Raw genomic sequence first — 50,868 nt, forward strand, 5'->3', positions numbered from 1 at the left:
ACAAGAGGCCTCAGGATAAAACAATCTGATGGAAAATACGTCAGATTCCTTTATTCCAAGACCTCTTTTATTATGCCTTAAAGATGAAAAATAAGTTTGTTATAGTGTGCTTGATAATATATTTTCTGTTTTCAAATCTGTTTCTCCTTTCAGCTTTTACTCAACCACAGCGGACATTGTTAATGAATAAAAAAAAGGGCACTCTCTGAAAGTTTTTTCTTTCAAAAAGTGCCCTCAACAATCCATATTGTTGGAGTAGTATTACTGACAACTAATCACCATTCTTCATGATGATTCATGTTGGAATACGAATTTGTTGTCAAATTGTTGTCAAAGAAAATTTTTGTTGTCAAATTGCGAAGTGTTTTTACTCACTTAGTACAGTTTTGCTCCTGCTGGAATCTTATCATCAAGAATCAAAACATTGAGTCCTTCTCTTCCTTCTACAAGGTGTGTCGCGGAGATGATCATACCGCAAGAATCAATTCCCATCATCTTACGTGGTGGAAGGTTTGTGATTGCAAGTAATGTCTTTCCTACTAAGAATTCTGGCTCATAGTAGTCGTGAATTCCGCTTAAAATCACACGATCTACGCCACTTCCGTCGTCTAATACGAACTTCAGAAGCTTCTTAGATTTTGGAACTGCTTCACATTCTTTTACCTTTACAGCACGGAAATCTGACTTGCTGAATGTGTCAAAATCAACCATATCTTTGAATAATGGTTCCACTTCTACATTAGAGAAATCATATGTTTCTTTCACTTCAGCGATTGCTTTTTCCACTGTTTTTTCAACCGGCGCAGACTGTGCAGCATTATTAGCTTCATTCTTTGCAGCGCCCATGCTCTTCATTGTCGGGAAGGCCAGAACATCACGAATTGCTGCAGAATCTGTCAGTAACATAACCATTCTGTCGATACCGAAGCCGATACCGCCTGTAGGTGGCATACCGATTTCCAGTGCATGCAGAAAGTCTTCATCTGTGGTATTGGCTTCTTCATCACCCTGAGCCAACAGTTCTTCCTGTGCTTTAAATCTCTCTCTCTGGTCAATAGGGTCATTGAGTTCAGAGTAAGCGTTTGCCATTTCCCAGCCGTTCATAAAGAACTCAAATCTCTCTGTATATTCCGGATTTTCCGGTTTCTTCTTAGTCAGCGGAGAAATCTCGATTGGGTGGTCCATAACAAAGGTTGGCTGAATCAAATGCTCTTCTGCAAACTCTTCAAAGAACAGAGACAGAATATCGCCCTTTTTATGGCGTTCTTCGTACTCTACATGATGTTCCTTTGCCACAGCTCTGGCTTCTTTCAGTGTATGAATCTCGTTAAAGTCCACACCTGCATATTTCTTAACCGCGTCTACCATAGTGATACGTTCAAATGGCTTTCCTAAATCCATTTCCACGCCATTGTAGCTGATTTTTGTTGTGCCCAGAACTTCCTGCGCCACATGACGGTACAGATTTTCCGTCAAGTCCATCATGCCGTGGTAATCCGTGTAAGCCTGATATAATTCCATTAAAGTAAATTCCGGATTGTGTCTGGTGTCCAGACCTTCGTTACGGAATACACGTCCGATTTCGTATACTCGCTCCATACCGCCTACAATCAGTCTCTTCAGATACAGTTCCAGAGAAATACGCAGCTTAAAGTCCTCATCCAACGCATTGAAATGTGTTTCAAAAGGACGCGCTGCCGCACCGCCGGCATTGGCTACCAGCATAGGAGTTTCCACTTCCAGGAATCCCTGTCCGTTTAAATAGTGACGAATACTTGCAATGATTTTAGAACGCTTGATAAAAGTTTCCTTTACATCTTCGTTCATAATCAAATCCACATATCTCTGACGGTAACGCAGGTCTGTGTTTGTCAGGCCGTGGAATTTTTCCGGAAGAGGATTTAAACTCTTGGAAAGCAGTGTCACTTCTGTGGCATGGATGGAAATTTCACCGGTTTTTGTCTTAAACACCTCACCCTTAATGCCTACAATGTCACCAATATCCATTTTTTTGAAGTCTTTATAGGAATCTTCCCCTATATTATCTCTTGCTACATAAGACTGAATTGCACCCTGTAAATCCTGAATACTGCAAAAAGAAGCTTTTCCCATAACACGCTTGGACATCATACGTCCTGCCAGGGAAACGCTCTTGCCTTCTAATTCTTCAAAGGCATTTTTCACTTCCATACTGTGATGAGTCACATCATACTTGGTAATCTGGAACGGGTCTCTTCCTTCCTCCTGAAGCTGGGACAGCTTCTCACGGCGTACCTTTAATAACTGGTTCAAGTCCTGTTCCTGTGCTTTCTTCTGCTGTTCTGCCACTTTGTACACACTCCTTACGTTTATTTGTCTGGTATCCTTAAATATTTCTTTCGATTTCAAGAACCTTGTATTCCATAGTGCCTGCCGGCATTTCTACGGAAACGGTTTCACCTTTCCTTGCACCGATAAGCGCCTTTCCAACCGGTGATTCATTGGAAATTTTACCCTCCAGGCTGTTGGCCTCTGTAGAGCCTACGATTTTAAACTCAATTTCTTCCTCAAATTCCACATCATAAACCTTTACTTTACAGCCAACACTGATTTTGTCCAGGTCTACTTCATCTTCTACTACAACTTCGGCATTTTTCAGAATTTTTTCGATTTCTTCAATTCTGGCCTCAATATCTCTCTGCTCATCTTTTGCTGCATCGTATTCTGCATTTTCAGATAAGTCACCCTGTTCTCTTGCCTCTTTGATTTTTTCTGCTACTTCTTTTCTCCGAACGACTTTTAAGTCATGTAATTCTTCTTCCAGTTTTGTCAGTCCCGCATACGTCAGTATTGTTTTCTTTTCTTCCATTTTAATTCTACACCCTTTCTCATATATTCATAATGGAATCCAGGGATTAAAAAAAGCCCTGTCCACATAAATACCGCTACTTAACAGTCATAATATTATAAATAATAGATATGCAGATGTCAAGCCAAATAGCCCTTTCTTCCTAAAATCAGGGGCAAAATTGGCAAAATCCCCATTTTTGAAAGTATTCTTCTACATCCGGCTCACCAGTTCCTCCAGCTGTGCATAGCTTTCCACTTCATTTACCTGCCTGCGCACAGAGGCAGAATGCGGCATTCCCGAAGTGTACCAGGCCACATGCTTGCGCATTTCCCGCATACCGGTATAAACGCCTTTATATTCCAGCTGCATTTTTGCATGACGCAGCATCATATCCTTTACCTCTTCCATGGATGGCGGCGGCAGAAGCTCTCCCGTCTCCTGATAATGGAGAATTCGGGAAAACAGCCAGGGGTTTCCCTGTACAGCCCTTCCTATCATAATACCGTCACATCCTGTCTCCCTCACCAGAGCCTCCGCTTTTTGGGGAGAATCCACATCTCCGTTTCCAATGACCGGAATGGACACTGCTTCCTTCACCTGGCGGATAATATCCCAGTCCGCCTGCCCTGCATAGTATTGCTCCCTGGTTCTGCCGTGTACTGCAACAGCGGCTGCTCCCGCCTCTTCTGCAATTTTCGCAATTTCCACTGCATTGACAGCATCCTCTGTAAAACCTTTTCTTATCTTTACAGTTACAGGCTTCTCAATGGCGTGGGATACCTTGTATACAATTTCATGAACCAACTCCGGTTTTTTCATCAGAGCCGACCCCTCTCCGTTGTTTACTACCTTGGGCACCGGGCAGCCCATGTTAATGTCCAGAATATCAAAATTTCGGTGCTCAATCCGCTTGGCTATCTCTGCCATCAAATCCGGCTCTGAACCAAATATCTGCAAAGACACCGGCCTTTCTCTCTCCTCAATCTCCATAAGGCTTTCTGTATTTTTATTCTGAAAGTGTATGGCTTTTGCACTGACCATTTCCGTACAGATAAGCCCCGCACCCTGTTCCTTGCACAGCAAACGAAATGGCAGGTCCGTTACTCCTGCCATGGGCGCCAGTATCAGATTATTCTCAAGAGTTACCTTTCCTATCCTAAGTTTCATCTTAACCTCTGCTTTTCTTCGTTTTTTCGTAAATAATCCGCAGCCCTTCCAGAGTAAGCTGAGAATCATACACATCAATACAGTCTGTCTCGTCTGCAATAATTTTTCCCAAACCGCCTGTGGCTACTACCTTCATATTTTCAAGCCCGGATTCTTCCTTTACCTTTTTTACAATATATTCCACCTGTCCAATATAGCCATACACCAGACCTGCCTGCATACTGCTGATTGTTTCCTTTGCCAGAATGGATTTCGGCTTTTCAATGGCAATCTTAGGAAGCTTGGCCGCATCCTGCCATAAAGCTTTTGCACTGATTTCAATACCCGGAGACGTAATGCCCGCCTCAAAGCTGCCGTCCTCACCAATCAAATCATAGGTTGTGGCCGTTCCGAAATCCAGCACCAACACCGGACCGCCGTATCTTTCATACGCCGCCACTGCATCCACAATCCGGTCTGCCCCTACTTCCTTGGGATTCACGGCCGTAATGCGGATTCCCGTCTTACATCCCGGCCCTACATTTAAAGGTTTCCGGTCAAAGTATTTAATCACACTGCTGGTCAGGGAATGCATGACATCCGGCACTACAGAACTGATAATTACGTCCTCAATCTTGTCCTTTGCAATCCCTCTGTATTCCAGCATATTGCACATGAGAATTCCGTATTCATCAGAAGTCCGGCTCTGCCTGGTAGTCATACGGAAGGTTCCCAGCAATTCTTTTTTATCAAACACACCCAGCGTAATATGCGTATTTCCCACATCAATTACTAACAGCATATCCTATTCCTCAACCTCCTCTCCCAGGAAAAATACCCTGTAGTATAATTCCAGAGACTCCAGCAGTTCTTTCTTCTTATTCTGTAAATCCTTAATTTTCAGCACACTGCCGATTTCATCAAACATGGCGTCTGCTTCCAGGGACTCCACCTGAAACTGCAGATTTCCCTCCTCGTCAAACTCCAAAGTCAGAATCCCCCCGATTTCCTCTGTATACAGTACACACATAATATGCAGTTCGTCCTGTATGGACTGGGGAAGTGAGGCAAAATCCTCATTAAAATAATACTTCTGTTCATAGGCGCTTGCGCCGCACAGCACTACCTTATCCTTGTACATCTCATTCTCCCTTTACACATAGCTGTACAGCCCTCTCACGGAAACTTCTCCTGAGAGTACCTGCCGCACTGCTCCATTTTCGTCCTCCACCAGAAGTTCTCCCGCAGGCGTAATACCTCTGGCAATTCCTATGCTCTCTTTCTCTTTTTCCAGTATCCGCACCTGCCGGTCTTTATTCAGCAGAAGCCTTTCATATTCTTCCCTTAAAGACTGCAAATCCTGCTTTTCCAGAAAAAGTTCATAGTTTTTTTCAAATCTTTCCACGACTCCGGCCGTAATTTCTTCCCGGACAACCTCACATCCCAACTCAAGAGCCAGCGATGTGGCCTTATCCTGCAATTCTTCCGGAAATTCCCTCTGGTTCATATTTATACCCACACCAATGCTGACATATTCCGCTTTCTCTCCCCGAATTTTCATCTCTGTGAGAATCCCGCAGATTTTCTTTCCCGCTGCTACAACATCATTGGGCCATTTAATCCCCGCCGAAATCCCGGTTATATCCCGGACCGCCTGGGCTACAGAAAGTCCCATAACCAGAGTCAGGGACGAGGCTTTCACAGGTTCTACCGGCGGCTTCAAAAGCAAAAGCGTCATATAGACATTTTCACCTGCCGGAGAATTCCACACCCGCCCAAGGCGTCCTTTTCCTGCTGTCTGTTTATCGGCAAGGAAAAGGGCGCTCTTCAAATTTTCTCCAAGACAGAAATCCGCCTCTTCCTTTGCCCAGGTAAGCGTAGAATCCACACTGTTCCTCCAGAAAATTTTCTCTGCCATCCACTCTGTGTGAAGCACCCGTTCCATGCTTTCCTGTGTCATGACATTCACGCTCCTAAAGTGGCTGCCATAACAGCCTTAATGGTATGCATTCTGTTTTCCGCCTCATCAAAGACCACAGACTGAGGAGATTCAAACACTTCATCCGTAACTTCCATGTCGGTAATTCCAAACCGCTCTCCCATTTCTTTTCCGATAACGGTTTCCAAATCATGAAAAGCAGGCAGACAGTGAAGGAAAATCGCCTGTTCCCCTGCATTTTCCATAACCTGTTTTGTCACCTTATAAGGAGTCAGCTCCCGAATACGCTCTTCCCACACTTCATCCGGTTCTCCCATGGAAACCCATACGTCTGTGCAGATAACGTCTGCGTCCTTAGTCCCTGCCTCCACATCTTCGGTAAGCGTAATCGTCCCGCCGGATTTCTCTGCAAATCCTCTGCATTCCTGTACCAGTTTTTCATTAGGGAAATATTTTTTCGGCGCACAGGCTACAAAGTGCATGCCCATTTTGGAACAAAGTACCATCAGCGAATTTCCCATATTATAGCGGGCATCTCCCATATACACCAGCTTCACACCTTCCACTCGGCCCAAGTGCTCTTTAATGGTCAAAAGGTCTGCCAGCATCTGTGTAGGGTGGTATTCATTCGTCAGCCCATTCCATACCGGAACACCTGCATATTTTGCCAGTTCCTCCACGATTTCCTGTCCAAAGCCTCTGTACTCAATTCCATCGTAAATCCTGCCCAGAACTCTGGCAGTATCTTTAATGCTCTCCTTTTTTCCAATCTGGGAACTTTTAGGGTCCAAATATGTAGTGCCCATTCCCAAATCATGGGCTGCCGTCTCAAAAGAACAGCGTGTTCTTGTACTGTTTTTCTCAAAAATCAAAGCAATGTTCTTGCCTTTCAGCGTATCTGTAAGAACACCTTCTTTTTTCTTTTTCTTCAAATCCGCGGACAAATCCAGTAAATACTCAATTTCTTCCTTTGTAAAATCCTTCAGTGTCAAAAAGTTGCGTCCTTTTAAATCCATTTTAGGTCCCTCCCTGTATTTCTCTCTTTATAACATAAACCTTTTACAACAGTGTATCTCCGGATACAATCTGCATAAAAGGCGCTGCTCCCTGTCCTTTCAGCTTCTGCAGTTTCTCTTTTACCCTGTCCTGCAGTTCTTTTAAGGTGTAAATCTTATATTTGCGGATTCTGCACAGCCTGGCCGCCGCTTCCAGCATGGAAAGATATAATTCCCTGTAACTCCAGTCCTTGGGAAGCTTCAACTCCTCTGCAATTACCGGCAGAATAATCTCTGTCAGATTCCGTAGTCTCCTCTTTTCTCCCGTATCCAGCTTAAATTCCTCTGCCAGATACAGATAAATGTCACCGCTCAACTCTGTCAGTTGCTTTAAATAATAACACTCTTCTTCCTGTTCATCAATATAATATATTTTTCCTGCCAGTCCGTAAAGCATACGCATGGTGTCATAATACCCGCGCTCCATATTTCGTTTACTCATCTTTGGATTAAAATCCAGAATATTTCCCAGATTTACCCCCGGCGCTACCGTGTACACCGTGGTATCTTCCGGAATTTTCACCTTTTTCTCTCTCCCGATTCCAAAAATCCGTATGACAATGATATCCTTATATTCCCGCTGAATCAGAGAGCCCAGAGGCACATTGTTAATAGCGCCCCCGTCTATATAAGTCTTTCCGTGCAGCTTTTCGTTCTTAAAAATAGGAAACACATAGGCACTGGCCAGAAGATAATCTTTAATCAGCTCCGGCTCCGCCTCTTTGATATCAATGTCCAACTCCCGGAACTCATCCACGCTGAAGGTAAGCACATATAAATCTATGGGAGAATTCTGTATTTTTTCTTCATCTATACTCTGCGCTATAAGTTCTTTTAAAGGCGTAACGTCCAGTCCGCCTCCTGCAAGGCGCTCTGTCATGCCCCGCAGTTCCTCTCTGCTGATTTTCTTATGCTGAAAAACCTTCTCCACAACCTCATCGTCTACAGACATGATTTTGGAATAAGAAATGTTTTTCCACAGATTTTCCGCTGTCTCTATGTCTCCCATGCAGATAAGCGCACCATTAAGAGCCCCTACGCTGGTTCCCGCAATTCCCTTAATCTTTACTCCTGCCTCTTTTAAGGCTTTCCAGGCGCCGATCTGATAAGCACCCTTGGCGCCTCCGCCCTCCAGCACCAATCCATATTCTTTTGTAAGGTCTATTCTGGCTTCCATATCCTCACCTCACCGTTTTCATAAATACAGAAAAAGGCTGTTGCATCTCTGCAGCAGCCCCCTCGCTGATTTTATATTATTCCTTTTTTGCGTCCTTGGCAACTTCCACTAAAGAAGTAGCAAGCCCTGCAATTCCCTGAATATCCGAAGGAATGATAATCTTTGTTGCCTTGCCGTCTGCGGCCTGCGCAAAGGCTTCCAGGCTTTTCAGCGTCAATACGCTCTGGTCTGCTCCCGCCTCTTTAATAAAGCGGATACCATCTGCCTTGGCCTGCTGCACCTTCAAAATCGCTTCTGCCTGACCTTCTGCCTCTTTAATCATCTTCTCTTTTTCTGCTTCAGCACGAAGAATCGCAGCCTGTTTTTCTGCTTCTGCGTCCAGAATTGCAGATTCTTTCTTACCTTCGGCCACAAGAATGGTGGATTTCTTCTCACCTTCTGCTTTCAGAATGGCTTCACGGCGTTCACGCTCCGCCTTCATCTGTTTCTCCATGGCTTCCTGGATTGCAGCCGGAGGAATAATATTCTTTAATTCCACACGGTTTACCTTAATACCCCATGGGTCTGTAGCCACATCCAGAGACGCGCGCATTTTGGTATTGATAATTTCTCTGGATGTAAGAGTTGCATCCAGTTCCATATCACCGATGATATTACGCAGAGTAGTTGCTGTCAAATTCTCGATTGCCATAATAGGATTTTCCACACCGTAAGTAAACAGTCTTGGGTCTGTAATCTGGAAAAACACTACCGTGTCAATTCGCATGGTAACATTATCCTTTGTAATCACCGGCTGTGGCGCAAAATCCACAACCTGTTCCTTTAAATTCACCCGTTTTGCAATACGGTCTACAAAAGGCATTTTAATGTGAAGTCCCGTACCCCAGGTGTCCTTATACATTCCAAGACGTTCCACAATCAGCGCATGCGCCTGAGGAACAATACGGATACAGGATGCTGCAATCATCAATACAATGACAATAAAAATCACAAATACTACGATACCAAACATACTATTTATCCTCCTCTACAATAAGTTTTACACCTTCCACACCATAAACCCGGACAACCTTTCCTTCTTCAATCAGGCTGCCGTCCTTGGACCTTGCCGTCCATTCCATACCGTTTACGGTCACCCTTCCCATGGCTTTTAAATTGTCAATGCCCTGGGTTACAATGCCGCTTTTCCCCGGTATGCTGTCCACGTTTGTCTTTTCCACCCCTTTATTCATGTACTTGAGTGCCAGTGGCCTTGTAAACAACAGCAATACCACTGATACTATCAGAAAAAGAGTAATCTGCAGCCACAGCGGTCCTCCTGCCAGGGAAACCAGAAAAGCAATCAGTGCACCTCCGGCAAACCAGATAGTCGTCAGACCCAGTGTGGCGATTTCAATTACAAGAAGCACCGCCAGAACTGCAAGCCACAAAACCGATATTGGTATTCCTGCCATTCTCTCACCTTCTCCTTTATCAGTTCTCTACACCAGTAAAGTTTCTACTGATTTGTTACCTTATTATATCCTAATATTCTGAAAATAACAACGTTTTTTTTCGTTATCCAGGCAAAATTATTCCGGCTAAAAAATGATAAATAATTTCCAATATCCTGTCAGACTTCACTTTATCTAAAAGAAGAAGAATTTCTTCTTCGTAATTACATTCCAAGTTTCTGTCCTCCCCAAAACTCATTTTTGTATATTTTATACAATGCGCAATAAGTAAGATAGTATATGAATTTCCATTTTTTGTCAATAGTCTTCGTTGACATACAACATTTTTCGTACTATACTTATAAAAAATACGAGAAAGCAGGACATATTATGGGATTTGGCAAAAGAATCAAAGACAGGCGTGCAGAACTCCGCATGTCCAGCACCCAGCTGGCTGAAAAAATCGGCGTATCCAAGCAGACCATCAGCGGCTACGAACTGGAACGGACCTATCCGAATCCGGAAAAACTAAGCCGCATCATCACTGCACTGGACTGTGACGCAAATTATCTGTATCAGGATTTTATCAATATCGAAACACTCAGAAAAAACAGAAACGGTCTTACGGAAGAAGAATTTGAACTTATCCGCAAATACCGCCTCTTAAATGACCACGGCAAATTTGTGGTATCCCAACTGGCTGCCATTGAATATGACCGTATGTTAGACGGTCTGGAGCGTCGAAAAAAATCAGAGGAGCCGCTGTATTAACCAGCAGCTCCTCTTTCTGAATTTTAGTAAAATGTCTGATTTCCAATGGTAAGACCATTTCCGCTTCCCGCATGGAAGAAGAGGCGGTCTCCGATGGTATTGGCGCCTGCAAACACATCTCTTGCTGCATCATAGCAGTCCTGTCTGGCTCCCCGGCTTAAAACGGACGCCAGCTTTCCGGTGGATGCCGGTGTAAACTGTCCGCTCTGATAAATAACCTCGGACAGTGTATTGGGGAACTGGCTGCTGCGGATACGATTCATAATGACTGCTCCCACACCGATTTTTCCCTCGTAAGACTCTCCCCCAGCCTCACATTCAATAATGGCTGCCATTAAATCCAGATCTGCATCGGATACGGATACCGCCTGCTGACTGACAGGCGCTGCCGTCTCTGCTGCTGCCAGAGGCTCTGCCCCTACCAGTTCGCTGTCTCCGTATACAGATTCAAAAAGCTGCTGTGCCTCTTCCCCTGACACCAGCAAGTCCTCACGGATATATCCTGAAATCTCCCCTGATTCCACCTGAATCCATCCATTTTCTTCTCCCACAACAGAAACAACCGCTCCTGCCGGAAGCATTCCTACCCTTTCGGAATTTATATCAGCACTTTTACGGATATTGGCATATGTATTCACATCTGCCGCCGCTTTATCATTCCAGTCTATGGTTGCCGCCATGGCCGGAATAGTTGTCATAATTGTCATAACTCCCACTGTACCTGCACATGCCAAAAGTTTCTTTGTTCTTTCTTTCATTGAACTATAACCTCCTGATAAGTCTGTCGTTTCATATTTGTTACAGATTTATTAAGTTTTGTTACGAACTTATTCTACCAAGGTTACATTTATTTGTCAACCCGGTATTTTTTGTAACATTTTACAGGATTTGGTGGGACGAGGCATAAAAAATAGCGAATATGTCAAAATATTCGCTATTTTTTATATTTTATATTCAATTTATGTTTCTACGCTGTCTGCTGGCCTCATACATCAAAATTCCGGAAGCCATGGCAGCATTTAAAGATTCCACACTTCCCTCCATGGGAATACGGATAAGCGTATCTGCCTGAGCTGTCAGTTCATCGGTAAGTCCATTTCCTTCATTCCCTATAAAAAATGCCGTTCCTTTTTCATAGTTTTCTCTGTCATAGGTATGTTTGCCTTTTAAATGCGCCGCATAAGTTCTGATTTCTCGTTCCTTTAACAGAGGAAGTACCTCTTCTGCAATGGAATCCACATATAAAACCGGCATCCGATATATGGAACCCATAGTAGAACGAATCACCTTGGGATTATACACATCTACCGACGTCCTGCTGAGAATTACCCCGGTCACCCCTGCCCCCTCTCCGGTACGAATGATGGTCCCCAGATTTCCCGGGTCCTGCAAATCCTCCAGTATCATGAGAAGAGGAGTTCCTTTTGTCTTAAGAAGTCCTTCCAGCCTCCGGTTCTGCATACGGATCAGACATAAGACTCCCTGGGGTGTGACAGTGTCAGACAAGCTCTTAAATACTCTGTCTTCCACAATTTCTACCTTCTGTCCTCCGGGGCCGTCCAGACCCTTTTCGGCCAGCACTTCCCCACATTCTTCTTTTGCCGAAAAGGATTCTGATACATACACTTTCTCAATCCGCTCTGCCGGCGCTTCCCGAAACATCTTCACACCTTCTACGGCAAAAAGTCCTTCTTCCCGTCTGGTTTTTGCCTTCTTTAATATCTGCTGCACCTTTTTTATCTGTGCATTGGAACTGCTTGTAATCATATACTCTTCCTCTCCTGAAAGAAAAAGGGCGCACATCTGCACGCCCTTTTCCTTTTTATATTTACTGATTATTTTTGCTGTAGTTGTGGGACAGAGAATAACTCACCTCATACTGGTACTCGGAAATAGATTTCTTCATTGCCAGAGCTTCATTAATGTCCATATCAATGTACTCTCCGTCTCTATAGCAGATAACTCTCTTTGTCTTGCCTTCCAGAAGGATGTCCACAGCCTTTGCTCCCATGATAGATGCATATACACGGTCTTTGCAGGTAGGAGTTCCACCGCGCTGCATATGTCCCAGAATGGTTGCTCTTGTCTCAATACCGGTTGCAGCCTCAATACGCTTTGCCATGGCCTGAGAATGTCCAATACCTTCTGCATTGATAATAATATGATGTTTTTTACCTTTTTTACGGTTATCAATAATATTGTTGATGATTCTCTGCTCATCATAATCGTATTTTTCAGGAAGCAGGATATCCTCTGCACCATTGGCAATACCGCACCACAAGGCCAGGTATCCGGCATTTCTTCCCATAACTTCGATAATACTTACACGCTCATGAGAAGTGGAAGTATCACGAACCTTGTCAATAGCTTCCATTGCTGTATTTACAGCTGTATCAAATCCGATTGTATATTCTGTACAGGCAATATCCAGGTCAATGGTTCCCGGCACACCTACGGCATTAATTCCCAGATTTGCCAGTTTCTGAGCACCTGCAAAGGAACCGTCACCGCCGATAACAACAAGTCCGTCAATCCCGTGCTTTCTGCAAACCTCTGCTGCTCTTTTCTGACCTTCTTCTGTACGCATTTCTGCACAGCGGGCTGTATAGAGAACGGTACCGCCCCTCTGAATGGTATCGGAAACATCCACAGCCGTCATATCAATAATTTCTTCGTTAATGAGACCGCTGTATCCTTTTAAAATTCCTTTCATATTGATGCCGCGGCTCAAACCTCTTCTGACAACCGCACGGATTGCCGCATTCATTCCCGGCGCATCTCCACCACTTGTTAAAACACCTATTGTCTTTATTTCTTTATTCGCAGTCATCTTTCTCCTCCATCTCGCTGGCAGTTTTCTTATTTTCGTTTATTCGTTCAATCGAATCTTATTTTAATTCATTTTTCCCAGTTTTTCAATACTCTTTTCTACAACTTTTACATTGTCTTTCCCGTATTTTTCATACAGTCTGTCCAACAGTTCTTCGTTGATTTTTACCGTCTTAGAGGCCCCCAGACGTTTCACGGCTTTCGGTGATTTGATATACACCACCACCTGATCCTGACCGTCTGAATCACGAAGCAGTCCGTAAATCTCCTGCTCTTTTGCAAGAAATTCCTCCTTGCTGGCAAACTGCAGCCACAATTCTCTCGGTACTTCCTCAAAGGAAAAAATTTTTTCACAGATAAGTTTGCTTGCCTTATCGTCTTCTGCAGACACCCGGCCTTGAATAAACACCTTGTCATCTACATTCATAAACTGCACATTCTTCTCATAATCCCGTGGAAATACCACTACTTCCACGGTTCCCACCAGGTCTTCCAAGGTAAGGAATGCCATAACTTTGTTTGTCTTTGTATATTTAATGGTCTTGGCTATAATCATTCCGCCCACAATGGCTTTTGCCCCGTCTGTCACCCTGGGGGTCCCTGTCTCTTCATCCGGCTGAAAATCTGCAGTTACCGCAGAGATATTCTTTCTCCATTTTTCCTCATATTCTTCCAGAGGATGTCCGCTTACATAGATGCCCAGGACTTCTTTTTCAAAAGCCAGCTTTGCCTCCTTGGGATATTCCTCCACATCCGGCATGCGTATCTCATAGGCAACTTTCTCCTCTTCAGAAACCAGGTCGAACAGACTCATCTGCCCCGCCATAACATTTTTCTTTTCCTGTACCACAGCATCCAGAATCTGCACATAAACCATCATCTTCTGCCGTCTGTTTCCCGGAAGTTCATCAAAAGCTCCCGCCTTAATAAAGTTTTCAATTACCTTTTTGTTGACTTCCTTTCCCGCCATCCGTTCGATGAAATCCCGCAGGTTTTTAAAAACCCCTCTCTCCCTGCGCTCTTCTACAATAGACTCAATCACCTGACGGCCTACTCCTTTAATGGCAGACAGCCCATAGCGGATTCCACCGTTATCTACGGAAAATTCGCTGACTCCTTTATTGATGTCCGGAGGCAGAATGTCAATCTCCATTTTCCGGCTGGATAATATATATTCTGCCACTTTAGAAGGGTTATCAATCACGGAAGTCATAATTGCCGCCATAAATTCCACCGGAAAGTAATATTTCAGGTATGCCGTCTGGTAAGAAACCACTGCGTAGGCTGCTGCGTGGGATTTGTTAAAGGCATATTTGGCAAAATCAATCATTTCATCATAAATTTTGTTTCCGATTTCCTCGGAAATTCCCTTTTTGATACAACCCGGAACTCCTTCTTCCTCGTTTCCGTACACAAAGCTCTGCCGTTCTTTTTCCATAACTGCAGCTTTCTTCTTGCTCATAGCACGGCGCAAAAGGTCGCTTCGTCCCAAAGTATAGCCCCCCAGAGACTGCACAATCTGCATAACCTGTTCCTGGTACACAATACAGCCATAGGTAGCCTTTAAAATCGGTTCCAGTTCCGGACAGTCATAGGTGATACTTTCCGCATTGTTCTTTCCTTTGATATACTGAGGAATAAAATCCATGGGACCCGGACGGTACAGAGCAATCCCCGCAATAATATCTTCCAGATTCTGCGGCTTTAGTTCCTTCATGAAGTTTGTCATGCCGCTGCTTTCCACCTGGAACACACCATCCGTCTTTCCGGCGCCCAACATGGCGAATACTTTTTTATCGTCATAGTCTATATGGTCAATATCCAGTCTGATTCCCTTGTTTTTCTCTGCCAGTTTCACCGCATTCTGGATAACAGTCAGAGTCCGAAGGCCCAGGAAATCCATTTTCAGAAGTCCCAGTTCTTCCAACGTTGTCATGGTAAACTGTGTAACCAGGGAACCGTCGGAGGCTCTGGAAAGAGGCACATACTCATCCACAGACTTCTGGCTGATAACCACGCCTGCAGCATGCATAGAGGTGTGTCTGGGCAGTCCTTCCAGACGCCTGCTCATATCGATAAGCTTCCGCACCGTATCATCCGTATCATACAGTTCTTTTAATTCCGGATTCATTTTCAGCGCAAGGTCAATGGTGATATTCAGTTCCTTTGGTATCATTTTCGCAATGGAATCACACTGGTTGTAAGGCAAATCCATAACGCGTCCCACATCCCGGATAACACCTCTGGCCGCCATGGTACCGAAGGTTACAATCTGCACCACCCGGTCTTTTCCGTACTTTTGCACCACATAATCAATAACTTCCTGCCGTCTTTCAAAACAAAAATCCACATCTATATCCGGCATGGATACTCGCTCCGGATTCAGGAATCGTTCAAAGAGCAAATCATACTTAATCGGATCCAGTTTGGTGATACCCAGAGTATAGGAAACCAGACTTCCCGCAGCAGAACCACGCCCCGGTCCTACCATAATGTCATGGTCCCTGGCAAACTTAATAAAATCCCACACGATCAGAAAATAGTCCACATACCCCATTTTCTGAATAACGCCCAGTTCATAATTCAAACGTTCTTTTAAAGGTTCCAAATCCCCATCATATCTCTCTTCCAGTCCCTCAAAGCACAGCTTATTCAGGTATTCCCAGGAAGTATAAGATTCAGGCACATCAAATTTCGGCAGTTTCGTCACCCCAAATTCAATTTCCACCTGACACCGGTCTGCAATTTTCTGGGTATTTTCCAGCGCTTCCGGAATATAGGGAAACAGCTTTGCCATCTCTTCCGGAGATTTCACATAATACTGACCCCCCTCATATCGCATACGATCCTCGTCCTGCAGTCGTTTTCCCGTCTGCACACAGAGCAGAATGTCATGGGCCTCCACGTCTGTATCGTAGGTGTAGTGCACATCATTCGTTACAACTAAATCAATCCCCGTCTCCTGATGCATACGCAAAAGCTGCTGATTCACCGTCTGCTGCTGGGGAATCCCATGGTCCTGCATTTCCAGAAAGAAGTTCCCCTTTCCAAAAATATCCTGATACCGAAGCGCCGCCTTTTTCGCTTCCTCATATAATCCTCTGGCGAGATTTTTTGCAACTTCTCCTGCAAGACATGCACTTAATGCAATAATTCCTTCATGGTATTCCTCCAGAAGTTCTATATCTACCCTGGGCTTATAATAAAATCCATCTATAAATGCCTTTGACACTATTTTCATCAAATTTTGATAACCCTGGTTGTTCTCCGCCAGAAGCACCAGATGATAATAGCGGTCTTCCGAATGACCTGCCTCTCTGTCAAAGCGGGAACCCGGAGCAACATACACCTCGCAGCCCAGAATGGGCTTAATCCCTGCGGCTTTTGCTGCCTTATAAAAATCAATGCAGCCAAACATGACTCCATGGTCTGTTATGGCCGCACTGTTCATTCCCAGTTCCTTCACTCTGGCTACATATTCATTTATCTTATTGGAACCGTCCAGAAGACTGTATTCCGTATGTACATGCAAATGAGCAAATTCCACTGTATCTCTCCTTTGATTAATCCTGCTTTTCCTTGCGAAGAAGAACATTAAACCAACGATTACTCTTGTCTGCCCTTACATCGCTTGTCTTCCAAATATCCAAAACTTTTATATTAGAAAAAGAATCCAAAAGGTCATTGAGTGCCTCTCTGTCATAATCATAGAAATACCTTCCGTTGTATCTGCCGTTTCTATCACCCTTGCGGACAGAAAAATACAGAATTCCATCTTCTTTCAGTGCTTTGAGAATCTTTTCCATGGCAGACTTTACTTCCTGCGGCGAAAAATGTCCCAAAATGGCACATGCCCAGATTCCATCAAACACATCATCAAATTCCATATCCTCCACTCTCAGATGAAGAACTTCCTTTCCTGTATGGATGCTGGCCAGTTCACACATTTTTTCTGATCCATCCATAGCAGTTACAACACAGCCTTCTTCCTCCAGACTTACTGTATCTCTTCCTGACCCGCAGCCTAAATCAAGGACATCGGCACTTTCCGGCAAAAACTCAACAAAACGGGCAATCTGCTCCTCCATGCCAAAATCCACGGTTTCTTCATAATAAGGTACTGCGTACCGGTCATAATAATCTATCGAGTCCACTTATTTTCCTCCTTCTGGACATAAAATGAGCAATTTTCAAATACGCTCTCAGTATAGCATATTCTTTCCTTTTGGAAAAGCCTTACAGGGCATAAATTTTTCCGTTTTTTATTTCTATTTTTTTCTCTTTCAGAAGATGTCCCACGGCCCTTTTAAATGCATTTTTACTGAGCCCGAACTCCCTTTGAATGACTTCCGGTGACGCCTTATCATCAAAAGGCAGTTCTCCTTCAAACTCCTGAATGATTTCATACACACTTTCTGCATCTTCATGAAGCTGGATATATGCTTTTTGCTTTGCACTCAGTGTCAGCTTTCCGTCTTCTCTTACTGCGGTGACTCTACAGGTCAGCTCGTCTCCTACCTTATAATTCCCCTGCGCTTCCTGCTTTGGAATCAATGCGGAATATTTATAGTCCACTGCCACAAACACACCGAAATTATCACTGATTTCATATACCACACCAGTCACCGTATCTCCCTGTGCATAAGGCGAATCCGTCTGCAGATAATGGTAGACTTTCATCGTAGCGCACAGACGACTGCTCTTATCAATGTAAAGGGCCACAAGCACCTCTTCTCCCTCGTGCAGCTTCTTGGTCTGCTCTTTATATGGAAGAAACAGGTCCTTTTCCAGTCCCCAGTCCAGAAATGCACCGATACGGCTGGTCTGCGCCACTTTTAAGACTCCAATCTGTCCCAACAGAATTTTCGGCTCTCTTACAGTAGCAATCAGACGGTCAGAAGAATCCCTGTATATAAATACAGAAATCTTCTCTCCTTTCCTGGTGCCTTCGGGCACTTGTTTTTTAGGAAGAAGCACCGTATCTTTATCCTCTGCCTGCTCCCTTTCCCCCAGATACACACCAAAATCCACAATTTTCACAACTATCAGTTCCTGCTTTTTTCCTAATTCTATCATCTCAATCTCCTCTATTTTAACTCAACCACTGCATAGGCCTCCCCTGCAGTATTGTCCAGAACCACCGTATAAACACCATTTTCCTCATGCACACTGGGTACAATGATATCTCCCAGCTTTGCCTGGTTTTTATATTCCGCCCGCATTTGTTTCACCGCAAAATCTGCCGGAAGGTATTCCTGTGCCATAAGCACATACTGTCCGTTATTCACATGATGATTGGTATCCAGATGATGAGGCCTTACAGCAAAAGACGGGTATTCTTTACCGTTTATAGGCTTTTTTATCTTTCTCGGCGCATAGTCCATATCCAGCTTTTCTTCCAATCCGTATGCCTGCAGCTGTTTTTCGTCTATGGAAACCGGACGGCCTGTCTGCATATTAAGAAGGGTCCAATATGTATTGGCACAGGCAATCAGATTCCCTTCTGTATCTTCCATGGTAAAATTCCTGCTTCCCAAAAAATGCCGGAAATTATAAGCCCAGGTGGATACCTTTATATTTTCGCACAGTACAGGATAACGTTCAACCACAATCTGCCAGGCAGAAAGTACCCAGGCCTGGCTTTTAGCTCCCAAAAAGTCCATGCCTACCCCTGCCGCTTCTGACTGAAAAGTACTGCAGTCCTGAAAATAATTAATCATACCATTTAAAGTCAGATGTCTGTCTTCTCCGATTTCACTATACCGGACTCTGCTGTCAAAAGAATATTTCATTTTTCCAATCTCCCTTGATACAAAAACTGTTTTCCTGCATCTCTGCTTTGCTATACCGGGTATCTCTAAGCAGTTTTCCATATAACAAAAAATATCCCAGACATTTTGTCTGAGATATTCAAAGCTGGGCTACAAGGATTCGAACCTTGAAATGACGGAGTCAGAGTCCGTTGCCTTACCGTTTGGCGATAGCCCATTGTCTTGTGTTGTGCCTCACAACAAAATGTATTATATACGATTCTTTTTTAAAATGCAAGCCTTTTTTTCAAATTTTTTTTATTTTTTTATATACCCTCTTTTTCCAGTTCTATTTTCCTTTTCTCCTGCATAAAATATAGCCATTATGAAAGGCAGGTGTTCCGAATATCTTATACATTACTTGTAAATAAATCCCATACGCTCTCCTCCTCGTATGTCCCGCCGTATCTTACAGAAGCCCGCATCCCTTTTCATGCTCCTGCACACCATGAGAAAACCCTCATGGAAAAAGCTGCTGCAAAATCCGCTGCAAAGCTTTTCCATCGGGCTGCCGCTGAAAACGTTACGCTCATGGGCATTTCCGGTTACCGCTCTTATAGACGACAGGAAGCCTTATACCGGAATGCCCTGCAAAGAGGCAGTACTGCTGTAGCGCCTCCCGGCACCAGCGAACACCAGACCGGACTGGCCCTGGACATCTCCTGCGCTTCTTTGAATTTTGAACTGGAAGAATCTTTTGCTGCCACAAAAGAAGGAAAATGGTTAAAATCCAACGCACCTTTATACGGTTTCATTCTCCGTTATCCCCGGCGGAAAGAACACATTACAGGATATCCCTGGGAACCCTGGCACATACGCTTTGTAGGGAAGACGCTTTCTCTTTATCTTTCCCTCACCGGGCTGACTTTGGAAGAATACCACGATATGCTCCCCGATTCTTCCCAAATCCGATAGAAAACTTTTTGTATTTGCCGGGAAACGTGGTATAATGGTTGCACAACGTGCAATCCAAGCCGATATTTCTATTACAAAGGAGTGCTGTCTATGAGAGCCTTAAATTTAACACTATTGACTGATTTATATGAACTTACCATGATGCAGGGATATTTCAAAAATCCCACAGACCAGATTGTGGTGTTCGACGCCTTTTACAGAAAGAATCCCTGCGGCGGCGGATATGCCATTGCTGCAGGATTGGAACAGATTATTGAATATATCCGCGACCTACACTTTTCCCCTGATGATATTGACTATTTGAAAGGACTGAACATCTTTGATTCCGATTTTTTGGAATATTTAAGAGGTTTTCATTTTACCGGAGACATTTATGCCATTCCTGAAGGAACGGTGGTCTTCCCAAGAGAGCCTCTCTTAAAAGTCGTTGCCCCCGTTATGGAAGCACAGCTGATAGAAACAGCTATCCTGAATCTGTTGAACCATCAGAGTTTAATTGCCACCAAGGCTTCCCGTGTTGTATATGCTGCAAAGGGTGACGGTGTAATGGAATTTGGTCTGCGCAGAGCCCAGGGACCAGATGCAGGACTGTACGGAGCCAGAGCAGCAGTTATCGGCGGCTGTGTGGGAACCTCCAACGTACTGACCGGACAGATGTTCCATGTACCTGTAAAGGGAACTCATGCGCACAGTTGGATTATGAGTTTCTCTGATGAATACACCGCATTTAAAGCCTATGCCAAATTATATCCCAATGCCTGTATTTTGCTGGTGGATACTTACGATGTTCTGAATTCCGGCGTGCCAAATGCCATCCGCGTATTTAAAGAAATGAAAGAAGCCGGCCTTCCCATGAAGGGATATGGAATCCGCATTGACAGCGGTGATTTGGCTTATCTTTCCAAACAGGCTTATAAAATGCTTTCTGAAGCCGGTTTTGGTGACGCCATTATTTCCGCTTCCAGTGATTTGGACGAATATCTCATTGAAAGTCTGAAAGCCCAGGGTGCAAAAATCAACTCCTGGGGTGTAGGCACTAATCTGATTACCTGTAACGACAACCCTGCATTCGGTGGTGTGTACAAACTGGCAGCTATTAAAAATAAAGAGGATGCAGATTTTGTTCCCAAAATCAAGCTGTCTGAAAACGTAGAAAAAGTGACCAATCCTGGAAATAAGACTATCATGCGTATCTATGACAAAACCACAGGAAAAATCCGTGCAGATTTAATCTGTCTGGAAGATGAGATTTTCAATCCGGATGAAGATATGATTCTTTTTGACCCTATGGCCACCTGGAAAAAGACAAAACTCACCGGCGGCTCTTATATATTAAGAGAACTTCTGGTTCCCGTATTTAAGAAAGGAGAATGTGTCTACACATCCCCGTCTGTTATGGAAATCAAAGATATCTGTCAGAAAGAGCTGAACACTCTCTGGGACGAAACAAGACGTTTCACCAATCCTCAGGAAGTTTTCGTTGATTTGTCAGACAAACTCTATAAAATCAAATCCGAACTTTTAGAGGAAATGGGACAGGCATCCATTGAATCTTAAAAAGAAGCAGCAGACTTACGGGGCTTCCCAAAAGTCTGCTGTTTCTTTACTGCTCCATCTGTCTCCCCAGAAATCCCGCTGCTGCCTGCGCCAGTTTTTCTTCCGTCTCCGAAAATTTCCGTCCCCCTGCTTTTTCCAGTATCAACACCGCCCCTACGGCATCTCCGGCACAGGTAATGGTATAAATAACTTGGGCGCCGTATTCTCCTCTGTCATCTTCTACAATTTTCACAAAATCTTTCTCCGTAACACACAAATTTTTCCGGTCTGCAATGACTTCCTCCAGTTCCCTGTGCACCCTTTTCTCTGCAAATTCTCTGGCGCCGCTGCCAGCCGCCGCAATTACCTGGTCCCGGTCTGTAATGCAGGCCATACAACCTGCCGCCTGCGCCAGCGCTTCTGCATACTCTTTTGCAAAAGTTCCCAATTCACCAATAGGAGAATATTTTTTCAGAATAATCTCTCCCTCTCTGTCAGTAAAAATCTCTAACGGGTCGCTTTCCCGGATTCTCAGTGTTCTCCTGATTTCCTTGGGAATCACCACTCTTCCCAAATCATCTATGCGCCTTACAATTCCCGTTGCCTTCACATTCCTGTCCTCCAATTCCACATTTTATAAAGATTCCTATTCTGGTAAATCTAATCTTTGGAGTTATTATGTGGAAATATTCGGGAAATATGCAAAAAATTCACCTCATATCACCCTTGTTTCTATTCCACTTCCGGAAGCTGGGGCAGTTTCAAATTCCCCAGCACTGTCATCTGCTGTATGGTCAATTCACGAAGCAGAGGCATGCGTTCTGCCTGGGATTTTCCCTGCTGAATCAAAATGGCATTATAACTTTCGGTATTAGTTAAAATTAATAACTGGTGTATAGTTGCTTTATCCCGAATATTGGTCTTATCTTTGGGATGCTCTTCTCTCCATTGCTTTGCCGTCTTACCAAATAAGATGACATTCAGCAGGTCAGCTTCACTGGCATAGGTATAAGATATCTGAGCCGGGGTCAGCCTGGGGGGCAATAAATTTTCCCTAATAGCCTCTGTATGAACTTTGTAGTTCAGTTTTGCAAGTTCTCTGTTGAGATTCCAGTTTAATGAGAGACGGTTGTTTTCAGCATTCTTTAATCTTTGGTACTCTTCAATAATATAAAGTTTAAACTCCGGTGATATCCATGAAGCAAATTCAAACGCAATATCTCTGTGAGCATACGTTGCAGCATATCTTCCCGCCTTACTTACAATTCCTACTGCATTTGTAGTTCCTATCCACCTTTTTGGTGTAAGAACAAATCCATTAGAACCCGCCTCATTTTTAATCGCCTCGAATTCGAGGCAATTAAACTTAGGATTGTGCAACTTTTCCCATAAACCCAAAAAAGCAACTGTATTTTTTCCTCTGAGCCAATTTTGAATCACATATCCCGGATATTCGCCTTCTCTTTTCCTCGCTATATCCGTCAATGATATATAATCATTTTCAAAATCAAGTGTATAAATATTAATGTCAATCCCATTTGCATGAATCATCTGTTTAACGGTGTTCGTCTTCACCATCTCCATGCTCCCTCCCTTTTACAAGCTCATCATACTTCAACTGATACGCCAATAATCTGGGAATATATTCTGGCGGAGTCCGTCTGGCCGCCTCCCAGTCTTCTAACGTTCTCACCGGAATCCCCGTATACTCCGAAAACTCCCTGCGATTCATTCCTGTTTGTTCTCTTAAACTCCTGATGGTTTTTGCTGTATCCATAGTTCATCTCCTCGCATTGCGTTTTTCTAAGTATAACACACTTCTCGCACATACGCAATGCGTGTTTAGCGAAATAATATAACACATTGCAATTTCCAGTATGGAAATCTCTGATAACTATAAAGATACACTTGATATTTTCGGGCAAACAGGTATATTTATGGTATACACATAGCAGGCGCCATCTGCACAAAGGGAGACGTTTTTATGAATACAATAAGCATTGAACACCTCGGCCGCGATTACGGAGAGGGAAAGGGAATCTTCGACATATCTTTTCATGTAAAGCAGGGTGAAGTCTTTGGGTTTCTGGGGCCCAACGGCGCGGGCAAAACCATTTTAATGTCCAGCCATATATTTGAAGAAGTAGAGCGGACATGTGACCGTATCGGTATTATCCGGAAGGGAAAAATGGTTGCCGTTGATTCTGCTTCCGCGCTGCGGGAGCGACATATCTGCACCTATACTGTAACACTGGAAAGCGAAGCCGCAGCCCAGGCCTTTGCCAGGGATTTTAGCGGTATGCAAAACGGACGGCAAGTTACCGTAAAGCCCAGACAAAGTCTGGAAGAAATTTTTATGAATTACTATGGAGATGAGAAAAATGATGAATCTGACCTTATATAGACGGGAAATGAAAGGAAGTATCCGGCTGCTTCTGATTTTTGGCGCAGTGATGACTCTGTATATTTCCATTATCATCAGCATGTATGACCCTGAAATGATGAAAACCCTGGATAATTTTGCGGAAGTCATGCCGGATTTGATGGCCTCTGTAGGCATGAAAGCCCACGCTTCAAATCTGCTGGGTTTTATGGTGTCTTATCTCTATGGCTTTATTCTGCTGATTTTCCCAATGGTGTTCAGCATACTGCGGGGAAACGCCTTAATTGCCAGATATGTTGACAAAGGCTCTATGCTGTCCCTGATTGCGGCACCGGTAAAGCGGTGCACCATTGCCTTTACACAAATGTCCGTACTCATAAGCGGTATTGTACTTCTTATTTTCTACAGTACCATTCTGGAACTGACTTGTGCTGCAAAGGGCTTTCCGTGAGAACTGGACATTCCCAAACTCCTCGCGCTCAATGGCGGGCTGCTCTGTCTGCATTTATTTATTGGCAGTATTTGTTTTCTTGCCTCCTGCCTTTTTTCCGACACCAAATACAGCCTTGCTTTAGGGGCTGGTGTCCCCGCATTGATGTATGTGCTGCAAATGCTTGCCAATGTAGGAGGGACCGCAGAAAAAGCCAAATATTTCACCTTCTTTACTTTATTCAATGCTGACGGCTTAATCGCAGGAAAAAGCAGCGCCGTCCTTGGAGTCGTAATACTATTGGCAGGAGCTGTACTGCTTTACACTCTTGGGATTCTTGCATTTAACAAAAAAGACCTGTATCTCTAAAGCCAAAGAGGAGACTGCTCCATGAAATGGCAGGCAGCCTCCTCTTCGATTTTCCTCCGTATTCCTTTATTGCACACCAAGATTTTTCTGAAATTCTTGAATTTGTCTGGCTTCTTCCTCACTGCTGTAGGTTCCCTTCAGAAATTGCTTCAATATTTCCGGAAATGCTTCCCAGGATTCTCTCTCCTGATACACCAGCACAGGATAAAAAAGCGCTCCGGCTTCTTTTGCAGCCTTCAAATCTGCCGGTGAGTCGCCTATCATCAGCACATGTCCCGGCTCATATCCTTTCTGCACCAGTTTCTTTAAACACTCTGCTTTTCTTCCGGTTTCCTGGGATACCAATAAGTCTGTATACTGAATCAGCGACTGAGCCTCCCATTCTTTTCGGATTTCTGCCCCATTGGCAGCCGTCACGACCACTACGTCCACATAACTTCTGATGGATTCCAGTGCTTCCCTCGCACCGTCAAAAGGCTGTTTCTTTTTATCGGAAATCATGGCCATGGACTGATTAACAAGATTCGACCACTCCATAGCTTTTCTGATGCAACTGCTTCCCGTACGCTCAAAAGCCTCTTCCAGACTCTCGTCAGAATGTTCTCTGGTCGTCTGCACCCAGTAAATATATTCCGAAAGCCCTTCCACCCGGACATAGTTTTCATGAATCTCTGCAAGCACCTTGGCCAATCCCCGGAAACGATTCAGCCCCCTTGCCGGGCTAAACAGATTCACCTTTCTCCACAACCGGATAATTTCATCTCTGTACTCCTCCAGATTCCATACATGTACCAGACATGGCCCCAGGCAGCGCATGTGCTTCATGTCCATGGTATCCAGCACACAGCCGTCAGAATCCACACAGATTAAAAAATCTTTTGTTTTTTCAAATTCTTTAATTGCTTCTTTCACTTCTTATCCCCCTGTTGCTCATGGTATTTCTTTGCTTTCTATTATACCCGCTTGCCCGGTCTGCCGCAAGAAAGAATCTTTTAAAATTCCGGGAATTCAGGAAACAGACTATTGGAAATCTGCCTTTCCGTGCTATAATAAGTGTGCTTTTATTTTACTGACAGAAAGGGGTTTTTATACTTATGACAACGTACAATTTTGACACTTGCATTGACCGTACGAATACTACATCAATCAAGCATGCTTTCAAAGAAAAATACCATGTTCCTCAGGATGTTCTGCCTCTTTGGGTAGCAGATATGGATTTCCGCTCTCCCGACGAAGTTTGCCAGGCAGTGGAAAAGGCCGGGGCTTTCGGTATTTTCGGATATTCCAGTCCAAAGGAGGACTACTACCATGCCGTAATAGACTGGATGACGAAAAGGCACCACTGGACGCCAAAAAAAGAATGGCTCGTGTGCACACCCGGAGTTGTCTGCGCTATTTCCATTGCTATCAAAGCTCTGACCAAGCCAGAGGATTCTGTTATGATTATGCAGCCGGTTTACCACCCTTTCAAAAATGCGGTAGTCCGCAACGGACGAAAACTGGTCGAAAATCCGCTGGCACTGGGGGAAGACCACCGTTTTTATATGGATTTTGACAAAATCGAAGAACAGTTTGCAAAAGAACAGGTGAAGCTGTTGATTCTCTGCACTCCACACAATCCAGGCGGACGCGTCTGGACAAAGGACGAACTGGAGCGTCTCATTGCTCTTTGTCTGAAATACAAGGTAAAAGTTGTGGCAGATGAAATTCACCATGATTTTGTATTTCCGGGACACGAACATACAGAATTTGCGCCTTTAAATAAAGAAATGCAGGAAAATTGTATTGTCTGCACAGCTCCCAGCAAGACCTTCAACATTGCCGGACTGGGATTGTCCAATATCTTTATTCCCAATTCAGGCTTGCGGACAGCTTTCCAGGAAGAAATGGACAGCGCCGGACTGGACATCATCAATCTGGTGTCCATGGAAGCCTGCAAGGCAGCCTATGCTTACGGCGCAGACTGGCTGGAGCAGCTTTTAGTTTACATAAAGGAAAACGCGGACTATGTACAGAACTTTCTTGCCGTCAACCTTCCCCAGATTGCCATGATGCCTCTGGACGGCACTTACCTGGCCTGGTTGGATTTCTCCGCGCTTGGCATGACACAGGAAGAACTGAACGATTTTCTTCTGAACAAAGCCAAAATCTGGCTGAACAGCGGCGAAATTTTCGGCATAAACGGCGAGGGGCATATGCGGCTGAATATCGGCTGTCCAAGAAGTGTGCTGAAACAGGCAATGGAACAGTTGAAAGCTGCACTGGATAACCGCTGATATCTTTTTCATGCAGACAGGGATGTGACAGAAAACAAACAGCTTAACTTTTTCTGATATGCTGGTTCCATCACATCCCTGCTTTATTTATTTGTTTCTTTTCATTTCTACTTATACGCCTTCATATATTCCCCATGCGCTTCTATGAGTTCGTCGCACATACGGATAATATCCTGAATATTCAGTTCCGCCCCTGTATGCGGGTCCATCATGGCCGCCTGATAGATTTTCTGCCTGTCCTTTGTCACCGCTGCTTCGATGGTCAGAAGCTGTGGACTGATATTGGAGCTGTTCATAGCTGCCAGCTGGGTAGGAAGTTTCCCTACCTTCACCGGGTGCACGCCTGTGCCGTCAATATAGCATGGAACTTCCACACAGGCGTCTGCCGGAAGATTGTCAATATATCCGTTGTTCAGTACATTTCCGCCAATTTTATATGGCTTGTCTGTGACAACTGCCTCCATAATATAAGAAGCATATTCATGGCTTCTCTCATGGGTAATCTTACCGTCTCTTAAAATATCTTCGCGTTCCTTTTCCCAGCCTTCAATCTGATTCACGCAGCGCCTTGGATACTCGTCCAGAGGAATATTAAATTCTTCAATCATTTCCGGATATTTGGACTTAATAAAGAACGGATTGTACTCTGCATTATGCTCGCTGGACTCTGTACAGTAATATCCCAGATGACGGATATATTCATAACGCACCATATCCTCATGCTTTTCACTGCTGTTCTTTTGGGCCGCGCGTTTTTTTATTTCAGGATACAAATCATTTCCGTCTTTGTCCCGGATTTCCAACAGCCATGCCATGTGGTTAATACCTGCAATCAATTCCTGCCGGCCCTCCAGCTTATCCTTCATATCCAGCCCTTCCAACAGCTTTTCTGAGCACACCTGCACACTATGACAGAGCCCTACCGTTCTGATTTTTGTGTATCTCTGCATATAACCTGTAAGCATAGCCATAGGATTGGAATAGTTCAAAAACAGGGTGTCGGGGCAAACCTCCTCCATATCTCTTGCAAATTCTTCCAACACAGGAATGGTGCGGAGAGCCCGCATAATGCCTCCGATTCCCAGTGTATCGGCAATAGTCTGTCTCAAACCGTATTTCTTGGGAATTTCAAAATCCGTAATAGTACAGGGGTCGTATCCGCCCACCTGAATGGCATTTACCACAAAATCCGCATTCCGCAGAGCCTCTTTTCTGTTTTCCGCGCCCAAATACGTCTTAATCACTGCCCGGTCTTCGTTTACATTGTGATTAATGGCGCTCAAAATAATCCGGGAATCCTCCAGCCTCTTTTCATCAATGTCATACAAAGCAATTTCGCTCTCCCGAAGCGCCGGCGTACACATACAATCCCCCAGTACATTTCTTGCAAAAACCGTGCTCCCTGCACCCATAAATGTAATTTTTACCATAATACCCATCTCCTTTTCTCGTTATAACTTTTCTGTGATAGAATAACCTTTGTCTTTCAAAATTACCAGTTCGCTTTTCTCTTCCCGGTACATGCGGGGGCTTTTCCCACAATGTTTTTTGAAAACCTTGGAAAATGCAAGCTGGTCTGTATACCCCACTGCACCGGCTACTGCATTAATGGACAAATCCGTCTTTTTCAGCAAAGATTTGGCCTTATCCATACGCAGGTTTACCAGAAATTCCTGAGGAGAGCAGCCTGTCGTTTTCTTAAAACTGCTGGTGAGATAACTTCTGTTGACCCCGATAAAATCTGCTAAATCTCCGATTTTTACCGACTCATTGTAATGATGCTTGATGTACTCCATAGCGTGCTTGACGTATACAGAACCAGGGTATGGATGATTTGCAGAAATACCCCCTCCCGCGAAATTCTGCCGGTAGTCGTCCATCAGTACGGAAAAGCATAAAAACAGCATGGCATTCCTTTTTAACTCATCTCCGTAAGTAAGCTGATGCGCTTCCAACATCTGGTCAATATACCCACCTACCTCTTTGACACAGTGAACTTTTCTGACAGGACTTCTCTGAGAAAACCCAGCGCCGCTCATGCACTCATCTGCTTTAATTCCTACAAACCCCACCCACATATAACACCAGGGGTCCTCCCGGTCTGCCTCATACCACGCTTCCACCCCCTGCGGAATAAAGAACGCATCTCCAGCCTGCAGTTCATATACCCTCTTATTCATTTCCAGTTTTCCCTTGCCCTTCTTTATAATATGAAGAACATACGCTTCTCTTTTATTTGGTCCAAAACGATAACCCGGGTTACAGTATTCCCATCCGCAGTATGTCACACACAAATCTACAGAATCTTTCTGCAAATCCTCCAGACATTTATACCTGGCATGACTGGTAAATCCCACTGTACGGCTCAAATCCTCCACTCCTTTACCTCAGGCTCTACCGCTCTGCCTCCTGCAGAACAAACAGCAGTGACGCAAAGTCTCCGCCGTTTTTATTCAGACGTTCTCTGTCTATTGGAATTCCCGCATACATCAATTCGTCTCCGTAAGCCTGATATACTTTTTCTTCACATTTTATCTCATATAGCATATCTTTGTCCAATCCCTGAAGCCTGAACCGCAGCCAGGAAGCGTTGACCTTATTTAATCTCTGATAAAATGCGGCAATTGCCTGCTTTTTATCCTGGGAAACCACCATCCATGCCGTTTCATTTCCTTTAAACGGGCTTAACAGCCGATAAAAATCTCCATCCACCTGTATCAGTTTCCGGTACTTCTTCATAAAAGCTACCTGCTCTTTTACCTGCTTCAATTCTTCTTCACTTAGAAGGTTTAAGTCCAATTCATAGCCAAAGGTTCCAAAATATGCCATATTAGCCCTGGTAGACAATGGTGTGCTGCGGAACATCTGGTGATTGGGCACTGCAGATACATGAGAACCCATGCTGACCAGAGGATACACATAAGAAGTTCCATACTGAATTTTGGCCCTTTCCGAAGCGTCTGTGTCATCACTGGTCCAGGTCTGGGGCGCAAAAAACAGCATAGCCGGGTCAAAACGGGCGCCGCCGCTTGCACAGGATTCAAAGAGAATCTCCGGAAATTCCTGTGTCAGTCTGGTGTACAAATCATACACACCCAAAATATACCGATGCATGACTTTTCCCTGCTCATCTGCCGCCGCACCTCTGCTGTACGGTTCGGTCATATAACGGTTCATATCCCATTTTATATAGGAAATACGAGATTCCCGAATCACTTTTGAAATCATTTCATAAATGTAATCCACTACCTCTTTCCTGGAAAAGTCCAGTACATGCTGGTGTCTTCCATGAGACTCAAACCTGCCCGGCACTCCAATAATCCAATCGGGATGTGCCCGGTATAAATCACTGTCCTTATTCACCATTTCAAGTTCTACCCAAAGACCAAACTTTAATCCCAGAGCCTCCACTTTTCGGGACAATCCTGCAATGCCGTCCGGCAGTTTTTCCAGATTCACCACCCAGTCTCCCAGACCTCTGTAATCATCATTTCTGGTTCCAAACCAGCCATCATCCAGAACAAACAGTTCCACGCCTGCTTCCTTTGCCTTTGCAGCAATATCCAGAATTTTCTCCTCTGTAAAATCAAAATAAGTTGCCTCCCAGTTGTTCAACAAAATGGGACGGGGCTGTTCTTTCCAGTTTCCTCTCATAAGATTTCTTCTGTACAATCTGTGGTATACCTGGCTCATTTTATTCAGACCTTTGTCACTGTATACCAGCACGGCCTCCGGCGTCTGGAAGGTTTCGCCTTTTTCCAGCTTCCAGCTAAAGCCTTCCGGATGGATTCCCAGCATTACCCTGGTCATATCAAAGGTGGAAACCTCGGTCTGAGCCAGGAAGTTGCCGCTGTATACCAGACTGAAGCCATAGACTTCTCCCTGCTGCTCTGTGGCATCCGGCCTTTTCAGTGCCAGAAACGGATTGTGCTCTGCGCCGCAGCCGGTTCCGTTAATCCCCTGTATCGCCTGGATTCCCATTTCCAGCTTCCGCTCTTTCACATAACGCTCTCTCGCCCACGCTCCGGAAAGCTGCACCATCTCAAAATCCATATCCTGAAATTCCACACTCATACTCATGACTTTTTCCAGAGTAATCGGTTCTTCTCCCTTATGGCAAACTGCTGCATGTCTGGTAATTACCGGATATTCCTCAAAAATTGTATAGGTCAGTACCAAATCTGTATGCATCATCTGGTCATGCAGGTGAAGTTCCAGCGTACATGCTTCCTCATCACTGTTTGTATAAACCGCAGGAAGAGGAGTAATTGCTTTTTTACCATGATACATCTCATGAGATACATAAGTGAAATTTACCACCTTGCTGCCGCTTTCCTGTTTCACCGTAAAAGCAGGACTTCTGTAATCCCCTGTGCCGTATACCGGATATTCCTGCTTCGTGCACTGCATGTTCAACACACCCGGTTCCGGAATGCACACCGAAGTCAGCGGACGGGACATTTCTTCATGAAGATGCGTGAAATCCTCCCGGTCCCGGATGGCCTTTCCGTAATACAGATTTTCCAGCTGCCCGTTCTCCATAATACGGATTATATAGCTGACTTCTTTATTATAAAGATGAAATGTTTTTGTTTCCTGGTGAAATAAAATCCCCATATTTGAAATCCTCCTTTTAAAAAGGCCGGCGCTTACTTTTTTGCGCCAGCCCATTCTGTGTTTGCTGTGTTTTTATAATTTACCACCGCTGGTAGCAATACCTTCGATAAATTGTTTCTGGAAAATCACATAAATAATAATCATAGGAACGCAGGCAATCAGAGAAGCTGCCATTAATTCCGGGAACTTGGAACTATACTGTCCCTGCATTTTCGCAAGTGCGGAGGACAATACCAGCATATCCTTATCTGTATTGACAATCATAGGCCACATCAAATCTTTAAACGCAAACACTGCTGTGAAGATTCCCAGCGCCACCATACTGGAACGTGTCAGAGGCGCCATAATGTACAGGAATGTCTGACCGATATTACAGCCGTCCAGTCTGGCCGCTTCCTCCAAATCATTTGGAAGTCCCATATATCCCTGGCGAAGAAGGAACGTACCAAATGCAGTAACCATACCCGGAAATACCAGGGCAAAAATTGTGTTCAGCATACCCATTTTGCTGACCATCAAATACTGAGGAATAATGAAAATCTGTACCGGAACCATCATCTGAATCAATACCAGTGAAAAGCAGAAATTCTTCCCCTTAAAGTTCAGCCGTCCGAAAGCATATCCCGCCATAGTCGCTGTCACAACCGCGCATACTACACGGAAGAAAATCAACAGCAGTGTATTTTTATATAAAAGCAGGAAATTCATGTTATTGACAACCGCCTTAAACGCATCTGTTCTCCACACCTTCGGAAAAATTACAAAGGGGTCTACAGAGGTTGCTTCCGTAACAGACTTAAATGCCGTCAGTATCATCCACAAAAACGGAACCAGCATCGTGATTGACACCAGAATCAGGACAATATGTATGACAGCCGTAACGACTTTCTTTTTTGTTTCCATGCTATCCATTCTGCTCCCCCCTTAATTATAAAATACCCATTTTTTCTGTCCAATCATCTGGAATGCAGTAATAATCATCGTAATTACAAGAAGCACCACAACAATCGTTGCCCCGTATCCCATGTTCTTATTGATAAATGCATATTTATAGAACAGGTATACCAAAGACTGCGTTTTTTCCAGAGCCGGGTTACTCTTATCCATAACCATATAAATCAGGTCAAATACCTGCAGAGAACCAATGACACGGGTCACCAGTACAAAGAAAATGGTGGGGGACAGCAGCGGCACGGTAATGTGGAAAAAGCTCTTAATTCCCGTTGCTCCGTCCAGTTCCGCCGCTTCATAATAGTCATGAGGAATTTCCTGCAGTCCTGACAGGAACAGCACCATATTATAGCCCAGAATAGACCAGACACCGATAACTGCAATAGAATACACTGCTATCTTCGGGTCTGAAACCCATTTTACGTTCAAATGAAAAATGTTGTTTAAAAGTCCGAAATCGGAGTTAAACAGCCATCTCCATACCATAGCAACTGCTGCCGGAGCTGCAACCATGGGAAGAAAGATAATGGTTCTGTATACGGAACGACCCTTCATCTTGCGGTTGAGAAGCACAGCCAGCACCAGTGCAAGAATAATCGAAAACGGTACTTCTATAATTGCATACTTAAAGGTATTCAGCAGAGCCTGCCATATTTCTGCATCTCCAAAAACCTTTGTATAATTTTCAAATCCAATAAAAATATTTCCCTTACCAAAATCTCCCGTCTTGAAAAAGCTCTGGTACACGGTCTGGAAGATAGGGATAATATTCAGAATAATCAATCCAATTATGGTCGGGAGAATAAACAGCCACCCCCACAAAAATTCACTTCTGCGTCTGCCCGTGTGTGCGGATTTTCCTTTTTTTGCCACGCAAATCACTCCTTTTTAACATAGGGCTGCCGCATATGAGTGCGACAGCCCTGGTTTGTCTATCATCTGCTTAAAATTTTACGCCGAAGCTTAATTTCCTTCTTCTGCCAGTTTTTCGTTCATCTGGTCAGCCATTTCCTTACAAGCCTCTTCCATGGTCTTTTCACCTGTATAAACGCTCTTTAAGATTTCATTGTCTTCGTTTTCCCAGGTTACTGTTGTCTTGGAATACGGTCTGATTTCCATATCATCCATCATGTTTAAGTATGCCTGAAGATTAAAGTCAGCAGATTTTGCCCATGCATCAGAAGTTCCTTTGTATGCAGACATGGTAACACCAAGCTCTGCCTGTTTTTTCTGTGCCTCTTCAGAACCCAGATATTCCAACAGCTTCCATGCTTCTTCTGTATGCTCACCATTTGCAGCTGCTGCCCATCCAAGTCCGTTGTATACAGAAGCTCTTCTGCCTGTTTCCGCATTTTTCGGAAGTTCTACCAGGTCACAGTTTGCAGCTGTATATTCATTATCTCTGTAAGCGGCAACCATCCAGGAGCCCTGGAGAACCATGGCTGCTTTTCCGGACTGGAAGAGCACATCTTCGCCGTTCTCAGACATTGTTTCAATAGAAGGCATTACACCGTCTTTAATCCAGCCTTCCAGAGTCTTCATAGCTTCAATCGTTTTCGGGTCATCCCAGCCTGATTTTGTCTTATCCTCGTTGATAATATATCCGCCGTTATCATATACCAGATTGTAATATCCGGCCTGGTTGTTATCGTTTCTCACCGCAAGACCGTATTGGCTGCCGTCATCCTTTGTCAGCTTCTTGGCTGCTTCGGATACGTCATCCCATGTCCAGTCAGCTGTCGGATAGGCCAGACCCGCTTCGTCAAACATGGTTTTGTTATACCACAATGCAATAGTATCTACATCCTTAGGCACTGCATAATATTTGTCATCATAGGTATACAGTCCCCAGATATCTTCCGGATAGTTTTCCGGGTCAATTTTATCGCTTTCTGCAATCTTATCAGTCAAATCCAGAAGCATGTCATTAGACATATATCTTTCACTTTCATTGGAGTGCATCCAGAATACGTCCGGAAGAGAACCGCCCTGTGCACCTGCTTCCAGCATGGTCCAATACTCGTCCCATTTTACAACAGTAAGTTTTGTCTTAATGCCTGTCTCTTCTGTAAAATCTGCCAGAATCTCCTTCAGGCCCGGCTCCTGATTTGTATCCCAGATAGAAACAGATAATTCACCGCCGTCGGATTCACCGCTGTCACCGGAATCTTCTTTCTTTGTCTCCCCGGATGAGCCGCTGTCACCGCCGCAGGCTGCCATGGAGAATACCATTGCACTTGCCAACACCAATGCCATCACTTTCTTAAACTTCATACTTTCTTCCTCCTTTAATGATTTTTCGTCATATTACCAACTTTTTATCTCTTGTTGGCTGATATGGTTATTATAATTGCACATGGAATTATGTTAAATGGATATATGTTCTGCATATATGGAAAAATGTTATTTATTTGTGCATATTGCGTAATTTTTTGTCATCTTTTTCTTTTTCATGCGTCTTTTTCCCAGTATATTTTCTTTTTTCCTTTTTTTAATAACCATTTTTCTTTATCTCCTTCATCATTTTCCCCTATACTTTTGTATTCATTGCAACTTTTCTTCCATTTTTCCATAAATACCTTCTCATTTTTCCATATTTTTCTTTCTGCCCGCTCTTCCTTTTACTTTTACAGGAGATTTTCTTTGCATTTCCCACGGATTAATGCTAGAATACCTCATAGAATTTATGGCTTTTGCCGGAAAGGACCGCTTATGAATTTACTGAACGAAGAAAATCCCGTCCATATTTTTCTCAACAAAATCGGAGATATTATCATTGCCAATCTGCTGTTTATCCTGTGTTGTATTCCCGTTATCACCATAGGGCCTGCTCTCACAGCCCTTTACCACTGCATGCTCCGCACAGTAAAAGGAAACAACAACGGGACGGTCAAAACGTTTTTTCGGGCTTTTAAGGAAAACTTTATCCAGTCCCTGGTTGTCTGGCTCTGTCTTCTGGCAGGCGCGCTGATATTGGTTTTAAATATAAACTTTCTGCAAAGCAGCGCCAGCCCGGCAGCAAACGTACTTTTTTATGTTTCACTGGGAATTGCAGGACTTCTCGTTCTCTTTTTCCTGTACATTTTTCCGGTCATCGCCGCCTTTGCCAACACAACTCTGAATCTGGTGAAAAATGCTTTCGTCTTTGCCTTTATGCATTTTCCCTCCACTCTGGCCATTGCGGTGCTTTCCATTTTGCCTATGTATATGACTTATCAGGATTTGAAACTAATGCCCCTGTATGCCTGCTGCTGGTTTTTCTTCGGATTTGGGCTGACTGCTTACATCAATTCCCTTTTGTTTTACCGAATGTTTAAGCCATTTCTGGAAAAGGAGGATTCTCATGGAGTTTGAAAAAATCAGTTCTCCCTCTCTTCGGGAACTTTTTGTACAACAATTAGAACAGATGATTTTATCGGGAAAACTGCCTGTAGGAGAAAAGCTGCCCCCGGAACGGCAGCTGGCCCAGGAAATGCAGGTCAGCCGCGCTGTAGTAAACGGCGGCATTTCTGATTTGGAAAAGAAAGGATTTCTGGTGGTGAAGCCGCGAAGCGGCACTTATGTGGCAGATTACAGGAGAAACGGCACAGTAGAAACCCTGCTGGCTATTATGAACTATAACGGCGGGCGCCTGCGGGAAGAAGAGGTACGCTCAATTCTGGAAGTCCGCATTGCCCTGGACACCCTGGCTGCAACCTTGTGCGCAGAGCGTATCACAGACGAAGAAATTGCCTCTCTGGGGGAAATCGTAGAACGTCTGGGCGCTGCTCAGACCATCGACCAGGCCGTGCGCGCTGCCTATGACTTCCAGCACGAATTTGCCCTGCTCTCCGGAAACACCCTGATTCCCCTGATTTTCTGCTCCTTCAAAGTAGCGGTGACTTCCCTGTGGGAACGCTTCTGTATTCTGTACGGCATACCTGCTCTATACGAAAACACCTATAAACTCTGGACTTTTCTAAAAAACCGGGACCTAAACGGCGCCGTTTCCTGGATAGACAAATCCGTAAGAGAAAGCATTGACGGAAACAGAAAGATTTACTACGAATAACAAAATCGAACTTAACGCAACAGGCTATCACATGCAGAAGCAATGCGATAGCCTGTTGTTTTGTATTTTTTATCAGCACCCGCTGATTTCCTTTATTAAAAATTCATTTCCCTGCTGCAGGTATGTGTGCTCGCTGCCGCAGAAAGGGCAAATCTTGCCGTGCTCTACCGTGGGATACGTTTTTTCACAATCCTCACAGTAAGTCACTGCCGGAATCTGTTCTACCACAAGAGCACTGTCTTTTAATATTTCGCTCCTCTTCTCCACGGCCCATTTCCAGCAGTTCCGGAGATAGGATTCCACCACACCGGAAACCTCTCCAATCTGAAGAGTGACCGCCTCTATTTCTGTAAGCCGGTTCTCTTTCGCCGCTTCCTCCACAGTTTTTATTACATGGAAAACAACTCCAAGTTCATGCATGATTTCTTCCTCTGTCTTATTTCTTTTTGGAGAACTTAATCTTAATAGCCTGCTTTGCCCCGTATGGAAGAATGTATTTCAGCTTATCTTCACTCTTTCTCATAGTGCTGCACTCCGGATTTTCCCGGTACAGGTGAATAGCGTCAAATTCGCACTTTGTAGTACAGATGCCGCAGCCGATACATTTGTTTTCATCTACTACGGAAGCGCCGCAGCCCAGACATCTGGCCGTTTCTTTTTTCACCTGTTCTTCGGTAAAGCTCTGCCTTGCTTCCCGGAAAAAAGTTTTCCGGTCAATATTCTTATCATATCCCGGAGTCTGACGGCTGGAATTGTCGTACTCTTCCACCAGAACATCCTGCTTATCAAGTTCCACAAACTGTCTGCGGTTTCGTCCGATAGTCAGACTGCTGTGAGGCTGCACAAAGCGGTGAATGGACACGGCGCCTTCCTTTCCTGCTGCAATGGCATCAATGGCAAATTTCGGTCCTGTATACACATCTCCGCCCACAAAAACATCCGGCTGCGCGGTCTGATACGTCACAGCGTCTGCCACTGCACCGTTTCCTCTTCCCAGTTCCACTTTCTCATTTTTTAACAAATCGCCCCAGAGAATACTCTGGCCTACGCTCATAAACACATGGTCACATTCCACGGTCATGGTTTCACTTTCGTCATACCTGGGGTTAAAGCGGCCGTCCGGATCTTTTACGGATACACATTTTTTGAACACAATACCCTTCACTTTGCCGTTCTCTGTGAGAATTTCCTTTGGTCCCCATCCACAGTGAATGGATACCTTTTCTTCCTCTGCTTCCTGAATTTCTTCTTCGGATGCAGGCATCATCTCCCGACTCTCCAGACAGTACATAGAAACGCCGTCTGCACCGCAGCGCATACTGGTTCTTGCCACATCAATGGCTACGTTTCCGCCGCCTACAACTACCGTTTTGCCGGAAACCGCATAGGTATTATCTTCGCCTGCAGCCCGCAGGAAATCCACCGCTGTCATCACTCCGTCTGCGTTCTGTCCCGGTATACCCGGCAGCCTTCCGCCCTGACAGCCAATAGCAATGTAAAATGCCTGATACCCCTGTGCGCGAAGTTCGTCCAGAGTAATATCCCTTCCCACTTCTACACCGGTTCTGATTTCTACGCCCATTTCTTTGATAATATCAATTTCTGCCTGCACCACGTCTTTTTCCAGCTTGAAAGAAGGAATTCCATAGACCAGCATGCCGCCGGCTTTCTGATTCTTCTCAAAAACGGTAGGCTTATAACCTTTTTCAGCCAAATAGAACGCACAGGATAATCCTGCCGGACCGCCTCCGATAATAGCGATTTTTTCCGAAAATTCTCCTTTCAAAGAAGGCACGACTTTCTTCGGTATGTATCTGGTCTCTGCCTTTAAATCCTGTTCCGCAATAAAACGCTTCACTTCATCAATAGCAACAGCCTCGTCAATGGTTCCTCTGGTACATGCGTCTTCACATCTGCGGTTGCAGATACGTCCGCACACTGCCGGGAATGGATTTTCCTTCTTAATCAGTGCCAGCGCGTCTGTATATCTTCCCTGTGCCGCCATTTTCAGATATCCCTGAATGGCAATATGCGCAGGACAGGCGGTTTTGCACGGCGCGGTTCCGGTGTCATAGCAGTTGATACGGTTTTTGTCCCGATAGTCTTCTGTCCACATATGGGGTCCCCAGGGAACCTGGGAAGGAAGTGGCTGCTTTGGATATTCTACTTTACTGCCGTCCTTTTTACACAACTTCTGCCCCAGTTTCACTGCGCCTGCCGGACAGTATTCCACACAACGTCCGCAGGCCACGCAGTTTTCTGTTTTCACATGGGCCACATAAGCGGAACGAGACATATTCGGCGTATTGAAAAGCTGGGAAGTACGCAGAGCATAACACACGTTTACATTACAGTTGCAGATAGCGAAAATCTTATTTTCTCCGTCAATGTTGGTAATCTGGTGTACAAATCCGTTTTCCTCTGCCACTTTCAGAATGTCCATAACTTCCTCTCTGGTAATGTAGCGTCCTCCTTTATTGGTTTCCACCACATAATCTGCCATATCTCCCACAGCAATGCACCAGCCTTCCGGGTCGTCTGCACAGCCCTCGTCAAAGGTTTTGCGGGAACGGCGGCAGGAACAGGGACTTGCCGCATATTTACCCTCGTATTTGTCCAGCCAGTGAGAAATATGTTCCACAGACACAGACTGGTTTTCCATCTGAATTGCTTTTTCCACAGGAATAACGTGCATGCCGATACCCGCTCCGCCGGGAGGCACCATATGGGTGATTTTTTCCAGAGGCACACGGCTCATACGCTCAAAGAACCGTCCCATCTCCGGATGTTCCCGCAAAATATCCTCGTTCATGTTTGCAAATTCTGCACTGCCCGGCACAAACATAGGAAGCACATACTGCTTTTCGTGCCTGGGATTTTCCCAGTTGTATTCAATGACACCGTTAACTGCCAGTTTCTGCAGCATATCTTCCAGATATGTCTTATCTTTTCCGGTGATTTTTACCATATCTTCAAGAGTTCTGGGTTTGCGTTTTCCCATTTTTAAGGCAATTTCTGCCATTTCGTCCGTACACAAAGCGGAAAGCCCGATATATTCCGGGGATTCCTTTGTGATTTTCTCAATACCAAGTACAACAGGGGCTCTGTCTGTAATCATTTTTGCCAGTTTGGCAACAGGCTCCCGAAACGGTTCTTCCGGGTGCGGATTAGGAAACAGGGAATCTGCCATAGTTCAATCTCCTTCTTCATATCGTTTTTATTCTTTCTCTGCTCTTGCCATAGCAAGTTTGAAATCTCTCTGGTCTGTAAAAATTTCGTTTGTGTAAGGGTTCTTTTTCTGCTCTTTGGCCCGTTTAATAACCACAGCAAGACAAATCACATTTGCCGCCAGCGCCAGAATCGCAATAACCCCCTGCATAGTTGGATTCACTGCTGTCGGGCGGACCGCTGCGTCCATAACGCCATCCTTATACAGCACCGGAAGCACCGCAAATTTCCCCTGCTCCTGGAACAATGGGAACACCTGGGCAAACATACACCACAGCGCCAGTGTGTTGGCACGATTCTGAATCCAGCCCCCCTTATTCCACAGCATAGCCGCAAAAGTCGGCGCCAAAAGCAGGGCTACACCGCAATACCAGGTGTGTGTGGGCAGATTGTTATAGGTATAGGCAAAATTCCAGATGTCATAAGCAACAATAAAGCACCAGGTCATATCCGGCCACAGCATATCGTGTTTCTTTTTGGAAACGTAAATTCCCATCCAGCCAGTCATACAGAAAATATTGAGAATTCCCGCAATACCATTGACCCAGTTCCACCAGCCGCCGTAAAGCCATACATTTTCAGAGGAAAGCCACCAGCGGTCCCCCTGAGAAGCCAAAGCCATGGCGCCGCGGACACCGGATTCAAAATCACTGCCTACAGCAATGAGAATATTAATTGCTACAATTGCAAAAGGGAACACCTTAAACCATTCTTTTTTTCCGATTCCCCAGCGATACTTTAACATCATAAAACCAATACAGCCTGCCGTTGCCGCATAGAGTTTGGCATAGTGGAACCAGCCGTTCATATGTACATAAGTGTCATTGTTCAGTGCCCATTCGGCGCCGTTTGCTGCGCCAACCTGAATAGCAATAAAATAAACCGTCAGCGCTGCCGGAAGAATCAGGAAACAGAAAATTCCTCCCACCTTGGAACGGCGCGCGATTTCATTGACTAAAATCAGACATACAAATACCATGAGCCAGCCAAAAAGCTGCCAGCCCGCATTTTCTCCGTAAATTTGAAACAACATTTGTCTTACCCTCTTTCTTTTTCTATTACTTCTTTATCCTTTTGCTTTTTACTGTCCCTTTGTCCAGTCCGCTGTTTCCCGGCGCAGCCAGTCTGTCCATTCGTCAAAGCCTTCCCCGGTCTTTGCCGAAATCGGAATTACCCTTGCCTTTGGATTTCGCTTCTGAATATACGCCCTGCATTTTTCCATATCAAAATCAAAATAGGGCAGCACATCTGTTTTGTTAATCAAAACTACATCACACACGGAAAACATCAGGGGATATTTCAGTGGTTTATCATGTCCCTCCGGCACAGACAGAATCATGGCATTTTTACATGCGCCTGTATCGAATTCTGCCGGACATACCAGGTTGCCCACATTCTCCAGCACCAGCAAATCCAAATCTTGTGTACCGAATTCCAGAAGTCCCTGCCGGGTCATATCCGCGTCCAGATGGCACATACCCCCGGTATGAATCTGGATAGCCTTTGCCCCGGTTTCCAAAATGCTCTGCGCATCCACATCTGAATCAATATCTGCCTCCATAACACCGATTTGCATTTCCTCCTTCAGCATGGAAATCGTTCGCTTTAGCGTACTGGTTTTCCCTGCCCCCGGAGACGACATCAGATTCAGCAGAAAAGTTTTCTGCTCTCTGAGCGTTTCCCGAAGTCTGGCCGCGTCTGCAGCATTGTCCTCAAAGATACTTCTCTTGACTTCAATTACCTTAAACTCTTTCATTCTTTCACCTCACCTTCCAATCTGGTTATACCAGAAGATTGTTATTATTTTGTCATTATATATTCTGCTTGTGTTTTTGTCAATCTTTCCGCTTATTTTGGGTGATTTAATCGGTATTTAAGCGTATTTATAAAAAATTTGGGATTTCTTTGACATTTGGTATCTGGTATATCCAATTCCAAAACAGAAGATGTACAAAAAACAGCCCCTTCCGGGAAACAAGCATTTCTCCTTCGCCTGTTCACCCGGAAAGGGCCTTTACATGAAGTGTCTTTTCAGTTTTATAAAACGATAAATGCACAGGAACCTGGCGCTACTTCCAGCATTCCCTCTGCCTTTACCGGGTCCATAGCCGGAACTTCATTGTTCTCGCCCAGTACCAGCGGAGTTCCGTTTAAGGTCATAACGGAAGCTCTCATATTGCCGCCTTCCCCGGCCAGCATGTAAACTTCCGCTTCTTTTGGAAGTTCTACCTGTGTTGCTTCTTCCAGACTGTTGTTGATAACCAGATATACCAGCCCTTCTTTTCCGTCCTTGCGGCTGTGTGCATATACATGAGCACCGTAGCGTACCGGTTCTTTTGTATCAAATACAGTCGCTCCCATCAGACGATTCCAAAGGAGTACGGCAAAGTAATTTGGTCTTGGATCAAAAACTTCTCTTGCAAGAAAACCGTAGTCACTGCTTGCCAGTGTATTGTGGAAAATCACACCGTTTGTAATGGTGGAAAATCCAGCCAGTTCGTTCAGAGTTCTCATAACATCCAGGTAAGTAGATGCCCAGGTATCCCCGCCGCCGCCAGCGTCTCCGGATTCTGTTACCCACATCTCAGCGTCCGGTACATACTTGTCACGCAGAGGTACATAAGTGCGGGCAAATTCCATAGCGGTTGCCAGATACTCCTCACTGTTGGCCTCAGATGCGTCCCAGTGTGCGCTTGGCATTACGGATGCAAGGCGCTCAGATACTCCGTTGTAATAATGGTAGCTGAATACGTCCAGTGGTACTTTTGTACCTTCCATTAAATCTGCACAGTCACAGGTTTCTTCTGCAATCTGCTCTACGCCGCCTGCGGTTTTGTCACTGCTGCCTTTTCCGAACTGAATGTTATCTCCGCCAGTGGTGCTTGGTCCCACACAAATACATTCCGGATAATTTTCTTTCAGCCATGCAAAGAATAAATCCTGGTCTCTTCTGTAATCTGCCGGTGTGTATCCCTTCGGGAATCCTGTATCAGCCATCATGTTCGGCTCATTTGCAAACTCTGCCGCGTCAATAGGCACACCATATTCTTTACTCAGTCCAAACAGTTTCTCTGCTTCCACCGGTGTCCATGGCTCGTCTGCACTGTGCAGTCCCGGACAGTTGGCAACAGACACAATCAGTTTTGCACCGATTTCTTTTACAAAATCCAGAACACCAATCCACTGTTCTTTTGTCAGCACATTTAAGTATCCTTCCGGAACTTTTCCGTTGGTGGTTCCGTCAAAATCATAATATGTTTTTGTTGCCCAGGTGCCGGACACACGCACCCATACCGGTCCCAGTTCCTTTGCCAGTTTGCGCAGTTTTTCGTCATACAGATTGATCGGCGCATATACCTGCATCAAATCCCGGTACATCGCTGCAATTCCCTCTGTGGTAGGTTCTACATAAAACTCCTCTGTACCTGCAATCTGTCCCGGTGTGTAGGCTTTCCAGAAGGTTCCTCCTGTTACCTCTGCAAATTCTACATTATAGCTCATTAACATGGGGTTCATCTGGCGAAGTGCCTGCAGTCCGCCAACTTCCAATTTGATTCTTTCTGCCATTTTACATACTCCTTTCGCAACGGTTTTATATTTCTTATATTAATGGCTTTTCCTATTTTCTGTTAGTAATATTTTTATTTATTCCATGATAATTTTTATATATACTTGTATTTTACTAAATATTTTACGATAATATAAGAAAATTTTTCTATGGAGGAATGTTATGTTTTACGATGCAGAATTTGCTTTTTTGAAAAATCTTCTAAAAAACCTATACATCAACTTCACGGTCATAGAGGCGCCTGCAAGCGGTATCCCCCATACTCTGCCCGTTTTTGACCTGGGACTTCGCAGCCTGCTCTATAATGAAAGAGATTATACACGATTTCTCACACCTGCCCTGCAGCGTCTGAATACCCCAAATACGATTTTCCGCATACAAGACCAATATATGTGCAATTACATCTGCATGCAGCTTCCGGATACACAAGACAAATTTTTATACCTGCTTATCGGTCCTTATGTAAACCATAAAATAAATCGGCAAACGCTGTTGAATTTTGCAGAAGAATTATCCCTCTATCCCAAGCAATTCACTCAGATAAACAAGTACTATTCCGACCTGCCCTTTTTAACAGACGAGGAAACGCTGTTTGCAATCACTACCACTTTTGGGGAAAAAATCTGGGAAAACACGGAAAACTTTTCTGTAGAATACATAGAAAACACACTGACAGAACGTGTGGTTCCGGTGACCTCAGACTCGGATTTCCGGGAACCGGAAGAAGCTTTTCTCAGTATACAGGTTCTGGAGAAACGCTATGCCTCTGAAAACCATCTGCTTCACATGGTTTCCCAGGGACTTATGCACAATGCAGAAACAGCTCTTTCCAGCAACAATTTTCTCCTTTTAGAGCAGCGGCTGGCCGACCCGGTGCGAAATATTAAAAATTACTGTATTATTCTGAACACACTTTTGAGAAAGGCTGCAGAGCAGGGGGGTGTACACCCTTTGCACATTGATAACCTGTCCGCAAAATTTGCCCGGAAAATTGAACAGATTACTTCCCCCGACGGCGGTCCGGCTCTGCAAAAAGAAATGGTTCACAAATATTGTCTGCTTGTGAAAAACCATTCCATGAAGGGATTTTCTCTCCTTGTACAAAAAACACTCACCCGGATTGATTCGGATTTGACTGCGGATTTAAGCCTGAAAGCACAGGCCAGGTTTCTCAATGTAAATGCAAGCTATCTTTCTACTCTGTTCAAGAAAGAAACAGGTATGACGCTCACGGATTATGTCAACAAGAAAAGAGTTGAAAATGCGGTATTTCTTCTGAATTCTACTTCTATGCAGATTCAGAATATCGCGCAGTACTGCGGGATTGCAGATGTGAATTATTTTACGAAAATTTTCAAAAAATATATGCACAGGACGCCTAAAGAATACCGACAGGAACTGGCGCAGGTCAATCGAAGGCGGTAGGGCTTCATTTCCCTTGACTTCTTCCCGGAAGATATGCAAAATAGAGATATAAATAATTATCTGCACTGGAAAAACGACTGAAATAAATGACTGAAATAAATGACTGGAGGAAAACCCATGACTGGATTATGCCGAAAAGAATATCTGGAACTGATACCGCCTACAGAAGACGACTCCCGTTCCGCACAAGTACGCGTTTCTGACGCACTTGCCAAACTGAATGAGCCTATACATTTCTCCGTAAAATCTCTGCGTCAGCTTTCCGCTGTCTGCCAAACGGCCGACTGGAAAATCACCGTCTCTTTAAGCTGGGACGGCTCTCAGTGGCTTATTACAAATCTGGAAGCCGGAGATACCACTTCTGTACTCTATGGACTGGCTGTGGATTTAGGCAGTACCACCGTTGTATTGCAGTTGGTCGATTGCCATACAGGAAAACTTCTGACCCAGGAAAGCGTAAGAAACCACCAGCGGGATAAAGGGCTGGAAATTCTGTCCCGGATATTTTATACCAAAGACCGCCCGGACCACCTGGAAGAACTGCGGCTGCTGACTTTAAAAAGCATTCTGGAGGGCATGGAAAATATTAAAAAACGCACAGATATCGACGTATTCCAGTGCGGCGCCATGGTAATTTCCGGAAATAATGCCATGATTCATTTTCTCACAGGCTTAGACCCTCTTCCCATTTTTGCCTCTCCCTATGCAGTATGGGCGGACCAGCTTGGATTCTGTCCTGCTTCCGATTTGGAACTCCCCCTCTCCTGTCCCGTATATCTGGTTCCTGCCAGAGCCAATTATCTGGGCGGCGATATTATCAGCGGTCTTATGGATGTCGATATTCAGGAAAAAGAGGGAATTCAGGCATTCTTTGATGTGGGAACAAACGGAGAGCTGGTGATTGGTAATCGGGACTTTCTCCTCTGCGGTGCAGGAGCCGCCGGACCTGCCCTGGAAGGTGAAGCCGTACGCACAGGTATGCGGGCAGCTAAAGGCGCCGTAACCCAGGTGCGTCTAAATCACGGAGAATTCTCTTTAACTGTCCTGGGCAATGTCCCGCCTGCCGGAATCTGCGGCTCCGGAATTGTAGATTTACTCGCAGAATTATATCTCAATGGCTGGGTAGATAACAGAGGAAAACTGATGCCGGAAATGTCAGATAAAATTGTCTGGCAACCCGACGAAGAGGAATATGCGGTGTGCTATGGACCAAAACTCTGGTTCTATGAAACGGATATTCAAGAGTTTTTGAAAGCAAAAGCCGCTGCCAGCACTATGGTACAAATCCTGCTGCAGCAAATAGGCTTAACTGTAGACGATGTGGAAAATTTCTATATGGCAGGGGCCTTTGGAATTCATATCCATAAAGAATCCGCAGTCGCTATCGGTATGTATCCCGATATTCCCCCGGAACGTATCCATCAGGCAGGAAACACGTCTCTAAACGGTGCCGTCAAACTGCTTCTGAACCGAAGCCTGATAGAAAAAATTCCAGACCTTTTGTCCAGGATGACGTATGTGCAGTTCGGTGCGGTAGAGAACTTTCTGCACGAAATGGTAGCCGCCACAGCTATTCCTCATACCAATTTAGAAGCTTACCCCACAATAGAAGCCGCCCGAAAGCTGCGCATGACTGAGAATGCAGCGGCGAAAACTTCGGACTAACTCTATATACAAAAATTAAAAAGAAGGACTGTCGTCCCCATACCTTTTTTGTATGAAAACAGCAGTCCTTCTTTAAATAATTAATGATGTTTTTTCTTTTTTATCGTCAGCGTAAGAATAACACCCCCTGCTATGGCTACAGCCATAACCCACATTCCCGTTTGCATTTCATCTGCAGTTTTTACTCCTTTGGAAGGTTTATTATTACTTCCCGAAGAATTGGACGGTTTTATAATTGGATTTTTTTCAGTATTTTTCTTAATTTTAACAACAGCTTCTCCGTGCTTATTTTTGTCTGATTTTGCAATTGCCTTTACTCTAATTTCCTGTGCAGTTTCTGTTTTACTGACTGTCAAAACTCCTTCCTGATTTATTTTTGTTTCTCTGCTCTTGTTTCCGGATAACTCCCAAGTAACATCCTTAGTCACTTCTCCTTTGCTTACAATTTCAACAGTAAATGCCTTAGTCTCTCCTGCCTTAACCTCTGCTTCACCCGGAACAACTTTTACTTCTAAAATTTCTCCTGGCTGAGGATTCGGATTCTCTTTTGCTTTTACTGTAATCTTTTGTTTTACTGTCTTCGTTACTCCGTTTTCCGTATAGGATATTTCTATTTCTTTGTCGGTTGTTTTCAATGGTTCTTTGCTGTAGATAATGGATTCTGTCACATCTTTTTCTGTTCCGTCACTGTATTTTGCCGTTATCTGCATTCCTTTCGCATCAAAAACTTCCCCTTCCATATACTCTGTCTTTTTCGGAGTCTTTGTGATTTCTATTTCGTCCAGTGTTACTTCGGGCTTCGGATTTTCCTTTACCGTAATCTTTTGTTTTACTGTCTTCGTTACTCCGTTTTCCGTATAGGATATTTCTATTTCTTTGTCGGTTGTTTTCAATGGTTCTTTGCTGTAAACAATGGATTCTGTCACGTCTTTTTCTGTTCCGTCGCTGTATTTTGCCGTTATCTGCATTCCTTTCGCGTCAAAAACTTCCCCTTCCATATACTCTGTCTTTTTCGGAGTCTTTGTGACTTCTATTTCGTCCAGCAATACTTCCGGCTCTGGAATGTCCGCTCCTTTTTCCTGAAGAAATGTTACTTTTGCTAACTGAATATCTGTATTCTGGACTTTCGTAATTTCTCCATTCTCCTGTGTATATTCTGCGCCTTCGTAATCCGGAAACTCAATTTTCACATAATTTGTTCCCTCCGGAAGTCCGTAAGCATCAAAAGTATGCCTTGCATAAGAAGGATTTGGTTCTGGAAAATTATCTACTATCTTAACATTCCCAAATTCGGTCCACTCATTTCCGTCAGCAGAGGTGTAAATCTTAAAGTCCACTTCACTACCCTCCCTTAAAGAGGAACGCATAGATTTTCCTTTAAGGTCGCCAACAGAAGACGGGAATTTCACACCCTTTATTGTCTGATAATAAGCGGTCAGATGTACATCTTTCACCTCCGGTATATGATAAACCAAAAACTGCTCTTTTGCTCCTTGTTTTACAATAACCCGGCTATCTTCATACCTCGGCTGGCCTCCATAGTAAAAGTTATCTTTATTTTCATAAGTTTCTTTACCGTCAGATAACTCCTCTAAGCCGTCTGTATAAAATTCCGGTGCAATATAATAATCTGTATTTTTTCCGTCAACAATACTTTCCAGGTCATCAAAACGTACAACCGGCTGATCTGCTGTCTGATATACTCTTACCCAGTCTACCAGATAATCACTGTCCTGTTTTGTTTCCTGCTTCGTATAATCTACAGATCCAACCCATCCATCTCCTACCTGCGTTTCCAGAATTGCAAACATCGGACGAGTATGCATTCCATCACGCCCGTCACTCTTTGCAGTTGTAGTGCTGTGTACCTGTTTGCCATCTATAAAGAATTTAATAATTTCCGGACTCCACTCTACTTCAAAAACATGAAAATCCTGACACCATGCTTCATAATTCTTTGTCGAAATACCATCTGAGCCTTTATCTTTATCTAAAATGCCAAAGTGATTCGTAGTCCACGCATCCCATGCATCCTGTCCAAGATATTCCAGAACATCGATTTCGTCATGTCCTGTTTCATCCTGGGAAAGCATCCAAATGGCCGGCCAAATACCTTGAGAATCGTTGGGTTTCGCACGAACGGCCATACGCCCAAACTGGAAAGAAAACTTATTTTTTGATTCAATACGTCCGGAAGACCAGGTAACATGATTTTTTAACGTCTGATCTTGATATTGATCCCACCCTACTGCTTCAATTAACTGCTCTGTTGTTTCATAATTTTTAGAATTAATTGCTAAATAACTGTTTTCTCCATCTTTTTTAATACTTACCGCTTTTCTGTTATAGATAGCTCCATGGTTTGCCATTCCGTCAATAATATTCCATTTGGATTCATCCACAACATCTCCATTAAATTCATCGGACCAAACCAGCGTATCATATTGAGATTCCGGTTCTACATATTCCGGTTTAGATTCATCAAAATTTTTTCCTGTTGCCCAGATTTCAATTTCTGAATATTTTGCAGGACTGCTGCTGTCCTTATTTACTGTAAATCGGACATATTTTCCCAGTTTTCCTTCGCCTAAATCTATCACTGTCATATCCGGACTTTGAGTCCAATTTTCTTTATAAAATACCACTTCTCCTTCATTCGTTGGTGATGAAGAAACGGACACTTTTACAGATTGATAACTTCCCTCTTCCAGTTTAAACTTAATTTCTTTCATAAAATAGCTGTTTCTATATTCAAATTGCAGCCACCGGTTTCCAAGGCTATTATGAACTGCATAATTTTTATCTACCTGTCCATCTGTAATAGCTTCGATATTTGTTGGTGTCAGCCCTCGAACATACGGAATTTTTCCAGCTGCAATGTTTTTCGCTTCTTCCTCCGGCGGTGGTGTCGGAAGTTCAGATTTTGGAATAGAAGCAATGACCTCGATTTCATTAAACAAAATACCATTGCTATATCCTTTCCAGGAACTGTTCGTATTTTGAATATAATGACCTTTTCCCCAGATACGAATATATTGTGCCTTTACCGGACTTTCCAGAACGATAGACTGCGGAGCCCCTTTATTAGATGCCATTTGTTCATAATCGTTTTCCTCATAAACAACTACACTATCTGAAAAATCCGCTGTAGAAGCCAACTCTACTTTTACATTTTTAAATGTAGACACTGCTGCCGGATAGGTGTTTCGATATAAATCTATCTTTTTTACATCTCGCTCTTTTCCAAAATCATACTGCAAATACACAGAATCCCATCCTGAATAACCATTATCATTTCCTCCGGCTTCTGTACCCGCAATAATTTTTGTATTATTAGAATCATCATCACTGCCCGCTTTCATACCATCTGTGGCACTGGATGGGTTCTGTATCAGTACCTGCGGTACCGTAGGTCCCCCCACTACAATTTTATGTGTACTGTTTGTAGTTGGCTGTAATCCTAACATAATATTTGCATCTACCAGTTCCTCTCCCGGTTCCGGTTCTGGTTCCGGTTCCGGCTCCGGCTCTGTCATCGGCACAACAGCGCTTACCTCAATCTCATTAAACAACACACCATTACTGTATCCCTTCCAGTCACTGTTCGTGTTCTGTATATAATGGCCTTTTCCCCATACTCGCAGATATCTTCCCTCTGTTCCTTCAGGCAACACCACCGTCTGAGCCTGTCCTTTTGTATCTACACTTTCCTCAACATCTGCTGTTTTATATACGACATAACTGTCTGTAAATTCTTCATTGGATGCAATTTCTACTTTTACTTCTTTAAAAGTTGATATTGCATTATCATAAGTGTTACGATACAGGGAAATTTCTTTAAGTTCATAAATTTCCCCAAAATCGTATTGCAGATATACCGGCTGCCACTGAGAATACCCATTATCTTCAGTATCCGGCCTCTCTTCTCCAGCAACAATTTTCGTATTATTGCCGTCCTCATTGCTTCCCGATTTGTTGCCATCTGTAGCTGCAAGAGGATTTATGATTTCCCCCGCATTTGTTTTGGGCTCAAGCCCTTCCATAACATTTCTTGTTTCTGTTTCTGCTTTTACCGTAACAGGAAACATGTCCCCAAGGCAAAGCACCAATGCCAAAAACATAGCAAGTTTTTTGGTTAATTTTGCTTTCTTGCTCATAAAATTGCTCCTCTCTTTTTCTTTTTCGCCGTTAATCACAAACAAACTGTGATTTTCTTCTACATAGTATACACATTAACATATACCTTTTCTTTCTCACATGTTATTTTGTATTGTTTTTATATCTTTTTGTTATTTCTTTCACCCACTTTGCCGTTCTATTACTATAATCGCAGAACTACCCAGATAGTCATGACCACCCGCTTAGCGGGTGGCATGTTCTCCCCCTATAAGGGGATATTACCTGCTTGCGCCCGGAAGGCGCACTGAAGTCTGCTAACTGCACCACATTTACAGCTGCCCCCAA

At 44.1% G+C, this 50,868-nt stretch carries 45 protein-coding genes and 1 tRNA gene; 11 read left to right on the top strand and 35 right to left on the bottom strand.

Annotation, left to right across the window (positions count from 1 at the left end; translation table 11 throughout):
- Positions 1 to 375: 375 nt before the first annotated feature.
- The 10 genes from lysS to WBS51_RS13400 form a co-directional block, all read right to left on the bottom strand.
- On the bottom strand, positions 376 to 2,328 hold the full coding sequence (gene lysS / locus WBS51_RS13355) for a lysine--tRNA ligase (protein ID WP_294463030.1): 1,953 nt from the start codon (positions 2,326 to 2,328) through the stop codon (positions 376 to 378).
- A gap of 37 nt (positions 2,329 to 2,365) precedes the next feature.
- Positions 2,366 to 2,848 (bottom strand): transcription elongation factor GreA, encoded by a 483-nt coding sequence (gene greA / locus WBS51_RS13360; protein ID WP_173749266.1) that lies wholly within the window; start codon positions 2,846 to 2,848, stop codon positions 2,366 to 2,368.
- A 192-nt stretch (positions 2,849 to 3,040) separates the two neighbouring features.
- Complete coding sequence (gene dusB, locus WBS51_RS13365; protein ID WP_173749265.1) at positions 3,041 to 3,997, bottom strand: tRNA dihydrouridine synthase DusB; 957 nt, start codon at positions 3,995 to 3,997, stop codon at positions 3,041 to 3,043.
- Between the two features lies 1 nt (position 3,998).
- Positions 3,999 to 4,778, bottom strand: a complete 780-nt coding sequence (locus WBS51_RS13370; protein ID WP_173749264.1) for a type III pantothenate kinase — start codon at positions 4,776 to 4,778, stop codon at positions 3,999 to 4,001.
- A 3-nt stretch (positions 4,779 to 4,781) separates the two neighbouring features.
- The gene (locus WBS51_RS13375; protein ID WP_173749263.1) at positions 4,782 to 5,117 is read right to left on the bottom strand and encodes a DUF6145 family protein; all 336 of its coding nucleotides are present in this window, start codon (positions 5,115 to 5,117) and stop codon (positions 4,782 to 4,784) included.
- 12 nt (positions 5,118 to 5,129) lie between these two features.
- Complete coding sequence (locus WBS51_RS13380) at positions 5,130 to 5,936, bottom strand: biotin--[acetyl-CoA-carboxylase] ligase (protein WP_226853575.1); 807 nt, start codon at positions 5,934 to 5,936, stop codon at positions 5,130 to 5,132.
- A gap of 5 nt (positions 5,937 to 5,941) precedes the next feature.
- Positions 5,942 to 6,931: an ornithine carbamoyltransferase gene (gene argF, locus WBS51_RS13385; protein WP_173749262.1), complete on the bottom strand. Its 990-nt coding sequence runs from the start codon at positions 6,929 to 6,931 to the stop codon at positions 5,942 to 5,944.
- A 43-nt stretch (positions 6,932 to 6,974) separates the two neighbouring features.
- Positions 6,975 to 8,147, bottom strand: a complete 1,173-nt coding sequence (locus WBS51_RS13390) for a patatin-like phospholipase family protein (protein ID WP_291681136.1) — start codon at positions 8,145 to 8,147, stop codon at positions 6,975 to 6,977.
- Between the two features lie 76 nt (positions 8,148 to 8,223).
- Positions 8,224 to 9,159 carry an SPFH domain-containing protein gene (locus tag WBS51_RS13395; protein ID WP_173749260.1) on the bottom strand — a complete coding sequence of 312 codons (936 nt, stop codon included), beginning with the start codon at positions 9,157 to 9,159 and terminating at the stop codon, positions 8,224 to 8,226.
- 1 nt (position 9,160) lies between these two features.
- Positions 9,161 to 9,601 (bottom strand): NfeD family protein, encoded by a 441-nt coding sequence (locus WBS51_RS13400; protein ID WP_173749259.1) that lies wholly within the window; start codon positions 9,599 to 9,601, stop codon positions 9,161 to 9,163.
- Positions 9,602 to 9,970: 369 nt separating this feature from the next.
- On the opposite strand from WBS51_RS13400, the gene WBS51_RS13405 reads away from it, so the two are divergent.
- Positions 9,971 to 10,351, top strand: a complete 381-nt coding sequence (locus WBS51_RS13405; protein ID WP_173749258.1) for a helix-turn-helix domain-containing protein — start codon at positions 9,971 to 9,973, stop codon at positions 10,349 to 10,351.
- Between the two features lie 23 nt (positions 10,352 to 10,374).
- Here the strand turns inward: WBS51_RS13405 and WBS51_RS13410 are convergent, their stop codons facing one another.
- From WBS51_RS13410 to WBS51_RS13445, 8 genes are all read right to left on the bottom strand, one after another.
- Positions 10,375 to 11,109, bottom strand: a complete 735-nt coding sequence (locus WBS51_RS13410) for a cell wall hydrolase (protein ID WP_173749257.1) — start codon at positions 11,107 to 11,109, stop codon at positions 10,375 to 10,377.
- Positions 11,110 to 11,305: 196 nt separating this feature from the next.
- Positions 11,306 to 12,118 carry a TrmH family RNA methyltransferase gene (locus WBS51_RS13415; RefSeq protein ID WP_173749256.1) on the bottom strand — a complete coding sequence of 271 codons (813 nt, stop codon included), beginning with the start codon at positions 12,116 to 12,118 and terminating at the stop codon, positions 11,306 to 11,308.
- A 61-nt stretch (positions 12,119 to 12,179) separates the two neighbouring features.
- Positions 12,180 to 13,181, bottom strand: a complete 1,002-nt coding sequence (gene pfkA, locus WBS51_RS13420) for a 6-phosphofructokinase (RefSeq protein WP_173749255.1) — start codon at positions 13,179 to 13,181, stop codon at positions 12,180 to 12,182.
- A 63-nt stretch (positions 13,182 to 13,244) separates the two neighbouring features.
- Positions 13,245 to 16,727: a DNA polymerase III subunit alpha gene (locus WBS51_RS13425; protein WP_291681135.1), complete on the bottom strand. Its 3,483-nt coding sequence runs from the start codon at positions 16,725 to 16,727 to the stop codon at positions 13,245 to 13,247.
- Between the two features lie 16 nt (positions 16,728 to 16,743).
- A complete protein-coding gene (locus WBS51_RS13430) occupies positions 16,744 to 17,334 on the bottom strand; it encodes a class I SAM-dependent methyltransferase (protein ID WP_173749253.1) in 591 nt (196 codons plus the stop codon).
- Between the two features lie 82 nt (positions 17,335 to 17,416).
- Complete coding sequence (locus WBS51_RS13435) at positions 17,417 to 18,256, bottom strand: CvfB family protein (RefSeq protein WP_173749252.1); 840 nt, start codon at positions 18,254 to 18,256, stop codon at positions 17,417 to 17,419.
- 11 nt (positions 18,257 to 18,267) lie between these two features.
- On the bottom strand, positions 18,268 to 18,972 hold the full coding sequence (locus WBS51_RS13440) for an acyl-[acyl-carrier-protein] thioesterase (RefSeq protein ID WP_173749251.1): 705 nt from the start codon (positions 18,970 to 18,972) through the stop codon (positions 18,268 to 18,270).
- 124 nt (positions 18,973 to 19,096) lie between these two features.
- A tRNA-Gln gene (locus tag WBS51_RS13445) sits at positions 19,097 to 19,168 on the bottom strand.
- A 284-nt stretch (positions 19,169 to 19,452) separates the two neighbouring features.
- On the opposite strand from WBS51_RS13445, the gene WBS51_RS13450 reads away from it, so the two are divergent.
- Both WBS51_RS13450 and WBS51_RS13455 read left to right on the top strand, forming a co-directional pair.
- Positions 19,453 to 19,905, top strand: coding sequence for a M15 family metallopeptidase (locus WBS51_RS13450; RefSeq protein ID WP_226853573.1), 453 nt, complete (start codon positions 19,453 to 19,455; stop codon positions 19,903 to 19,905).
- 90 nt (positions 19,906 to 19,995) lie between these two features.
- Positions 19,996 to 21,462 carry a nicotinate phosphoribosyltransferase gene (locus tag WBS51_RS13455; RefSeq protein ID WP_173749250.1) on the top strand — a complete coding sequence of 489 codons (1,467 nt, stop codon included), beginning with the start codon at positions 19,996 to 19,998 and terminating at the stop codon, positions 21,460 to 21,462.
- 46 nt (positions 21,463 to 21,508) lie between these two features.
- Here the strand turns inward: WBS51_RS13455 and spoVT are convergent, their stop codons facing one another.
- From spoVT to WBS51_RS13470, 3 genes are all read right to left on the bottom strand, one after another.
- Entirely contained in the window at positions 21,509 to 22,051 is a 543-nt protein-coding gene (gene spoVT / locus WBS51_RS13460; RefSeq protein ID WP_173749249.1) for a stage V sporulation protein T, read from the bottom strand.
- Between the two features lie 122 nt (positions 22,052 to 22,173).
- On the bottom strand, positions 22,174 to 23,019 hold the full coding sequence (locus WBS51_RS13465) for a KilA-N domain-containing protein (protein WP_294462161.1): 846 nt from the start codon (positions 23,017 to 23,019) through the stop codon (positions 22,174 to 22,176).
- A complete protein-coding gene (locus tag WBS51_RS13470; RefSeq protein ID WP_173749248.1) occupies positions 22,997 to 23,218 on the bottom strand; it encodes a helix-turn-helix domain-containing protein in 222 nt (73 codons plus the stop codon). Before WBS51_RS13470 ends, WBS51_RS13465 begins: the two co-directional genes overlap by 23 nt.
- Positions 23,219 to 23,425: 207 nt before the next feature.
- Here WBS51_RS13470 and WBS51_RS13475 point away from each other — a divergent pair, with 207 nt between their 5' ends.
- From WBS51_RS13475 to WBS51_RS13485, 3 genes are all read left to right on the top strand, one after another.
- Complete coding sequence (locus tag WBS51_RS13475) at positions 23,426 to 23,845, top strand: ATP-binding cassette domain-containing protein (protein ID WP_294462152.1); 420 nt, start codon at positions 23,426 to 23,428, stop codon at positions 23,843 to 23,845.
- A complete protein-coding gene (locus WBS51_RS13480; protein WP_331520293.1) occupies positions 23,808 to 24,275 on the top strand; it encodes a hypothetical protein in 468 nt (155 codons plus the stop codon). Before WBS51_RS13475 ends, WBS51_RS13480 begins: the two co-directional genes overlap by 38 nt.
- A gap of 141 nt (positions 24,276 to 24,416) precedes the next feature.
- Positions 24,417 to 24,623: a hypothetical protein gene (locus tag WBS51_RS13485; RefSeq protein WP_331520295.1), complete on the top strand. Its 207-nt coding sequence runs from the start codon at positions 24,417 to 24,419 to the stop codon at positions 24,621 to 24,623.
- A gap of 66 nt (positions 24,624 to 24,689) precedes the next feature.
- Here the strand turns inward: WBS51_RS13485 and WBS51_RS13490 are convergent, their stop codons facing one another.
- The gene (locus WBS51_RS13490; RefSeq protein ID WP_294462150.1) at positions 24,690 to 25,535 is read right to left on the bottom strand and encodes an HAD family hydrolase; all 846 of its coding nucleotides are present in this window, start codon (positions 25,533 to 25,535) and stop codon (positions 24,690 to 24,692) included.
- A 182-nt stretch (positions 25,536 to 25,717) separates the two neighbouring features.
- On the opposite strand from WBS51_RS13490, the gene WBS51_RS13495 reads away from it, so the two are divergent.
- A complete protein-coding gene (locus tag WBS51_RS13495; RefSeq protein ID WP_173749245.1) occupies positions 25,718 to 26,899 on the top strand; it encodes a MalY/PatB family protein in 1,182 nt (393 codons plus the stop codon).
- Between the two features lie 107 nt (positions 26,900 to 27,006).
- Here the strand turns inward: WBS51_RS13495 and melA are convergent, their stop codons facing one another.
- The 7 genes from melA to WBS51_RS13530 all read right to left on the bottom strand — a co-directional run bounded on the left by melA (position 27,007) and on the right by WBS51_RS13530 (position 35,040).
- Positions 27,007 to 28,329, bottom strand: coding sequence for an alpha-glucosidase/alpha-galactosidase (melA, locus tag WBS51_RS13500; protein ID WP_173749244.1), 1,323 nt, complete (start codon positions 28,327 to 28,329; stop codon positions 27,007 to 27,009).
- 21 nt (positions 28,330 to 28,350) lie between these two features.
- Entirely contained in the window at positions 28,351 to 29,268 is a 918-nt protein-coding gene (locus WBS51_RS13505) for an AraC family transcriptional regulator (RefSeq protein WP_294462146.1), read from the bottom strand.
- 25 nt (positions 29,269 to 29,293) lie between these two features.
- Positions 29,294 to 31,516: an alpha-galactosidase gene (locus WBS51_RS13510; protein ID WP_291681133.1), complete on the bottom strand. Its 2,223-nt coding sequence runs from the start codon at positions 31,514 to 31,516 to the stop codon at positions 29,294 to 29,296.
- 72 nt (positions 31,517 to 31,588) lie between these two features.
- On the bottom strand, positions 31,589 to 32,428 hold the full coding sequence (locus WBS51_RS13515; RefSeq protein ID WP_291681132.1) for a carbohydrate ABC transporter permease: 840 nt from the start codon (positions 32,426 to 32,428) through the stop codon (positions 31,589 to 31,591).
- A 12-nt stretch (positions 32,429 to 32,440) separates the two neighbouring features.
- Positions 32,441 to 33,346, bottom strand: a complete 906-nt coding sequence (locus WBS51_RS13520; protein ID WP_291681143.1) for a carbohydrate ABC transporter permease — start codon at positions 33,344 to 33,346, stop codon at positions 32,441 to 32,443.
- Between the two features lie 84 nt (positions 33,347 to 33,430).
- Positions 33,431 to 34,741 (bottom strand): ABC transporter substrate-binding protein, encoded by a 1,311-nt coding sequence (locus tag WBS51_RS13525; protein WP_291681131.1) that lies wholly within the window; start codon positions 34,739 to 34,741, stop codon positions 33,431 to 33,433.
- Between the two features lie 176 nt (positions 34,742 to 34,917).
- Positions 34,918 to 35,040, bottom strand: a complete 123-nt coding sequence (locus WBS51_RS13530) for a hypothetical protein (protein ID WP_291681130.1) — start codon at positions 35,038 to 35,040, stop codon at positions 34,918 to 34,920.
- 139 nt (positions 35,041 to 35,179) lie between these two features.
- On the opposite strand from WBS51_RS13530, the gene WBS51_RS13535 reads away from it, so the two are divergent.
- Positions 35,180 to 35,821, top strand: coding sequence for a YesL family protein (locus tag WBS51_RS13535; RefSeq protein ID WP_173749239.1), 642 nt, complete (start codon positions 35,180 to 35,182; stop codon positions 35,819 to 35,821).
- Positions 35,811 to 36,518 carry a FadR/GntR family transcriptional regulator gene (locus WBS51_RS13540; RefSeq protein WP_173749238.1) on the top strand — a complete coding sequence of 236 codons (708 nt, stop codon included), beginning with the start codon at positions 35,811 to 35,813 and terminating at the stop codon, positions 36,516 to 36,518. The genes WBS51_RS13535 and WBS51_RS13540 overlap by 11 nt, the downstream gene beginning before the upstream one ends.
- 72 nt (positions 36,519 to 36,590) lie before the next feature.
- Here the strand turns inward: WBS51_RS13540 and WBS51_RS13545 are convergent, their stop codons facing one another.
- The 5 genes from WBS51_RS13545 to WBS51_RS13565 all read right to left on the bottom strand — a co-directional run bounded on the left by WBS51_RS13545 (position 36,591) and on the right by WBS51_RS13565 (position 43,313).
- A complete protein-coding gene (locus tag WBS51_RS13545; RefSeq protein WP_173749237.1) occupies positions 36,591 to 36,938 on the bottom strand; it encodes a hydrogenase maturation nickel metallochaperone HypA in 348 nt (115 codons plus the stop codon).
- Positions 36,939 to 36,954: 16 nt separating this feature from the next.
- Complete coding sequence (locus WBS51_RS13550) at positions 36,955 to 39,708, bottom strand: FAD-dependent oxidoreductase (protein ID WP_294462136.1); 2,754 nt, start codon at positions 39,706 to 39,708, stop codon at positions 36,955 to 36,957.
- Positions 39,709 to 39,735: 27 nt separating this feature from the next.
- Positions 39,736 to 40,779, bottom strand: coding sequence for a DUF5692 family protein (locus WBS51_RS13555; RefSeq protein ID WP_294462131.1), 1,044 nt, complete (start codon positions 40,777 to 40,779; stop codon positions 39,736 to 39,738).
- Positions 40,780 to 40,827: 48 nt separating this feature from the next.
- Positions 40,828 to 41,502, bottom strand: coding sequence for a hydrogenase nickel incorporation protein HypB (gene hypB / locus WBS51_RS13560; RefSeq protein ID WP_342694100.1), 675 nt, complete (start codon positions 41,500 to 41,502; stop codon positions 40,828 to 40,830).
- A gap of 281 nt (positions 41,503 to 41,783) precedes the next feature.
- On the bottom strand, positions 41,784 to 43,313 hold the full coding sequence (locus WBS51_RS13565) for a beta-glucuronidase (RefSeq protein WP_294462128.1): 1,530 nt from the start codon (positions 43,311 to 43,313) through the stop codon (positions 41,784 to 41,786).
- A gap of 163 nt (positions 43,314 to 43,476) precedes the next feature.
- Between WBS51_RS13565 and WBS51_RS13570 the strand changes: the two genes are divergently transcribed.
- Positions 43,477 to 44,739 (top strand): AraC family transcriptional regulator, encoded by a 1,263-nt coding sequence (locus WBS51_RS13570; RefSeq protein WP_291681127.1) that lies wholly within the window; start codon positions 43,477 to 43,479, stop codon positions 44,737 to 44,739.
- A 117-nt stretch (positions 44,740 to 44,856) separates the two neighbouring features.
- Complete coding sequence (locus WBS51_RS13575; protein ID WP_294462125.1) at positions 44,857 to 46,404, top strand: ASKHA domain-containing protein; 1,548 nt, start codon at positions 44,857 to 44,859, stop codon at positions 46,402 to 46,404.
- 80 nt (positions 46,405 to 46,484) lie between these two features.
- Here the strand turns inward: WBS51_RS13575 and WBS51_RS13580 are convergent, their stop codons facing one another.
- Positions 46,485 to 50,561 carry a family 16 glycosylhydrolase gene (locus tag WBS51_RS13580; protein ID WP_294462123.1) on the bottom strand — a complete coding sequence of 1,359 codons (4,077 nt, stop codon included), beginning with the start codon at positions 50,559 to 50,561 and terminating at the stop codon, positions 46,485 to 46,487.
- Between the last annotated feature and the right edge of the window lie 307 nt (positions 50,562 to 50,868).

The organism is Blautia acetica (assembly GCF_038739805.1).
Taxonomy (GTDB): Bacteria; Bacillota; Clostridia; order Lachnospirales; family Lachnospiraceae; genus Blautia.

What these genes read in the sequence shown, in the direction of transcription:
- greA (WP_173749266.1), bottom strand. Translation starts at nt 2,848, where the DNA reads ATGGAAGAAAAGAAAACAATACTGACGTATGCGGGACTGACAAAACTG.
- dusB (WP_173749265.1), bottom strand. Translation starts at nt 3,997, where the DNA reads ATGAAACTTAGGATAGGAAAGGTAACTCTTGAGAATAATCTGATACTG.
- WBS51_RS13370 (WP_173749264.1), bottom strand. Translation starts at nt 4,778, where the DNA reads ATGCTGTTAGTAATTGATGTGGGAAATACGCATATTACGCTGGGTGTG.
- WBS51_RS13375 (WP_173749263.1), bottom strand. Translation starts at nt 5,117, where the DNA reads ATGTACAAGGATAAGGTAGTGCTGTGCGGCGCAAGCGCCTATGAACAG.
- WBS51_RS13380 (WP_226853575.1), bottom strand. Translation starts at nt 5,936, where the DNA reads ATGACACAGGAAAGCATGGAACGGGTGCTTCACACAGAGTGGATGGCA.
- argF (WP_173749262.1), bottom strand. Translation starts at nt 6,931, where the DNA reads ATGGATTTAAAAGGACGCAACTTTTTGACACTGAAGGATTTTACAAAG.
- WBS51_RS13390 (WP_291681136.1), bottom strand. Translation starts at nt 8,147, where the DNA reads ATGGAAGCCAGAATAGACCTTACAAAAGAATATGGATTGGTGCTGGAG.
- WBS51_RS13395 (WP_173749260.1), bottom strand. Translation starts at nt 9,159, where the DNA reads ATGTTTGGTATCGTAGTATTTGTGATTTTTATTGTCATTGTATTGATG.
- WBS51_RS13400 (WP_173749259.1), bottom strand. Translation starts at nt 9,601, where the DNA reads ATGGCAGGAATACCAATATCGGTTTTGTGGCTTGCAGTTCTGGCGGTG.
- WBS51_RS13405 (WP_173749258.1), top strand. Translation starts at nt 9,971, where the DNA reads ATGGGATTTGGCAAAAGAATCAAAGACAGGCGTGCAGAACTCCGCATG.
- WBS51_RS13410 (WP_173749257.1), bottom strand. Translation starts at nt 11,109, where the DNA reads ATGAAAGAAAGAACAAAGAAACTTTTGGCATGTGCAGGTACAGTGGGA.
- WBS51_RS13415 (WP_173749256.1), bottom strand. Translation starts at nt 12,118, where the DNA reads ATGATTACAAGCAGTTCCAATGCACAGATAAAAAAGGTGCAGCAGATA.
- pfkA (WP_173749255.1), bottom strand. Translation starts at nt 13,181, where the DNA reads ATGACTGCGAATAAAGAAATAAAGACAATAGGTGTTTTAACAAGTGGT.
- WBS51_RS13435 (WP_173749252.1), bottom strand. Translation starts at nt 18,256, where the DNA reads ATGATAGAATTAGGAAAAAAGCAGGAACTGATAGTTGTGAAAATTGTG.
- WBS51_RS13440 (WP_173749251.1), bottom strand. Translation starts at nt 18,972, where the DNA reads ATGAAATATTCTTTTGACAGCAGAGTCCGGTATAGTGAAATCGGAGAA.
- WBS51_RS13450 (WP_226853573.1), top strand. Translation starts at nt 19,453, where the DNA reads ATGGAAAAAGCTGCTGCAAAATCCGCTGCAAAGCTTTTCCATCGGGCT.
- WBS51_RS13455 (WP_173749250.1), top strand. Translation starts at nt 19,996, where the DNA reads ATGAGAGCCTTAAATTTAACACTATTGACTGATTTATATGAACTTACC.
- WBS51_RS13465 (WP_294462161.1), bottom strand. Translation starts at nt 23,019, where the DNA reads ATGGTGAAGACGAACACCGTTAAACAGATGATTCATGCAAATGGGATT.
- WBS51_RS13470 (WP_173749248.1), bottom strand. Translation starts at nt 23,218, where the DNA reads ATGGATACAGCAAAAACCATCAGGAGTTTAAGAGAACAAACAGGAATG.
- WBS51_RS13475 (WP_294462152.1), top strand. Translation starts at nt 23,426, where the DNA reads ATGAATACAATAAGCATTGAACACCTCGGCCGCGATTACGGAGAGGGA.
- WBS51_RS13480 (WP_331520293.1), top strand. Translation starts at nt 23,808, where the DNA reads ATGGAGATGAGAAAAATGATGAATCTGACCTTATATAGACGGGAAATG.
- WBS51_RS13495 (WP_173749245.1), top strand. Translation starts at nt 25,718, where the DNA reads ATGACAACGTACAATTTTGACACTTGCATTGACCGTACGAATACTACA.
- melA (WP_173749244.1), bottom strand. Translation starts at nt 28,329, where the DNA reads ATGGTAAAAATTACATTTATGGGTGCAGGGAGCACGGTTTTTGCAAGA.
- WBS51_RS13510 (WP_291681133.1), bottom strand. Translation starts at nt 31,516, where the DNA reads ATGGGGATTTTATTTCACCAGGAAACAAAAACATTTCATCTTTATAAT.
- WBS51_RS13515 (WP_291681132.1), bottom strand. Translation starts at nt 32,428, where the DNA reads ATGGATAGCATGGAAACAAAAAAGAAAGTCGTTACGGCTGTCATACAT.
- WBS51_RS13525 (WP_291681131.1), bottom strand. Translation starts at nt 34,741, where the DNA reads ATGAAGTTTAAGAAAGTGATGGCATTGGTGTTGGCAAGTGCAATGGTA.
- WBS51_RS13530 (WP_291681130.1), bottom strand. Translation starts at nt 35,040, where the DNA reads ATGGAAAAATGGAAGAAAAGTTGCAATGAATACAAAAGTATAGGGGAA.
- WBS51_RS13535 (WP_173749239.1), top strand. Translation starts at nt 35,180, where the DNA reads ATGAATTTACTGAACGAAGAAAATCCCGTCCATATTTTTCTCAACAAA.
- WBS51_RS13540 (WP_173749238.1), top strand. Translation starts at nt 35,811, where the DNA reads ATGGAGTTTGAAAAAATCAGTTCTCCCTCTCTTCGGGAACTTTTTGTA.
- WBS51_RS13545 (WP_173749237.1), bottom strand. Translation starts at nt 36,938, where the DNA reads ATGCATGAACTTGGAGTTGTTTTCCATGTAATAAAAACTGTGGAGGAA.
- WBS51_RS13550 (WP_294462136.1), bottom strand. Translation starts at nt 39,708, where the DNA reads ATGGCAGATTCCCTGTTTCCTAATCCGCACCCGGAAGAACCGTTTCGG.
- WBS51_RS13555 (WP_294462131.1), bottom strand. Translation starts at nt 40,779, where the DNA reads ATGTTGTTTCAAATTTACGGAGAAAATGCGGGCTGGCAGCTTTTTGGC.
- hypB (WP_342694100.1), bottom strand. Translation starts at nt 41,502, where the DNA reads ATGAAAGAGTTTAAGGTAATTGAAGTCAAGAGAAGTATCTTTGAGGAC.
- WBS51_RS13565 (WP_294462128.1), bottom strand. Translation starts at nt 43,313, where the DNA reads ATGGCAGAAAGAATCAAATTGGAAGTTGGCGGACTGCAGGCACTTCGC.
- WBS51_RS13570 (WP_291681127.1), top strand. Translation starts at nt 43,477, where the DNA reads ATGTTTTACGATGCAGAATTTGCTTTTTTGAAAAATCTTCTAAAAAAC.
- WBS51_RS13575 (WP_294462125.1), top strand. Translation starts at nt 44,857, where the DNA reads ATGACTGGATTATGCCGAAAAGAATATCTGGAACTGATACCGCCTACA.
- WBS51_RS13580 (WP_294462123.1), bottom strand. Translation starts at nt 50,561, where the DNA reads ATGAGCAAGAAAGCAAAATTAACCAAAAAACTTGCTATGTTTTTGGCA.